At 69.0% G+C, this 57,207-nt stretch carries 48 protein-coding genes (2 of these 48 running past the window's edge); 20 read left to right on the top strand and 28 right to left on the bottom strand.

Annotated features, from left to right (window positions below):
* Positions 1–2,069: the 5' portion of a TonB-dependent receptor family protein gene (locus GTZ93_RS26295; protein ID WP_139915277.1), read on the bottom strand. The gene continues 334 nt to the left of window position 1, outside the view; 2,069 of the gene's 2,403 nt are visible here — the first part of the coding sequence; its start codon is at positions 2,067–2,069; its stop codon lies beyond the left edge, outside the window.
* Positions 2,070–2,190: 121 nt separating this feature from the next.
* A complete protein-coding gene (locus GTZ93_RS26290) occupies positions 2,191–3,717 on the bottom strand; it encodes an NHL repeat-containing protein (protein ID WP_139915276.1) in 1,527 nt (508 codons plus the stop codon).
* Positions 3,718–3,941: 224 nt separating this feature from the next.
* Between GTZ93_RS26290 and GTZ93_RS26285 the strand changes: the two genes are divergently transcribed.
* Both GTZ93_RS26285 and GTZ93_RS26280 read left to right on the top strand, forming a co-directional pair.
* A complete protein-coding gene (locus GTZ93_RS26285) occupies positions 3,942–5,168 on the top strand; it encodes an imelysin family protein (RefSeq protein WP_139915275.1) in 1,227 nt (408 codons plus the stop codon).
* On the top strand, positions 5,161–6,594 hold the full coding sequence (locus tag GTZ93_RS26280; protein ID WP_139915274.1) for an HTTM domain-containing protein: 1,434 nt from the start codon (positions 5,161–5,163) through the stop codon (positions 6,592–6,594). The genes GTZ93_RS26285 and GTZ93_RS26280 overlap by 8 nt, the downstream gene beginning before the upstream one ends.
* 9 nt (positions 6,595–6,603) lie before the next feature.
* Here GTZ93_RS26280 and GTZ93_RS26275 read toward each other — a convergent pair whose 3' ends face one another.
* Positions 6,604–7,020, bottom strand: a complete 417-nt coding sequence (locus GTZ93_RS26275; RefSeq protein WP_120575235.1) for an EamA family transporter — start codon at positions 7,018–7,020, stop codon at positions 6,604–6,606.
* Positions 7,021–7,148: 128 nt separating this feature from the next.
* Positions 7,149–9,143: a S8 family serine peptidase gene (locus GTZ93_RS26270; RefSeq protein WP_139915273.1), complete on the bottom strand. Its 1,995-nt coding sequence runs from the start codon at positions 9,141–9,143 to the stop codon at positions 7,149–7,151.
* 149 nt (positions 9,144–9,292) lie between these two features.
* Here GTZ93_RS26270 and GTZ93_RS26265 point away from each other — a divergent pair, with 149 nt between their 5' ends.
* From GTZ93_RS26265 to GTZ93_RS26245, 5 genes are all read left to right on the top strand, one after another.
* The gene (locus GTZ93_RS26265) at positions 9,293–9,712 is read left to right on the top strand and encodes a MarR family winged helix-turn-helix transcriptional regulator (protein WP_139915272.1); all 420 of its coding nucleotides are present in this window, start codon (positions 9,293–9,295) and stop codon (positions 9,710–9,712) included.
* Positions 9,713–9,771: 59 nt separating this feature from the next.
* Entirely contained in the window at positions 9,772–10,155 is a 384-nt protein-coding gene (locus GTZ93_RS26260) for a hypothetical protein (RefSeq protein ID WP_139915271.1), read from the top strand.
* 68 nt (positions 10,156–10,223) lie between these two features.
* Positions 10,224–10,832, top strand: a complete 609-nt coding sequence (locus GTZ93_RS26255; RefSeq protein WP_161663061.1) for a TetR/AcrR family transcriptional regulator — start codon at positions 10,224–10,226, stop codon at positions 10,830–10,832.
* Positions 10,829–11,674, top strand: a complete 846-nt coding sequence (locus GTZ93_RS26250) for an alpha/beta fold hydrolase (protein WP_139915269.1) — start codon at positions 10,829–10,831, stop codon at positions 11,672–11,674. Before GTZ93_RS26255 ends, GTZ93_RS26250 begins: the two co-directional genes overlap by 4 nt.
* A gap of 37 nt (positions 11,675–11,711) precedes the next feature.
* On the top strand, positions 11,712–13,391 hold the full coding sequence (locus GTZ93_RS26245) for a lipase family protein (protein WP_139915268.1): 1,680 nt from the start codon (positions 11,712–11,714) through the stop codon (positions 13,389–13,391).
* 30 nt (positions 13,392–13,421) lie between these two features.
* Here GTZ93_RS26245 and GTZ93_RS26240 read toward each other — a convergent pair whose 3' ends face one another.
* The 7 genes from GTZ93_RS26240 to GTZ93_RS26210 form a co-directional block, all read right to left on the bottom strand.
* Entirely contained in the window at positions 13,422–13,817 is a 396-nt protein-coding gene (locus GTZ93_RS26240; protein WP_120575242.1) for an SRPBCC family protein, read from the bottom strand.
* 63 nt (positions 13,818–13,880) lie between these two features.
* On the bottom strand, positions 13,881–14,240 hold the full coding sequence (locus tag GTZ93_RS26235; RefSeq protein WP_139915267.1) for a VOC family protein: 360 nt from the start codon (positions 14,238–14,240) through the stop codon (positions 13,881–13,883).
* Between the two features lie 27 nt (positions 14,241–14,267).
* A complete protein-coding gene (locus GTZ93_RS26230) occupies positions 14,268–15,110 on the bottom strand; it encodes a helix-turn-helix domain-containing protein (protein ID WP_139915266.1) in 843 nt (280 codons plus the stop codon).
* Positions 15,111–15,174: 64 nt separating this feature from the next.
* Positions 15,175–16,002: a MetQ/NlpA family ABC transporter substrate-binding protein gene (locus GTZ93_RS26225; RefSeq protein ID WP_139915265.1), complete on the bottom strand. Its 828-nt coding sequence runs from the start codon at positions 16,000–16,002 to the stop codon at positions 15,175–15,177.
* A 5-nt stretch (positions 16,003–16,007) separates the two neighbouring features.
* Complete coding sequence (locus GTZ93_RS26220) at positions 16,008–16,688, bottom strand: methionine ABC transporter permease (protein WP_139915264.1); 681 nt, start codon at positions 16,686–16,688, stop codon at positions 16,008–16,010.
* Positions 16,681–17,679, bottom strand: coding sequence for a methionine ABC transporter ATP-binding protein (locus GTZ93_RS26215; protein ID WP_139915263.1), 999 nt, complete (start codon positions 17,677–17,679; stop codon positions 16,681–16,683). The genes GTZ93_RS26220 and GTZ93_RS26215 overlap by 8 nt, the downstream gene beginning before the upstream one ends.
* A 285-nt stretch (positions 17,680–17,964) precedes the next feature.
* Positions 17,965–18,351 carry a DUF2917 domain-containing protein gene (locus tag GTZ93_RS26210; RefSeq protein ID WP_139915262.1) on the bottom strand — a complete coding sequence of 129 codons (387 nt, stop codon included), beginning with the start codon at positions 18,349–18,351 and terminating at the stop codon, positions 17,965–17,967.
* 183 nt (positions 18,352–18,534) lie between these two features.
* Here GTZ93_RS26210 and GTZ93_RS26205 point away from each other — a divergent pair, with 183 nt between their 5' ends.
* Complete coding sequence (locus GTZ93_RS26205; protein WP_139915261.1) at positions 18,535–19,986, top strand: aminotransferase-like domain-containing protein; 1,452 nt, start codon at positions 18,535–18,537, stop codon at positions 19,984–19,986.
* Here the strand turns inward: GTZ93_RS26205 and tam are convergent.
* Positions 19,967–20,737: a trans-aconitate 2-methyltransferase gene (gene tam, locus GTZ93_RS26200; protein ID WP_139915260.1), complete on the bottom strand. Its 771-nt coding sequence runs from the start codon at positions 20,735–20,737 to the stop codon at positions 19,967–19,969. The two genes, GTZ93_RS26205 and tam, sit on opposite strands and share 20 nt — an antisense overlap.
* Before the next feature lie 109 nt (positions 20,738–20,846).
* On the opposite strand from tam, the gene GTZ93_RS26195 reads away from it, so the two are divergent.
* Positions 20,847–24,524 carry a VIT domain-containing protein gene (locus tag GTZ93_RS26195; protein ID WP_139915259.1) on the top strand — a complete coding sequence of 1,226 codons (3,678 nt, stop codon included), beginning with the start codon at positions 20,847–20,849 and terminating at the stop codon, positions 24,522–24,524.
* Positions 24,525–24,548: 24 nt separating this feature from the next.
* Here GTZ93_RS26195 and GTZ93_RS26190 read toward each other — a convergent pair whose 3' ends face one another.
* The 4 genes from GTZ93_RS26190 to GTZ93_RS26175 all read right to left on the bottom strand — a co-directional run bounded on the left by GTZ93_RS26190 (position 24,549) and on the right by GTZ93_RS26175 (position 30,464).
* Positions 24,549–25,682 carry a 2Fe-2S iron-sulfur cluster-binding protein gene (locus GTZ93_RS26190; protein WP_161663060.1) on the bottom strand — a complete coding sequence of 378 codons (1,134 nt, stop codon included), beginning with the start codon at positions 25,680–25,682 and terminating at the stop codon, positions 24,549–24,551.
* The gene (locus tag GTZ93_RS26185; protein ID WP_139915258.1) at positions 25,679–28,546 is read right to left on the bottom strand and encodes a xanthine dehydrogenase family protein molybdopterin-binding subunit; all 2,868 of its coding nucleotides are present in this window, start codon (positions 28,544–28,546) and stop codon (positions 25,679–25,681) included. The genes GTZ93_RS26190 and GTZ93_RS26185 overlap by 4 nt, the downstream gene beginning before the upstream one ends.
* 438 nt (positions 28,547–28,984) lie before the next feature.
* Positions 28,985–29,212, bottom strand: a complete 228-nt coding sequence (locus GTZ93_RS26180) for a hypothetical protein (protein WP_139915257.1) — start codon at positions 29,210–29,212, stop codon at positions 28,985–28,987.
* Positions 29,213–29,342: 130 nt separating this feature from the next.
* A complete protein-coding gene (locus GTZ93_RS26175; protein WP_139915256.1) occupies positions 29,343–30,464 on the bottom strand; it encodes a NosD domain-containing protein in 1,122 nt (373 codons plus the stop codon).
* A gap of 204 nt (positions 30,465–30,668) precedes the next feature.
* Here GTZ93_RS26175 and aac(3) point away from each other — a divergent pair, with 204 nt between their 5' ends.
* Positions 30,669–31,466 (top strand): aminoglycoside 3-N-acetyltransferase, encoded by a 798-nt coding sequence (gene aac(3) / locus GTZ93_RS26170; RefSeq protein ID WP_139915255.1) that lies wholly within the window; start codon positions 30,669–30,671, stop codon positions 31,464–31,466.
* Positions 31,467–31,479: 13 nt separating this feature from the next.
* Here aac(3) and GTZ93_RS26165 read toward each other — a convergent pair whose 3' ends face one another.
* Positions 31,480–32,358, bottom strand: coding sequence for a hypothetical protein (locus GTZ93_RS26165; protein WP_120575252.1), 879 nt, complete (start codon positions 32,356–32,358; stop codon positions 31,480–31,482).
* A 103-nt stretch (positions 32,359–32,461) separates the two neighbouring features.
* Complete coding sequence (locus GTZ93_RS26160; RefSeq protein WP_139915254.1) at positions 32,462–32,905, bottom strand: putative immunity protein; 444 nt, start codon at positions 32,903–32,905, stop codon at positions 32,462–32,464.
* A gap of 84 nt (positions 32,906–32,989) precedes the next feature.
* Between GTZ93_RS26160 and GTZ93_RS26155 the strand changes: the two genes are divergently transcribed.
* Positions 32,990–34,018, top strand: coding sequence for a hypothetical protein (locus GTZ93_RS26155; protein ID WP_139915253.1), 1,029 nt, complete (start codon positions 32,990–32,992; stop codon positions 34,016–34,018).
* A 4-nt stretch (positions 34,019–34,022) separates the two neighbouring features.
* Here GTZ93_RS26155 and GTZ93_RS26150 read toward each other — a convergent pair whose 3' ends face one another.
* From GTZ93_RS26150 to GTZ93_RS26140, 3 genes are all read right to left on the bottom strand, one after another.
* Positions 34,023–35,387 (bottom strand): sigma-54-dependent transcriptional regulator, encoded by a 1,365-nt coding sequence (locus GTZ93_RS26150; protein WP_161663059.1) that lies wholly within the window; start codon positions 35,385–35,387, stop codon positions 34,023–34,025.
* A complete protein-coding gene (locus tag GTZ93_RS26145) occupies positions 35,384–36,733 on the bottom strand; it encodes a sensor histidine kinase (protein WP_139917218.1) in 1,350 nt (449 codons plus the stop codon). The genes GTZ93_RS26150 and GTZ93_RS26145 overlap by 4 nt, the downstream gene beginning before the upstream one ends.
* A 158-nt stretch (positions 36,734–36,891) precedes the next feature.
* Positions 36,892–38,481 (bottom strand): hypothetical protein, encoded by a 1,590-nt coding sequence (locus GTZ93_RS26140; RefSeq protein ID WP_257979094.1) that lies wholly within the window; start codon positions 38,479–38,481, stop codon positions 36,892–36,894.
* A gap of 363 nt (positions 38,482–38,844) precedes the next feature.
* On the opposite strand from GTZ93_RS26140, the gene GTZ93_RS26135 reads away from it, so the two are divergent.
* The 6 genes from GTZ93_RS26135 to GTZ93_RS26110 all read left to right on the top strand — a co-directional run bounded on the left by GTZ93_RS26135 (position 38,845) and on the right by GTZ93_RS26110 (position 45,812).
* Positions 38,845–39,843: an HlyD family secretion protein gene (locus GTZ93_RS26135; RefSeq protein WP_139917216.1), complete on the top strand. Its 999-nt coding sequence runs from the start codon at positions 38,845–38,847 to the stop codon at positions 39,841–39,843.
* Positions 39,840–40,766: an ABC transporter ATP-binding protein gene (locus tag GTZ93_RS26130; protein WP_120575259.1), complete on the top strand. Its 927-nt coding sequence runs from the start codon at positions 39,840–39,842 to the stop codon at positions 40,764–40,766. The genes GTZ93_RS26135 and GTZ93_RS26130 overlap by 4 nt, the downstream gene beginning before the upstream one ends.
* A complete protein-coding gene (locus GTZ93_RS26125) occupies positions 40,763–41,899 on the top strand; it encodes an ABC transporter permease (RefSeq protein ID WP_139917214.1) in 1,137 nt (378 codons plus the stop codon). The genes GTZ93_RS26130 and GTZ93_RS26125 overlap by 4 nt, the downstream gene beginning before the upstream one ends.
* A 248-nt stretch (positions 41,900–42,147) precedes the next feature.
* Positions 42,148–44,187 carry a WD40/YVTN/BNR-like repeat-containing protein gene (locus GTZ93_RS26120; protein ID WP_139917212.1) on the top strand — a complete coding sequence of 680 codons (2,040 nt, stop codon included), beginning with the start codon at positions 42,148–42,150 and terminating at the stop codon, positions 44,185–44,187.
* Positions 44,188–44,325: 138 nt separating this feature from the next.
* Positions 44,326–45,477: a M4 family metallopeptidase gene (locus GTZ93_RS26115; RefSeq protein WP_139917210.1), complete on the top strand. Its 1,152-nt coding sequence runs from the start codon at positions 44,326–44,328 to the stop codon at positions 45,475–45,477.
* Between the two features lie 17 nt (positions 45,478–45,494).
* Positions 45,495–45,812: a protealysin inhibitor emfourin gene (locus GTZ93_RS26110; RefSeq protein ID WP_121752606.1), complete on the top strand. Its 318-nt coding sequence runs from the start codon at positions 45,495–45,497 to the stop codon at positions 45,810–45,812.
* Here GTZ93_RS26110 and GTZ93_RS26105 read toward each other — a convergent pair.
* Entirely contained in the window at positions 45,809–47,338 is a 1,530-nt protein-coding gene (locus GTZ93_RS26105; protein WP_139917208.1) for a M91 family zinc metallopeptidase, read from the bottom strand. The two genes, GTZ93_RS26110 and GTZ93_RS26105, sit on opposite strands and share 4 nt — an antisense overlap.
* A gap of 351 nt (positions 47,339–47,689) precedes the next feature.
* On the opposite strand from GTZ93_RS26105, the gene GTZ93_RS26100 reads away from it, so the two are divergent.
* Positions 47,690–49,003 (top strand): porin, encoded by a 1,314-nt coding sequence (locus GTZ93_RS26100; RefSeq protein ID WP_139917206.1) that lies wholly within the window; start codon positions 47,690–47,692, stop codon positions 49,001–49,003.
* A 1-nt stretch (position 49,004) separates the two neighbouring features.
* Here GTZ93_RS26100 and GTZ93_RS26095 read toward each other — a convergent pair whose 3' ends face one another.
* From GTZ93_RS26095 to GTZ93_RS26075, 5 genes are all read right to left on the bottom strand, one after another.
* A complete protein-coding gene (locus GTZ93_RS26095; RefSeq protein ID WP_139917204.1) occupies positions 49,005–51,563 on the bottom strand; it encodes a polynucleotide kinase-phosphatase in 2,559 nt (852 codons plus the stop codon).
* Positions 51,560–52,960: a 3' terminal RNA ribose 2'-O-methyltransferase Hen1 gene (locus GTZ93_RS26090; protein WP_139917202.1), complete on the bottom strand. Its 1,401-nt coding sequence runs from the start codon at positions 52,958–52,960 to the stop codon at positions 51,560–51,562. Before GTZ93_RS26090 ends, GTZ93_RS26095 begins: the two co-directional genes overlap by 4 nt.
* Positions 52,961–53,038: 78 nt before the next feature.
* Positions 53,039–54,043, bottom strand: coding sequence for a fumarylacetoacetate hydrolase family protein (locus GTZ93_RS26085; RefSeq protein WP_139917200.1), 1,005 nt, complete (start codon positions 54,041–54,043; stop codon positions 53,039–53,041).
* A complete protein-coding gene (gene hmgA, locus GTZ93_RS26080; RefSeq protein WP_139917198.1) occupies positions 54,040–55,350 on the bottom strand; it encodes a homogentisate 1,2-dioxygenase in 1,311 nt (436 codons plus the stop codon). Before hmgA ends, GTZ93_RS26085 begins: the two co-directional genes overlap by 4 nt.
* A 41-nt stretch (positions 55,351–55,391) precedes the next feature.
* Positions 55,392–55,859, bottom strand: a complete 468-nt coding sequence (locus GTZ93_RS26075) for a MarR family winged helix-turn-helix transcriptional regulator (RefSeq protein ID WP_120575270.1) — start codon at positions 55,857–55,859, stop codon at positions 55,392–55,394.
* Between the two features lie 128 nt (positions 55,860–55,987).
* On the opposite strand from GTZ93_RS26075, the gene GTZ93_RS26070 reads away from it, so the two are divergent.
* The gene (locus GTZ93_RS26070; RefSeq protein ID WP_139917196.1) at positions 55,988–56,323 is read left to right on the top strand and encodes a hypothetical protein; all 336 of its coding nucleotides are present in this window, start codon (positions 55,988–55,990) and stop codon (positions 56,321–56,323) included.
* Between the two features lie 5 nt (positions 56,324–56,328).
* Here GTZ93_RS26070 and GTZ93_RS26065 read toward each other — a convergent pair whose 3' ends face one another.
* Complete coding sequence (locus GTZ93_RS26065; RefSeq protein ID WP_139917194.1) at positions 56,329–56,718, bottom strand: hypothetical protein; 390 nt, start codon at positions 56,716–56,718, stop codon at positions 56,329–56,331.
* Positions 56,719–56,936: 218 nt separating this feature from the next.
* Here GTZ93_RS26065 and GTZ93_RS26060 point away from each other — a divergent pair, with 218 nt between their 5' ends.
* Positions 56,937–57,207 carry the 5' end (the start) of a UDP-N-acetylglucosamine--peptide N-acetylglucosaminyltransferase SPINDLY family protein gene (locus tag GTZ93_RS26060; RefSeq protein ID WP_139917192.1) on the top strand. 1,439 nt of this gene lie beyond the right edge of the window, so the window shows 271 of its 1,710 coding nt (coding positions 1–271); the start codon lies at positions 56,937–56,939; the stop codon falls past the right edge of the window.

Genomic DNA, 57,207 nt, shown 5'->3' with positions numbered 1-57,207 from the left:
TTGCCGAACTGCGGATCCGCCGAACGGAAGTCGTTGAGCAGCTTCGTGCGCGTGAACGTGTACGCCACCGTCAGCGGGAAGGTGATGCCGCCGCCCGGACGGAAGGTCTTCTCCGCGTAGGCCTCCAGGCCGTAGATGTTCGCCTCGCCCGCGTCCACCTGGCGGTCCAGGTTGTCGTTGAAGCAGCCGTTGGAGAAGGTGCAGACGTCGGTGAGGTTGGAGTAGTCGTTGAAGAAGCCCACCACCTCGAAGCGCTCACTGCGCCGCGACCAGCGCGCGCCGGCCTCGTAATTGATGCTCTTCTCCGGGCCCACGGCCTGGGGCTGGCCCGGCGCGGGCGGGGAGAAGCCCCGGTAGGCGCCGGCGAACAGGCCCAGCGCGGGGTTGAGCGCGCCGTACACGCCCACGCCCGGCATCAGCGCCTCCAGCGACCCGTTCTGGGTCGTGCTCTCCAGCTTGTCCACGGACTTGGAGCGGATGACCTCCAGCCGCACGCCCGGCGTCACCACCAGGGGCCCCCAGGCGATGGCGTCCGTCGCGTGCAGCGCGAGCGCGTGCGTGGAGTCCTTGTTGTCGGCGGTGACCTCCGTGGTGCCGCCCTCGGCGACCAGCTCGCCGGACACCATGCGGAAGCCGTCCTGCGTGTGGCGCCGGTCGATGCTGTCGAAGTGGTAGCGCACGCCGAACTCGACGTTGTGCGACAGCGCGCCCGTCCGCGCCGACCAGCGGGCGACGCTCTGGAGGCCCTGGTTCACGAAGACGCGGTAGTTGGGCCCGATGAGGATGGTCTCTCCCGGCGTGGACGAGTCCTGCTCGCCGGTGAGCACGCTGTAGTAGATGGCGTTGCGCGCGCTGGTGGGGTCCGCGAGCACGTCGGAGATGCTGATGCCGCGGAAGCCGTTCACCTTGCGCCAGCTGCGGTCCAGGTCCTGGCGGTACAGCGACGTCGTCACCGTGATGTCGCGCCCCTCCAGCACGTGGCTGAGCACCGCCTGGGTGCGGTGCCACCGCATGTGGTCGAACTGGCTGGCCTTGTAGCGGCGCAGCGGGTTCGCCGCGAAGTCCGCGTCCGACAGGCCCAGGTACGTCTCGTTGGAGCCTTCGTCGGAGTAGCCCAGCTTGAGCTGGAGCGTCTGGCGCAGGTCGCCGTCCGGCACCAGCCGGTAGCGCGCCTTGGCCATCCACTCGTTGCGGTGGAAGCCGGTGGTGGCGTCGCTGTTGTCCAGGTCCTTGAATCCGCTGCTGCGCAGGTGGATGCCTTCGATGAGGAAGCCCGCGCGCTCGGTGCTGGCGCCGAAGAAGCCGTGCGCCTTGCCATAGAGGTACTGGCCGCCCGCGACGTCCAGGCCGAATGACTCCTGCGCGGGGATGTCCCGCGTGATGAGGTCCACGGAGCCGCCCACCGTCTGCGGGCCCTGCTGCACGGAGGACGGGCCCTTGAGCACGCGCACCGACTGCATGCGGGTCATCAGCGGGAAGTAGTACGCGGCGGGCGCGGAGTACGGCGCCGGCCCGAAGAGGATGCCGTCCTCCAGCAGGGTGACCTTCTTGCTGCGGTCCGGGTTGACGCCGCGCAGGCCCAGGTTGGGCCGCAGGCCGAAGCCGTCCTCGCCACGGCCGTACACGCCCGGTACGGACTGGAGGATGGCCTGGGGGTCGTCCAGCTCGTAGCGCTGGAGCTTCTCCGGAGTGAGGATGTGGATGGAGCCGCTCGTCTTCGCCTCGGACGTGCCCACCACGACGCTCTCGAAGCGGCGATTGTCCACGGGCGGCGCCCCGTCGAGTGGAGCATCGGCCGGAACGGCTCCCGCTACCGCGGGCTCCGGCTGCACGGGCTCTGACGGCGCGGGCTCGGTGACGGGGGCGGAGACGGACGGCTCAGCGGCGGTGGCCGGAGCGGGCTCTTCGGTGGGCGGCGGGGCAGGGGGCTCGGACGCGGCCGGCGGAGGTGCCAGCGGAGCCTCGGCCGGAGCCCGCGGAGACTCTGGTGGGGGCGGCGGCGTCTGGGCCAGGGCCGACGAGGAGACAACGAAGGAAACGACGGCGACTGCCCAGGTCGGTGCACCCATGAGGACGAAGACTCCCGGAGGAACGTGCGAAGAGGTGCGGCGGTCGACCATGCCAGCGGGGGAGTGGAACATCCCCGCCGGCCCGGAAGACCGCCGCCGACCGCGACTGCGTGAACGCCTACTACTGCGCCTCGGCGGCGCCCGCGATGACGATCTTGCCGTCGGCCTGCACGGCGATGGCGCGAGCGGCCTCGTCCAGCTTGCCGGCGATGATGTTCACCGTGACGATGCCACCCGTGCCGAAGGTGGTGTCGCGCGTGCCGTCCAGGTTGAAGCGCGCGACGGCGAAGCGGTTGTCACCGCCCTCGGTGACGAAGCCCGCCGCGTACACCTTGTTGTCCGGGCCGAACGTCACGCCCCAGAAGCGGTCGTTCTCCGTCTCGGAGAAGGGCACCGCGCCCACGAACTCCGTGCCCGTCGTCATGTTGCGGATGAGCAGGATGGCGTCGTCGTCCTCGCCGCCACCGGCGCGGTAGCCCGCGGCGGCCACGTACTCCTCGTTCCCCACGTCCTTCTTCTCCACGTCGAAGAAGGCCTCGTCCGGACGGTCGAAGGAGTAGAGCTTGTAGCCCTCGGTGAAGCCGTCCACTGTCGCCGGCTGGCCGTTCGCCGTCAGCACCACCGCCAGGGCATCGATCTGGCTGGGGCCCCGGGTCGCGCTGCCCACCATGAACACGCGGTCGTCCTTCAGGGCCACCGCGTCACGGCCGCGGTCGTTGTCGCCGGCCAGGTCCAGGATGAACGCGCCGTTCACGCCGAACGTGGTGTCCAGCGCGCCCGTCGCGGTGTAGCGGAACGAGATGAGGTCCACCGTGTTGCCCGACACGCCCGCCGCGCGGCCGTAGCCGGTGGTGATGTAGTCGCCCGTGGACAGCTGCACCGCGGCGTAGGCCTCGGAGATGCCCCACTCCTTGGTCGGGTCGTTCGTGGCGAACGGCGCCGAGTTCAGCACGCCCTTGGAGCCGAAGGTGTTGTCGACCGTGCCCGTGTCGTTCAGGCGCAGCATCACAATGCGATTGGCGGACTGCGCGCCCACGCCCGAGGGCTGCGACAGGTAGCCGGCGGACATGATCTTCCCGTCCGCCTGCACCAGACCGTGGCGGGCGGAGTCACCCAGACCGCCGATGTCCAGCGCGTAGAAGCCCTTCTTCGCGTTCGCGGCCGGGGTCGCGTTGAAGGTCTCGTCCAGCGCGCCGTTGGTGGTGATGCGGGCGACCACGCGGTCGGTGTCCGTGCGCGTGCCTTCCGCCTTCTTGGTGGCGAACACCACCAGCCGGTCCTGCGCGTCGCGGCTGACGCTCCACATGGCGTCGCGCACCGTGCCGGCGCCCGTGCCCAGGCTCACGCGCGAGATGCCGTTCGAGGCATAGCTGGTGTCCACCGAGCCGTTGGTGTTCAGCCGCACGAACGCCAGGTCCGTGTCCGGCGTGACCGTGCCGGCGTCCGTGCCCGCGTCCGTGTTGGTACCGGCGTCGGTGTTGGTGCCCGCGTCGGTGTTGGTGCCCGCGTCGGTGTTGGTGCCCGCGTCCGGCGTCGGGGTGGGCTCTTCGTCATCACCGCACCCACCCAGGTAGGTCGCGGTCAGGCCCAGAACCAGCATGCTGGGCAGCAGCTTCGTGATGCTCCGGTGCTTCCTCTGATTAGTCATTTTCGACCCTCGGGTAGGGGATGAGTGAAATATGAGAGGGATTCTCATTTTGGCCGGCCGTAAATGAGAAGCGTCTCATCTGTGGTGGCGACTCTGAGAACGATTCTCATTTTCATACGCGTTTCGGGGCGGTGAGTAGACTGCGAGTCCTTCGAAGTCAAGACGACATCCCGGTTTTGATAATAATTGTCATTCGCAACTTTGGTTTGATACTCGCGGATCCCATGACTGTCTTCAAAGCCCGTCCTGATGCGCCCTCCCGGCTGGGAGTGAGGGCCCTGGCATTCACCGCGGTGCTGTGCGTGGCGTGCAGCGACAACAAGCCCAAGCCGGTGGAGCCTGGCCCCGGGGACGGCGGCACGGACGTGCGCGCGCAGCTGTTGAGCGCCGCGGGCGAGTGCATCCTGGGGACGGCGCGGGAGTTCCTGCCCAAGGCCACGGCGCTCCAGACCGCGACGGCGGCGCTGAGGGATGCGCCGGACGCGGCGGCGCGGACGGCGGCGCGCACGGCGTTCCACGAGGCGATGGACGTCTGGCAGGTGATGGAGCCCATGCAGGTGGGGCCCGCGGCGCCGCGCAGCAGCCCGGGCGGCGCGGAGATCCGCGACAACATCCACTCGTTCCCGCTCTACAACCGGTGCTCCATCGAGGAGCAGCTCGTGTCCAAGGGCTACGAGTCGGCCAGCTTCTCCTCCAGCCTGGTGACGCGGCGCGGGTTCCTGGCGCTGGAGTACCTGCTCTTCTACGAGGGCGCGGAGACGGCGTGTGGGCCCAACTCCGTCATCGTGGCGCAGGGGACGTGGGCGGCGCTGTCCGCGGACGAGCGGGCGGCGCGCAAGCGGGCCTACGCGGCGGTGGTGGCGGCGGACGTGCACAAGCACGCGCAGGCGCTGGTGACCGCGTGGGCGCCGGAGGGCGGCAACTTCCTGAAGACGCTGGCGACGGCGGGCTCCGGCAACGCGGTGTTCCCCTCGACGCAGGTGGCGCTCAACGCGATGAGCGACGCGCTCTTCTACGTGGAGCGCGAGGGCAAGGACCAGAAGCTGGCACGGCCGTTGGCGCTGCGCGACTGCTCGTCGTCCATCTGCCCGGAGCTGCTGGAGTCGCAGTTCGCGGGCCGCTCGAAGCAGAACCTGCGTCAGAACCTGGTGGGCTTCCGCCGCCTCATGGACGGCTGCGGCCCGGACTTCACGGGCACGGGCTTCGACGACGTGCTGGCGGCGGTGGGCGCGGAAGCCGTGGCCACGCGGATGCGTCAGGAGGTGGTGGAGGCCGACGCGGCGCTGGTCGCGGTGGAGGAGGCGGACCTGGCGCAGGCGCTGGTGCAGGACAAGCCGTCGGTGATGACCGTCTACAACGACTTCAAGGGCATCACGGACACGCTCAAGACGGACTTCATCACCACGCTGGACCTGGAGCCGCCCGCGGGCCTCGAGGGAGACAATGACTGACGTGGCTGGCGGCGGGATCAGGCCGCTGGCACGGGTGTGGGCGTGGCTGCTGGCGCCCCGGGACATCGCCGCGCTGGCGGCGTTCCGGGTGGCGCTGGGGCTGCTCATCACCGTATCGGCCGTGCGCTTCCTGGCCTACGGCTGGGTGGGCGTGTTGTTCGCGCAGCCCCGCTTCCGCTTCACCTACTGGGGGTTCGGCTGGGTGCCGGTCCTCCCGGGTGACTGGATGCCCGCGCTCTTCATGGTGATGGGCGTGCTGGGCGCGCTGTTGATGGTGGGGTTGTTCTACCGGGTGACGGTGGTGCTGCTGTTCGGGGTGTTCGCCTACGTGCAGCTGCTCGACGTGACGAACTACCTCAACCACTACTACCTGGTGAGCCTGCTGCTGGGGCTGATGTGCTTCGTGCCCGCGCACCGGGCCTTCTCCGTGGACGCGTGGCGCAAGCCGGTGCTGCGGCGGGACTGGCTGCCGGCCTGGTGCACGGTGCTGCTGCGCTTCCAGGTGTCCGTCGTCTACGTGTTCGCGGGGCTGGCGAAGGTCACCCCGGACTGGCTGGTGCACGCGCAGCCGCTCAACATCTGGCTGGCCGCCCGCACGGGGCTGCCGTGGGTGGGGCCGCTCCTGGAGCAGCGCTGGATGGCGTACGCGGCGGCCTGGGGCGGGATGCTGTTCGACACCACCATCGTGCTGTTCCTCATGTGGCGCCGCACGCGGCCGTTCGCGTACGTCGTGGTGCTGGGCTTCCACGCGGTGACGTTCGTGCTGTTCCCCATCGGGATGTTCCCCTTCATCATGGTGACGGCGGCGCTGGTGTTCTTCGACCCGTCGTGGCCGCGCGTGCTCGCGGCCCGGGTGCGGCGACTTCCTTTGGCCGTGCGTCCTTCCGGGGTGGGCGAAGGCGCGACCCTGGTGGTGCCGGGTTGGAAGGGCCGCCTGGCGCTGGGAGCGGCGTTGACCTACGCGGTCCTCCAGGTGGCCCTGCCGCTGCGCACGCACGCGTATGGCGGCAACGTGCTCTGGCACGAGCAGGGGATGCGCTTCTCGTGGCGGGTGATGACGCGGGAGAAGAACGGCAGCGCGACGTTCCTGGTGCGTGACAGCGTCACCGGCCGGGAGTGGCACGTTCCGCCCAGCCAGTACCTCACGCGGTTGCAGGAACGGGAGATGGCGGTGCAGCCGGACCTCATCCTGCAGCTGGCCCACAGGATTGCCCGGGACTTCGAGGCGAACACGCACCACCCCATGGAGGTCCGGGCCGACGTGCGGGTGTCCCTGAACGGCCGGATGTCGGAGCCGCTGGTGGATCCGCACGTGGACCTGGCGAAGGAGGAGGACAGCCTGGGACCCAAGGCGTGGATCCTCCCCGCGCCGGAAGGCCCCCCGGTGCACCTGCGCCCCTCGCGGCGAAGCGCCCCCGGTGCCTGAGGCTGGCCGTCAGCCCAGCGTCAACAGCGCGCCGCAGACCATCAGTCCCACGCCCACGACGAGCTTCCACGACATGGGCTCGCCCAGCAGGCCCCACGCCAGGACGAGCGTGAGGGCCAAGCTGAGCTTGTCGATGGGAGCCACGCGCGAGGCGGGAGCGAGCTGGAGCGCCCGGAAGTAGGCCAGCCACGACAGGCCCGTGGCCACGCCGGAGAGCGCGAGGAAGAGGAGCGTGCGGCGGCTGAGGGTGGGAAGGGCGGCGCCTTCTCCCCGGGCCAGCGCGATGGTCCAGGCGAAGACGAGCACCACCACGGTGCGCAGGGCGGTGGCGAGCGTGGAAGGAACGCCCTCCACACCCACCTTCCCAAGAATGGCGGTCAGCGCGGCGAAACCCGCGGAAGCCAGAGCGTAGATCCACCACGTCATGTGCGTGACTCCCAGGGCGGTCGCATGGCCCTGACACCGAACGTCCGCCGGCACCTGACACCGAAAAGAGAAGCCCAGCAACCCGGTGGGGTTGCTGGGCCTCTGGACATCGACTTTCCGCCGGCGGACTACCGGACGACGGTCAGCGCCGTGTCGTCGATGAAGAAGCTCGTCTGCAGCGACGAGTCCTCCGTGCCGTTGAAGTAGATGCGGACGGTCTGGCCCTTGTACGCGTCCAGGCTGAACGTCCGCTGAACGTAGGCCGTGCCCTTGTCCAGGTTGCTGTACGTGGCCAGCGTCGCCAGCACCGTGCCCGCGCTGTTGCGGACCTGGACGGCCAGCTTGTCGTAGGCCGTGGTGGTCGTCGTCTCCGCCGTGGTGATGCGCGCCCAGAAGGTGAACGTGGCGCTGCACGCCGTGGCGGGGATGGTGACGTCCTGGTAGGCGAACTCGGTACGCGTGCTGCCGTAGCCGTTCATGTAGGCCTTGTACGTGCCCGTGCGCGGCGCGCTGCCGGACGTGGTGCCGTCGATGACGCCGGAGGACGTGGTCCAGCCCGTGTTGCCGCTCTCGAAGCCCGCGTTGGCGAGGAGTTGCTCGGTGATGGAGCAGCTGCCCGTGCCGTTGTTCACCGTCACGGACACCGTGGCGGACGTGCCCACGTTGTTCGCCGCGTCATACGCCTTCGTGGTCAGCGCGTAGGTGCCGTTGGCCACCGTCGCCGTGTTCCACGAGAAGCTGTACGGCGAGGCCGTCGCCGTGCCCAGCAGCGTGGTGCCCGCGAAGAACTCCACGCGAGACACGCCCACGTTGTCGGTGGCGCTGGCGCTCAGGCTCGCGGTGCCGCTCAGCGTGGCGCCGCCCGCGGGCGAGGTGATGGACGTGGTGGGCGGGGTGGTGTCGCTGCCGCCGCCGCCGGTGATGAAGAGCGTGTACAGCAGCTTGTTGGGCGAGCCGGTCCCCGGGCTGGTGACCTTGTTCGGCGTGGAGTTGTTCACCAGCGCGTCGCGCACCTGCGCGGGCGTCGCGGTGGGGTTGGCGCTCAGGTAGAGCGCCGCGGCGCCGGCCACGTGCGGCGACGCCATGGACGTGCCGCTCATGGAGGTGCTGGACGAGTTGCCGGAGTTCGACGCCGAGGTGATGCTCGAGCCCGGCGCGAAGATGTCCACGCACGTCCCGTAGTTGGAGAACGACGAGCGGGCGTCCGTGCTGGTGGTGGAGCCCACGGTGATGGCGTTGGGCGTACGGGCCGGCGAGTAGTTGCAGGCGTTGTCGCTGTCGTTGCCGGCGGCGACCACCGTGGTGACGCCCGCGGCGATCAACCGCTCCGTCGCGTCATCGATGGCCTGGATGCCGACATCGCCCAGGCTCATGTTGGCGACCGCCGGCTTGACGTGGTTGGCCGCCACCCAGTCGATACCGCCAATGACCTGCGCGTCGTTGCCGTAGCCCGTGCAGTCCAGCACGCGCACGCCGTGGAGGGTGACCTTCTTCGCCACGCCCCAGGTCGTGCCGCCCACCGTGCCCGACACGTGCGTGCCGTGGCCATGGCAGTCGGAGGGGTCGCTGTCGTTGTCGATGAAGTCGTAGCCGTTGCCGATGCGGCCGGTGAACTCGGTGTGGGTCTGCCGGATGCCGGTGTCGATGACGTACGCGTGCACGCCGGTGCCGTCGACGTTGTACGTGTAGGAGCTGTTGCGCGGCAGGTCCCGCTGGTCGATGCGGTCGATGCCCCAGGTCGCGCCGGTCTGCGTCGCGGACACGTGGATGAGGCCGTTCTCCTGCACGTACGCCACGCGCGGGTCGGACAGAAGGCGGCGGGCCTCGGCCTCGCTCATGTTCGCCAGGAAGCCGTGGATGGAGTGCTCATAGGTCCGCAGCAGCCGGCCGCTGGTGAGGGACACCATCTCCCGGGCGATGTTCGCCGCTCCCTGCTGCCGGACCTCCTGCGTCGAGTCGCGCAGGACCACGATGTACTCGTTGGGGATGGCCCGCTCGCGGCGGATCATCTGCGCCGTCTGACCGATCTGCTCGCTGTCGGACTCCGGGCCCTCCGGCATCGGGCCGCACGCCGCGGCCAGAAGGGAGATGGCGCTCACCGCCTGGGTCAGTTTCAGTTTCATTCGGCCTCTCAGGGAACGTGCGGGCACCGGGACGGAAGCCCTCGCACAAGCAGTGAAATTATATTTTCGTGAATAAGCGGTCAATCCCGTGGTGCCCCGCATGGGAGCACAAGCTGACACACTGGCAGCCGGACGGAGGTGGATGAACGGTGGCTGCATCGAAGTCGATGGTGGGATTGACCGCGGGGCTCCTGGTGGGTGGGCACAAGGCGGCCAGGCTGTTGGAGGCCGAGCTGGAAGCCACCGGTCTCAGCGCCGGTGAAGCGGTCCTGTTGTCCGTGCTGGCGTCTGGCGCCATGACGATGACCGGTGTCATGTCCGCGCTGCACATCGGCGCGTCCACGGCGACCAGCCTGGTGTCGCGGTTGGAGAAGCACGGCTACGTGCGGCGCTCCCGCAACCCCGAGGATGGACGCTCCCTGCTGGTCGCGATCACCGACTCAGGAGCTGTTCAGCGCGAGGCGGCGGAGGAGGCCTTCACGAAGGTCGACGCGAAGCTCGTGGAAGCAGGCCGTGACGCTGTCCGGGGACACACCGCGCTGATGAAGCGGCTCTCTGGCCTCTCCTGAATCTTTCATCTGCTACGAAATCGTAGTACGCTTTCGTAGTAGATGGAGGAGGCATGGCCATGGATGACGATGTGTTTCTCGAAGGATTCTCACGGGGGGAGCTGAGCGGGTTCGCCCATCTCGACCATGTGCGAGTGGTCTACCTCTACACGCTCAGGGCGGGGCGTGATGCGGCCGTCGAGCTCACCCGCGCGGGCCTGAGGGCGCTGACGGGGCGGCTTGGAGTTCCGGAGAAGTACCACGAGACCATGACGGTCGCGTGGGTCCGGCTCGTCAGTGCGCGGGCGGCGGCGGGGCCAGGGCGCGACTTCACGGCGTTCGTCAATGACAACCCACGATTCCAGCGCAAGGACCTCCTCGAGGACTACTACTCCCGAGAGGTCCTCTTCGGCGCCGAGGCTCGGGACCGGTTCGTCGAGCCGGACCTGCGACCCCTGCTGTAGGTGGGCGGGGCGGCGTGCCTGCCTGAAGGCCTTTACATTGAGCGAACGTTCACTCAATGATGCGGGGCATGCCTCGTACGGCTGACGCCAATGCAGTCCTCCGGGAGAAGACGCGGGAGCGCGTGCTCCAGGCCGCGGTGCGGCTCTTCTCCCGTCACGGCTTCGATGGGAGCAGTGTCCGCGCGCTCGCGCAGGAGGCGGACATCGCCGTGGGGCTGCTCTATTCGCACTTCGAGTCGAAGGAGGCGGTGCTCGCGGCGCTGATGCAGTCGTCGATGCTGGACGTCGCGCACACGTTGGAGGCCGCGGACCGCGAACCCTCCGCGAGGGGTTTCGTCACGGTCCTGCTCACGTCCGCCGTGGAGATGATGGACGCGCACCGGGACCTCTGGCGGCTGAGCCATGGCCTGCGCCACCAGCCGGAGGTGCTGGCGCGGCTGAAGCTGCCGCTGGAGCACTTCCTGGGTGCCACGCACCAGCGGCTGTCGCAGGCATTGGCGGCGCGCGGGGTGCCCGAGTCTGGCATTGAAGCGCGGGTGCTCTTCGCCATGGTGGAAGGCATTTCCCAACAGTACTTGCAGCACGAAGGCGGCTACCCCGCCGCCGAGGTGATTCGTGCCGCGGCCCGAAGGTGGCCCGCGACTCCCTCACGCAAGCGAAAGGCAGACAGCTCATGAAGCGGCTGAAGGTCCCAGGCGGTGAGATGGCGTGGCATGAGGAAGGGCAGGGCACGCCGGTGGTGTTGGTGCACGGGACGCCGTCGTCCTCGCGTGAGTGGAGGGACGTGGCCCGGCGTCTCTCGCCGTCGTACCGCGTGCTCGCGCCTGAGCACCTGGGTTTCGGTGACAGCGAAAGGCCCGGGGACTGGCGCACGTATTCACTGCCCTGGCATGTGGAGAACCTGCGCGCGTGGTTCGACCAGATGTCCCTGGGGCCGTTCCACCTGGTAGTGCATGACTTCGGGGGGCCCATCGCGCTGCCGCTCGCCATCGCTGCGCCGGAGCGGGTGCTGAGCCTCACCGTGGTGCAGAGCTGGTTGTGGGACCTGAAGGGCCCCAACGTGGACAACGCGCTGATGCGGTGGCTCTACCTGTCCTGGAACTTCTCCGCGCGGACGCTGGTGAAGATGTCCTGGGGGCGCCGCACGAAGCTGACGCGGGAGTTGCAGCAGTCCTTCCTGTCACAGTTCCCGGACAGGGCGTCCCGGATGGGCACCTGGGGCTTCGCGCGCTCCATCTCCCATGAAGGCTCGTGGATGGACGAACAGGGGCCGGGCCTGGGCCGGCTCGCGGACATTCCGGCGCTGGTCGTCTGGGGCAAGGCGGACAAGCTCGTGAAGCCCGAGCACCTGTCGCGGTGGAAGCAGGCGCTGCCCCGGGCACGGGTGCTGGAGCTGGAGGACGTGGGCCACTTCCCGCAACTCGAAGCGCCTGACGCGGTGGGTGCCGCGCTCATGGAGCAACTGGCCCGTGTGGGTCAGCCCCGCTCCATTGACTCCTTGTCGCCAGCGCCCGTTTGATTCTCGACGTTCGCTGCTGCTCCCCAGGAGTCACCCCGTGCCTCATCCCAATGCCCAGACGGCCCTGGACATGCTGGAGTACTGCCGCTTCGCCTACAAGGCGTACGCCCAGGGCTGTGTCTACCCGATGGATCCGTTCTACGAGTCCCACGGGGCCGGGATGTGGCAGGGCGCGAGGGACCGGGTCCTGGCGCAGGTGCACAGGCTGCTCGGCAGCGAAGCGGACAGCCACAAGTTCGACCCCATCGAATACGACCTGAGGACTCCGCCGAACCCCCATAACGGGGTCGTGTACCGGGGCGGCACGGGAGACGCTCCGTACATCCTGTTCCAACCCCGGGACCTGGACCGCTCCATCTCCTTCTCGAAGGGCGTGGACCTGGAAGGGGAAGACATCACCATCAAGGTCCCGGACCTCTTCGGGCAGAGGACGCTGCTGGGCCTGGAGCACTCCGGTGCGACCGGTACGAAGCGGTGCTGCTACTTCCAGGGCAAGACAGGGATGACGCAGACGCACCCGAAGGCCGGCTGGGCCAGTTGGATGGGCGCCGCCATCTACGACCCCGACCTCGAGCGGCTGACGGTGGTCTTTCGCGGCAGCCGGAGCGGGAGCGGCGGACGCGCGCTGGGGCAGGCGCTGGTCAGCAGCGCGGGGAGCCCGGACTGGGTCACCGACATGAATCACCTGAAGGAGGTGAAGGTCGGCCGGTTCAGCAACGCGAAGCTGTCCGCCGGCTTCTGGTACGCCTACGAGAGCTGTCAGGAGTCCCTGGCGGCGGCCTGCCTGGAGGCGATGCACGGCCGTGTTCCCCGGGAGATCATCTTCACCGGCCACAGCCTGGGCGGCGCGCTCGCGCAGTGCGCGTATCTGGACCTGGCGGGCGGCGAGCTCCTGGAGAAGGTCTACGCGAAGATAAAGAGCCGGGTGAGCGTCTGCTGCTACGCCATCTCCGCGCCGCCCGTCGTGCTGGGGGAGTCGTCGAAGGAGAAGCTGGAGCTGCACATCGGCGGGCCCGCGCAGGTGTTCCACCACTTCTCGCCGTACGACGCCGTGCACAACAGCAAGAAGGTGAAGACCTCCGGGGTGACGGCCCTGAACTCGGTCGTGGGCGTGTTCACGCATCCGCTCACGTCACCGGTCCATCTGGGCGTGGAGATTCCCCTGAAGGATTGCACGCTGGCCTTCCCGGACGCGCATGAGCCCGAGGAGGTGCGCAAGGGGCTCGTCGGGCTCATCCGGAAGGAGAGCAGGATGGGGCTGCCCGCGGATCTGGGCTTCTGGCCCACGTTCTCCTTCAACCCCACCGGCACCTGGGGAGCGTCGGTGCGGCCGGGTGGAGATTGGGCCGCGGATGCGCTCGCGGAGCATCTGAAGGTCGCGCTCGTCACCAGTGTCTCGGAGTCGCGGGCGCGGGTGCGCGCGCAGCTCTGGGCGGACGTGGTCAAGGGCAGCGGGAAGAAGAAAGGCGACTACGAGGTCGTGGACGACACGGATGGGGCCTCGTTCGACGCCTTCGCCGATGCGTGTGGCCTGGTGGCGGAGTTGAGCAATCCCTTCACGGACAACCGCTCACAGAACAAGACGCAGCTGCGGGCCCTGCGCAACGAGATGATCAAGTCCTACCAGGGGGCCTCGGGCCACAAGGCCTCCTCCAGTGTCTACTTCGTCATGCTTCAGTACCTGACCGCGGCGCAGTACGGGCTCGACATCGTCTGACTCGGGAGCCGGACCTGCCGGGCGGCTGTTCTACGCGCCTCCGTCCAGTGCCTTCTTCATCGCGACCAGGCCTTCGTCGATCATCGGTCCGACGATGGCGCTCGCCTCGTGAGGAAGGAAATCGGCGGTCCAGACGACCCGGCTCCCCGTGCCCTCCGCGTGGACCTGGACCGCTCCGTTGTAGTGGGTCATCGGTCCGCCTTCCGCGCCCCAGACGAGACGCCGTCCCTCGTCATCGACCGTCACGATGGGCTCCCTGACCACCATCCCGTTGCCGAAGGTGACCACGCGGCCTCCTGGCTCAAGACGTGTGTCGACAACGAAGCCAGGAACCAGTCGCGTGTGAAGCGCGCCAATGTCGCGGATTGCATCCCATACCCACTCGGGCGTGGCGCTCGTCGTGATGTCCTTGCGAATTGAAGCCATGGTGTGTGTGCTCGTGTTGTGTTGGCGCCAGGGTTGAATGCGTGTGCATGCGGCTGGAGGCTTCTACGTGAGGCAAACGGCCTCGACGTTGTTCCCATCCGGGTCGATGAGGAACGCGGCGTAGTAGTTGTCCGCGTAGTCCGCGCGAATGCCCGGCGCGCCATGGTCGCTCCCGCCCACTGAGATGCCCGCTGCGTGGAACCGGTCCACGGCGGCGCGCTCGCTGGCCCGGAAGGCGACATGTCCGGTGCTCCGGGCGTCGCTCGCGGAATAGAGCCACAGCGCTGGCTGACCCTTGGGGCCGAAGCCCGCGCTCGTCGCGTCCTGGTGACAGAGCACGTAGCCCAGGGGGGCGAGCACCGACTGGTAGAACTGGATGCCGCGGGGGAGATCCTTCACACGTAGACCGATGTGGTCGAACACGAATGCCTCCTGAAGTGAGACTCACTTCTAGGAGTTGGCCGCCATCTTCTCTTGGAGAATCTTGCGGTCCCCGCGCGATGCCTTCCGGAACGCGCGTGGTGAAACGCCCGCCGCGCGGCCGAACGTGCGCACGAAGTTCGACAGGTCCCCGAAGCCCACGTCGTACGCGATGCGAGCGATGGGGGCATCCGTCGCGAGCAGGCGCGCCGCCTGACGAAGGCGCATGCGCACCAGGTATTGGTGCGGCGTGACGCCCAGCACGCCTCGGAAGACGCGGAGGAAGTGGAATGGGCTCAAGCCGACCTTCGCCGCGAGCTCCTCGAGCGTCAGCGGCTCCTCTGCCTGTGCATCGAGGAGGAGCGCGGCTTCGACGGCCCGCCGCCGATCCCGCGCATGCATCCTCAAGGGTGACTCGCGTTTCCCGGAGACAGTGCCCACGAAGCGCGCCGCGAACGCGAGCGCCACCTCATCCAGGCCCAGGTTCGTCCTTCCATCGGCCGTCTGCTGCGCGAGCTCACCGAGCATCACCAGGGAGGGGACCGGGGGCAGGGCGCCGACGCGCCACACGTCCAGGGAGGCTCCGAGCGAATCCACGAGCGCGTCGGAGAACTGGAACGACAGGCACTCATCGCCCGCGAGATGGTGCTCGTGGGTACAGTGGAAGGCGTCACCCGCGTACCCGACGAGCGTTGCTCCGGCCACGAGCTCATGCTCCGCGCCGCGGGAGTGGTAGCCAAAGCTCCCCCACCGGACGTACGACACGGAGAAGGCCCGATGCCGCTCCTCGAACTGGCGTTCGCCCGGCTTCGCGTCGCACCGGCAGTCCACGACAGAGAGGGAGCGCGAACGGTGCAGGATGGTGGTTCGCATCCGCGCTGGCTAGCAGGAGGGGGGCACGAAGACTTGGGGAATCTTGCTCGGCGCACTCCGCGGCTCAGAAGGCGGGGATGACCGCGCCGCTGTAGGTGGCGTCGATGTAGCGGCGCACCTCGTCGGACTGGAGTGCCTTCACCAGCGCCCGGATCTCCGGACGGGCTTCATCGCCCGTCCGGACCGCGAGCACGTTCGCATGCGGATTGCGCGTCGCGGACTCGCGGGCCAGGACGTGGGCGTCCAGGTGCAGCTGCTTCTGGGCCTCCAGGAAGTAGTTCCCATTGATGACGGCGCCGTCCACGTCCTCCAGCGTGCGGGGTTGCTGCTCAGCGTCGATCTCCTTCAGCTCCAGCTTGCGCGGATTGCCCACCACGTCCTGGAGCGTGGCATCCGCTCCCGCGCCTTCACGCAGGGTCAGCAGCCCCTGCTTCGCGAGCAGGTGCAGGGCCCGCGCGGCATTGCTGGGGTCCGCCGGCAGGCTGAGCTTCGCGCCCGCGGGGAGCTCCGCGAGCTGCCGGAACCGGAGGGAGTAGAGCGCCAGCGGCTCCAGGTGCACCGCGCCCACGCTCTTCAGCGCGAGGTGGCGCTCCCCGGCGAAGCGCTCCAGGTAGGGCTCGTGCTGGAAGTAGTTGGCGTCGAGCTGACCGTCCGCCAGCGCGAGGTTCGGTTGGATGTAGTCGGTGAACTCCACCACCTCCACCCGCACGCCTGCGCGCTCCGCGACCTTGGCGGCGACGCGGAGGATTTCTCCGTGCGGCACGGGATTGACGCCGACCTTCAGGGGACGGAGGGCATTCGCGGACTCGGATGGCGCGGGCTTGCACGCTCCCAGCAAGGACGTCGCGAGGAGCAGGAGGGACGCGGACAGGACTCGGAATGAAGTGCGCATGGAACTCAGGGGTGATCAGGAGGGAGGACGGGGGAGCGGGAGTGGTCGAAGCGGGAGGCCAGGCGCTCTCCCAGCCATTGCAGGAGCTGCACGAGCACCAGCAGCACGGCGAGGCAGCCCCACATGACGTCGACGCGGAAGCGCATGTAGCCGTACTTCACCGCCAGGTCGCCCAGGCCGCCGCCGCCGACCGCGCCCGCCATGGCGCTGTAGCCGAGCAGGCTGATGACGACGAGCGCCGTGCCTCGCACGAGCGACGGCAGGGACTCCGGAAGCAGCACGCGGAGGCTGATGCGCAGGGGCGTGGAGCCCATCGCCACGGCCGCTTCGACCCGGCCGGCATCCACTTCCCTCAAGGCCTGCTCCACCACGCGGCCCATGAAGGGAATGGCAGCTACCACCAGGGGCACGATGGCCGCCGTCGTTCCAATGGTGGTCCCCACCACCAGGCGGGTCAGTGGGACGATGGCCACCATCAGGATGATGAACGGAATGGAGCGCCCCACGTTCACGAGCGTCCCCAGCGTCCGGTTCAGCGCGGGCACCGGCCAGAGACCGCCCCGGTCCGTCGCCACCAGCAACACGCCCAGTGGCAGGCCCGCGAGCGCCACCAGCACCGACGCCACCGACGTCATGTAGAGCGTCTCCAGCGTGGCCACGCCCAGCGCTCTTGGCAGGTCACCCATGGGCGGCCTCCGCGGAGGTCAGACCCTGGTCGCGCAGGAAGGTCCGGGCTTCCGCCACCGCTCCCGGCGCGCCATGCAGCTCCACGAGCAACCGTCCCACGCGTGACTCGCCCACGCGCTCCACCGAGCCCTCCAGCAGCAGGACGTCCACGTCGAAGCGGCGGGCCAGGGTGCTGATCAACGGACTCCGCGCATGCGCGTCCGTCAGCGACAGCTCCACGCGCTGACCTCCAACGCGAGCGGGGCCCTCGCGCGCCGACAGGGGCGGAAAGCACAGCGCGCGCAGCCGCGACTCCGGACGCGCGAGCAGCTCCTGCACGCGTCCCTGCTCGACGAGCCTTCCGCCTTCCAGCACGGCCACTGAACCGCACAGCGCCTTCACCACCTCCAACTGGTGGGTGATGAGCAGCAGCGTCAGCCCGAGCTGCTGCTGGAGGTCCTTCAGCAGTCCGAGCACCGAGCGGGTCGTCTCCGGATCCAACGCGGACGTGGCTTCATCCGACAGCAGGACACGCGGCCGGGGCGCCAGGGCCCGGGCAATGCCCACCCGTTGCTTCTGTCCGCCTGACAGCTGCGCGGGATACGCCCGTGCCTTGTCGGTCAGGCCCACCAGGGACAGCAGCTCCGCCACTCGCGCGCGGATGGCTTCGCGTGGCAGGCCCATCACCTCCAGGGGATAGGCGACGTTGTCCTCCACCGTGCGCGAGGCGAAGAGGTTGAAGTGCTGGAAGATCATCCCGATGCCCTGTCTCGCCTGCCGCAGCTCCCGGGGGCTCAGCGACAGCAGGTCCTGTCCCGCCACCCGCACCTCGCCGCGCGTGGGCCGCTCCAGGAGGTTGGCGCAGCGCAGGAGGGTGGACTTGCCGGCGCCGCTGCGTCCCAGCACTCCGAACACCTCTCCGGGCGCCACGTGCAGCGACACGTCGTGCAGGGCCGTCACCTGCCGGTCGCCCTGTCCGAACACCTTTCCCACGCCTCGCAGCTCAATCACGCGCGGCTCCGGGCAGGGTGCCTGGTGGCGCGTGGGCTTGTGTCACGACGGAGAGACATCGGGAGCTCCTGGGGCGCTCGCGCTCACGGGAGCGCGGGCACCGGATGCGAAAGGGAAGGGTGGTGGGAAAATGAAAAGGCCCGTCCCCGGATGACGGGAACAGGCCAGACCGACAGGGCGCGGATGCGCGGAGGGAGGCTCAGCGCATGCGAACGGACGGACCGGCCGCGACACGGCAACACATGCCGTGACAACAGGTCCTGAACGTGGCGGCGCGAACGAGCATCAGCGATGGAGGTAGTCGAGCCCGCGAGTGCTGTCAACCCAGGGCTTGCGCGACGGCGTCCCCTCCTCGCGCGCTGAACCTGTCCGGCAGTCGGACAAGTTGAAGCGTGACGCGCGCAGGGCCTGCACCACCACGTGCCCCGCGTGAACCTCCAGCGTGTCGCCCGCGACGAGCACGTGGTCGTGCGGGTCGCCTTCGCACGTGAGCCAGACCTGTCCCTCTTCGCAGACGAGCTTGCGGGACGGGCCGCGCAGGCGCCTGCTCCACAGGCTGCCTTCCGGCAGGTTCACCCGCTCCTGGCAGGAGTCGGATGCCGGGCCTCCTCGCAGACGCAGGGCCAGCGAGCGCAGCCAGGGGGGATTCAGAAACGTGAAAGGGTCCACCATCTCGGTCCTCCGTGATGGACCCACCATGCGTCCGGAGGCTCGACCAGAACAGATGCAGGAAATGTGAATTGTGACCGGTACAGTTCCAGGACGGAGAACTGTGCTGGTCGCGGCGCCACGAAGCTGTATCTGGGCAGTGGGAGCGCCGGGCGCTATCCGTTGAAGACCGAAGGAGGACCCTGCATGGGCGCACGTGCGCATTCACTGAAGCTCTACGAACGCGTGGCGGAGCGGCTGAAGGACGCCATCGCCGCGGGCACGCTCCGCCCTGGTGAGCGGCTGCCCTCCGTGCGGCAACTGAGCGCCCGTGAGCGGGTGAGCGTCTCCACCGTGCTCCAGGCCTATCTGCATCTGGAGTCCCAGGGGCTCATCGAGACGCGGCCCCAGTCCGGCCACTACGTGCGCGAACGGGAGCGGCTGCGCCTCGCCGAGCCTCCGGTGTCCCGGCCGCCCGCTTCCGCGACGCCTGTCACCGTCAGCGACCTGGTGTCGCATCTGTACCGGTCGTCACGCGAACCGCGCATCGTGCAGCTGGGCACCGCGTGGCCGGCGCCGGAGCTGCTTCCCACCCGGCGCCTGTCCCGGGAGCTGGGACTGCTCGCGCGGGAGCGGCAGGCCGAGGGCGTGATGTACGACGTGCCTCCCGGTTCGAAGCTGCTGCGACAGCAGTTGGCGAAGCGCTCGCTGGAGTGGGGCTGCGCGCTGGGAGCCGATGACTTCGTCACCACCAGCGGTGCCTCCGAAGCGGTGCACCTGTGTCTCGTCGCGGCCGCGCGCAAGGGCGACACCATCGCCATCGAGTCACCCGCCTACTACGGCACGCTGCTCGCCATCGAGTCGCTGGGCCTCAAGGCCCTGGAGATTTCCTGCCACCCACGCCATGGCATGGATCTGGACGCACTGGAGTCCGCGCTGGAGCGGCGGCGCGTGGCCGCGGTGCTGGTGGTCCCCAGCTTCAGCAACCCGGTGGGCAGCTGCATGCCGGAGGCTCACCGGCGCCGGCTGGTGGACCTGGTGACCGCGCACGACGTGCCGCTCATCGAAGACGACATCTACGGCGACCTGCACTTCGGCCCGGAGCGTCCCCGTCCCTGCAAGGCCTTCGATACGCGCGGGCAGGTGCTGCTGTGCGGTTCGTTCTCCAAGACGATCGCCCCGGGCTTCCGCGTGGGCTACGTGGCCCCGGGCCGGTTCCGGGAGCGCGTGGAGCTGCTCAAGTTCGCGCACACCGTGGCGTCGCCACTGCTGACCCAGGAGGCGGTCGCGCGCTTCCTGGAGAACGGCGGCTATGACAGACACCTGCGCGCCCTGCGCCGCAACCTGGCGTCGCAGGTGGAGCACGTGGCCCGCGCCGTCGCCGAGCATTTTCCCCCAGGCACGCGCGTGGCCCTGCCCTCGGGAGGGCTGCTGCTCTGGGTGCAGTTGCCTCCTTCGGTGGATGCCCACGTGCTCAACGCGCGAGCCCTGGAGACGGGCATCAGCATCGCGCCCGGCTCCATCTTCTCCGCGCGGCCGGACTCCTACCGGAACTTCATCCGGCTGAGCTGTGGCCAACCCTGGACGCCGCGCATCGAGGCCGCTGTCGCCACGCTGGGGAGCATCGCCTGCGGACTTGCTAGCGCGTCGCGACGATGAACAGCCGGGGGAAGGGCAGCAGGACCGTCCCGTCGGGCAGGGTCGGGTAGGCCCGTTCAATCCCTTCCTGATATCGGCCAAGGAAGTCGGTCTTCTCCCTCGCGTCGAGCGGGTCGAGGAAGGGCCGGAGTCCTGAGCCCTTGAACCACTCCACCACCGCGCCAGCGCCTCCGGTCAGCGGGTGGAAGTAGGTCGTGCGCCACACATCCACCGTGGCTCCGGCGTCGCGCAGCGTGCGGAAGTACCAGTCAGCATCGTGGCGCTCCGTCCGGGCGCTCGCGGCTCCCTTCAGCGTGTCCGCCCAGGGACCCGCGCTGGCGGTCTCTCGCATCAGCCGGTGGGACGGCTCGTCCAGGTTGTCCGGCATCTGCACGGCGAGGCTTCCACCGGGCGCCAGCTTGTGGAAGAGCGCGGGCATCAAGGCGGCGTGGTCCGGCACCCACTGCAGCACCGCGTTCGCCAGGATGACGTCGTAGGGGCCCGGGTCGCTCCAGGTCGCGACGTCTCCCAGGTCGAACCGCACGTCCGGCAGGCGTTTGCGCGCCGCGGCGAGCATGTCCGGGGAGCTGTCCATTCCGGTGACGGCGGCTTTGGGGAAGCGGGCGCGCAGCAGCTCCGTGGAGTTGCCGGGGCCGCAGCCGATGTCCGTCGCGCGCTTCACGTCGGCCATGGGAACCCGCGCGAGCAGGTCACGGATGGGGCGGTTCCGCTCGTCCTCGAATCGCGTGTACTGCGCCGCTGACCAGTCCATGGGCATCCCCCTTTTTTCTTGGGAACCTACCGCGTCATGGCGGTGTCATGGGTTGTCCATGTCTCAGCGGGCAGGCGCCTGCCATTCGCGGATGGGTTAGCGTTCAATCATGCGCATTTATCGTGCTTCCGCCGTCGTGTTGCTGATGGGGGTCCTCGCCTCGGGATGCAAACGGGACGCGGACGTTCCTCCGCCTCCCAAGGCCGCCGCCCCGAGTGAAACACCCGCGCCCTTCATCCAGGCGGGGCTGGTGGCCCCCGCCACCGTCGCGGGACAACCGGACACGGGCGAGGTGGACCTCGCGGCGCTGCGCGACTCCGTGGCGGATCCGAAGGTGCTCTCCGAACAGGAGGTCGCGGCGCTCTCTCCAGCCGACACCCTTGCAACGAGGGACCTTGCGCGCTCGCGCGCCGCTGCTCCGCCGAGCTCGCTCGGCATCGGGGCCCCCGGGCTGGGGGAGTCGGAGGTGTTGGATGTCGCGGAGAGCGGGGCCGCGGAACGTCGCGAGATGAGGCCACGCGCGGAGCCTGCACGGCCTGCCGCCGCGCCCGCCGCGCAGGCTCCCTCCGAGCCGGAAGCGGATGGATTCGAGGGCGGTGTGGCCGGGGGGGCCATCGGAGGCGTCGTGGGTGATCGGCTCGCGGCGCCAGCGCCCTCGGGCGCCCCGCCTCCTTCGGAGCAGCGCCGCCGTGAGATCATCCAGATCATCAAGGGCAGCGGTAGTGGCGGTGGCGGTGGCCGGGCCCTCGGTGGAATGTTCGGCTCCAGCTCTGGAGCGATGCCCGCGAAGAAGCAGGTCGCCAAGGAGGAAGCCCCGAAGCCCGTGCTGCCTCGCGTGGAGGCCGCGCCTCGCGCCGCCAAGGTGCTGGTGATGGGCGATGACGGCCGCTATCAGCCCCTCAAGACCCGCGCCGTGCGCGTCGTCACGTACATCCAGGGCTCCCGCGCGCGGACCGTGGTCGATCACCTCTTCGAGAACGACACCGGCCGCAGCCTCGAAGGCACGTTCTATTACCCGCTCCCCGGCGGCGCGACGGTCGCGGGCTTCGCGCTGTACTCGGGGGCGGTGGCGGTGGACACGCCCTCGTTGTTCCAGTCGCCGGACCTGCTGCCTCCCCTGGGCGATGATTCGGCGGAGTCGGAGCGGCTCTCTGCCTCCGCGCCGCCCTCGGCCCGTGGCGCGAAGCGCTCCTGGGGCGACATCCAGGAGGCCCGCGTCGTGGAGCAGAAGCGCGCGCGGGAGGTGTACGAGGACGTCGTGCGCCGCAACGTGGACCCCGCGCTGCTCGAATGGTCGGGCGCGTCCACCTTCAGCGCCCGCGTCTTCCCCCTGCCTCCGAAGTCCCTCAAGCGCGTCGTCATCGCGTATGAGCAGACGCTCCTCTTCGACGGCACCCGCCTGCGCTACACGTGGCCGCTGCCTCCGGGCGCGGGCAAGGAGTTGCGCGTCACCGCTCGCATCCACGTGGATCCCCGTCAGGCGTCGGAGATCACCGTGCAGCCGGAGACCGGCGCGAAGGGCAGCAAGGGGGAGGCCTGGCAGGTCTACGACTTCCCCAAGCTCGCTGGGGACGGCGCGCTGGGCGTGGCCCTGAAGCCTCGCGGTGAGGACGCGGACGTGCTGGTGGGCGCGGACGACGCGGGACTTCCGGGCCACGCCTTCCACGCGCGGGTGCGGCTGCCGGAGCGGCTCACCTCCGGCGCGGAGGGGCCTCCCACGGGCCGCGCGGTGCTGGTGGTGGACACCTCGCTGTCCGCCGAGGACGGCAACGCCTGGGCCATCCAGGCGGCCACGCTGCGTGCCCTTCTGGAGAAGGACGCGACGTTGAAGGAGTACGCGGTCCTCCTCTTCGACGTGCGCCCGCGCTGGCTGCACGGGCCGGGCTTCCGCACGAACGACGCGGCGAACCGTCAGGCCAGCTTCGCGGAGCTGGAGCGCGTCTTCCTGGAGGGCGCGTCCCACGTGGACGGTGCGTTGGAGGAACTGGACCGGGCCGGGCGTGAGTGGCTCAAGCCCTCCGCCGCCGGAGAGCGCGTGACGGCCTTCCTGCTGTCCGACGGCAACATCACGTGGGGGCAGAGCCGCGTGGACGCGCTCCTCTCCCGGCACCCGTGCGTGGAGTCCCTGCGCTGGGTGACGTACCGCTTCGGCGAGGCGGCCGTGAACACGGAGCTCTTCGACGCGCTGGCTCGCTCCAGTGGCGGACGTGTCGTGACCGTCCTGTCCGCGGCGGAGGTGGACGCCGCCGCGAAGGCGCACCGCGCGGCGTCCGTGGTGCTGTCCCGCGTGTCGGTGGTGGGCGCGGACGTGAAGGACCTGGTGGTGGCGGGCCGGCCCCGGCTCGTCTTCCCCGGGCAGGAGCTGCAGGTGGCGGGGCGGCTGCCGGGCAAGGGCGACGCGGCGCTGGAGGTGGTGACCCAGGCCGGCACCGGGGCCGAGCGCACGCTGCGCATCCCGCTGCCGGTGGATGTGAACAGCGCGTTCGCGCCCCGGGCGTGGGCGGAGCTCTTCGTGTCCCAGCTGGTGTCCCTGGATGACGAGCGATTGGACCGGATGGTGGTGGCGCTCAGCCAGCACTACCGGTTGGCCAACGCGCGCGCGTCCATGCTCGTCCTGGAGTCCGAGGGCGACTACACGCGCTATGCCGTCCGTGACGAGCAGGTGGACCTGGCGAACCTGGAGTCGCTGCGGCGCAGGGAAGAGGACCAGCGCCGCGACAAGCTCCTGGGCATCGCGCTGGACGACGTGCCCACCGAAGGCCGCGCGGTGGTGGCCCGGCTCGCCGAGCAGAAGGGGCTGGCCGCGCTCCTGCGACGCCAGCCACTGAAGGACGCGCCCTACGCGGGCGGTGACGAGCGGCTCCAGGCCGAGCTGGCCTATCGCAATGCGCGGCGGGAGAACCGGGACGACGTGATGATCTACGAGGCCGTGGCGCGCAGGCGTGCCTTCTCCGGGGACACCTGGGGTGCGGTGCGTGCGCTGTCGTCGCCCGTGGAGCTGCGGCCTCGCGACGCGGAGGCGCTGCGGCTGGTGGGGTACGGCCTGCTGGCGCTGGGGCAGTACCCGGCGGCGGCGGAGCTCTTCGAGCACGTGCGCCTCAGCCGTCCCTTCGAGGCGCAAGCCTTCCTGGAGGAGGCGCTCGCGCTGGACGCGGCCGGGCGCTATTCGGAGGCCGCCCGGAACTACGAGATCGTCCTGGCGCGCCCCTGGAAGCGGCATGTCGATGAGATGCGGACGGTGGCGAGCTTCCACTACGCCCGGATGCTGGCGGGACTGGAGCGGCAGCCCCGGCTCGCGGAGGTGGCCTCCGTGCTCAAGGCTCGCCGTGCCGGGCTTCGCGGACCTGACGGCGCGGGGATGTTCGCGGATGCCCGGCCCATCGACTACCAGCTCACCACGCACTGGAACTCGGACAGCACGGACATCGACCTGTGGGTCATCGAGCCGGACGGGGAGAAGTGCTTCTACCAGCACAAGGAGACGTCGCTGGGCGGGCAGCTGTACTGGGACATCACGGACGGCCTGGGGCCGGAGCTGTACCACGCACGGAAGGCGGCGCCGGGGCCCTACCACGTGCTGGTGCACTACTACGGCAATCGCTCGTCGCGGTACGTGGTGCCCACCGCGCTGCTGCTCGTGAGCGACCGGAACGTCTTCACGGCCGAGGACATGGCCCAGCGGCGCTTCCAGGTGCGCATCCTGCCCAACACGAACGCGCGTCTGTTGTTGCGGCGAGAGGAGCTGGTGGCGTCGAAGGACCGCGTGACAGCGCAGCCCTCACCGTGAGGTCCGTCCACTCACAGGCCTCCCTCAGGTGACCTTGCTCCCGGTGCGCCAGAGCGCCGGGCCGGGTTGCTCCTTCGTCTCCAGAAGCAGGTCGAAGGTGACTTCGACCTCTCGCCCCAGCTTGAGGAAGAAGTCCTTCGCGAAGGAGTCGACCGCGAAGCCGCAGTCCCGCATGTCGACCATCACCGGCGCGCGCGAGGTGATTCGCAGGTTGGTGGCGTCCAGCACTGTCACCACTGCGTCGGCGAACGCCGGTAGCTTGTTGCCGAATACTCCCAGACGGCCATGGATGTTCACCGGGATGGCCGTCCCGAAGGGCACTGCGTCGAGCTGATAACGCCCGTCGATGACTTCGGCCGAATCCAGGGTGAAGTCGATGGAGTCCAGCTGCTGGAAGAAGAACCGCCTGAGGTTGAAGTCGCGGACCGGCTCCCCCGTCCGCAGGGCGTCCGTCTTGACGGTCACCTTTCCGATGCAGGTGTCCAACCGGAACGGCGTAGCGAACTGCACCGTCGCATCCACTTGATCGAAGAAGCCGACCAGCGACTTCTCCTCGAGGTCGTTCGAGGACTGCTTGCGGATCCGGAAGGTGACCACGGAGCGGGCTGCCTCGGGGGCGGGCTCCTCGGTGCAGGTCAGCTCCGGCGCTGCGAGGATGACCTTCTTGATTGCCTGGGTATATTTCACATACCCCGTGCACCTGCAGAGGTTGCCCGAAATGGCCTGCCGGATCCGATTGTCCAGCTTGGAGACCGGCACCGGCCGCCGCGCGAGCTGGTCCATGAGCACGTCGGCTGCCATCAGGAATCCAGGGGTCGAGTATCCACACTGAAACGCATACCCGTCGAGAAACTCTTGCTGCAGCGGGTGAAGTCCCCCGTCCGGTCCCTTCAATCCCTCCACGGTGGTGATGTGCAGCGCTTCGATGGAGTCCATGCGCGCGTAGCACGCGAGCATGGCCATCTTCGGGCCTCCGGGCTCCTTCTGCACGATGACCTTGCAGGCTCCGCACGAGCCGATGCCGCAGCACAGCTTCGTGCCGGTGAGGTCCAACTGCTCATGCAGGACGTCCACGAGCAGGTCGTCGCCCGCGGCGACGGGGTTCTGTTCCACACCGTTGATGTGGAGGGTGAACATGCGTCGGGTGTCCTGGCTCATGGACGCAGCGCCTCCAACACGCGCTTGGGAGTGAAGGGGAGAACGGTCAACCGGGCTCCCGTGGCGTGCGCGATCGCGTTGGCGATGGCTGGCATCACGGGGGTCATCACGGCTTCAGCGATGCCTTTCTTCCGGATCGGTGGCCCGGACTTCAGGATCTGCTCTCCAGGAGCCAGCTCCAGGATCCGCAACTGGAGCCCTCCGGGCGGCAGTTGCGTGGCCCGGATGAGGGGATAGCGGTGGAGATTGAGGTCGCCGTCCACGCCCACGGGCGACGGCGGAACCTCCTCGAGCAGCGCCATTCCCAGGCCCATGGCGAAGCCACCATCCGCTTGCCCCTCCACGCTCTCCCTGTGGTGGACCTCCCCTGCATCCAGGAGGGTGACGGCGTCCACGACTTCAATCGCCCCCGACCGCGTGTGCACCATCACCGCGATGAGGTGTCCCACCGAGGCGTAGACGCTCCGGATGTGGCGCTCCGCGTCCGCCGCGACCAGGTCCAGGGGAATGTCTCTCTCCCGGCGCACCCGCTCGTAGTTTCCAACGTCCTCCTCATTGCCCCGGTAGAGCACGGAGAGCCCATCGATGTAGCGCTCGTGCGTTGTCTGGTTGATCGTGTATGGCGAGCAGGCATACGCGTTCCGGTAATAGGTGTGGACGATTGCCCCGGTGCAGACCTGCTTGTCCTGTTGCGCCGCCTGCTCATGGGCCAGGGCGGCGAGCTGCTCAAGAGGAATGGGCTGCCGGTCCGGAGCCACCAGATGGCCATCCTTCCAGGTGGCCGTCTCCGGCACGTCCCCCCAGATGAGCCTCGCGCACGGCTTCAGCCCATGGTCGAAGACCACCTGCGCCGCCTGTTCGACGGCATGGATGTGGAAGAACGCCGTCACCGACGCGCTCATTGAGTTGTCGAGCTTCGGTGTGTACGTCGGCTGTCCCTGGGTGTAGTTGTTCTTTTGAAGCCTCACATTCGGATGGTCGAAGCGATCCAGGACTCCGAGCACGACCCGGGAGGCGCTCCGGCCAAGCACCTTCGTCGTCGCGATGGCCAGCGATGTATCCGAACCCTGGCCCATCTCGATGGCGGTGGACCGCACTGTCACCTCTCCCTTCAGGTCGATGCTCACCTCCGCGAACACCGCGTCGCCGCTGGTTCCAATGGCTTGCATCGCGCAGGCGAACCCGACGCCGTACTTCACCAACCCGCCTCCGCGCTCTTCGTACTCCTTGCGCTTCGCCTCTCGCTCCAGCCAGAGGGGCTCCTTCGCGGCCTCTGTGCAGATGCGCTCGGTGTCGAGGTGGTGACGGAGCTCGAAGCCCGTGACGTCCACATCCCCCGTCTTGAGGAGCCGGTTGTTCTTGAGACGGAATTCAATCGGATCCTTCGTGCCGACCGTGGTCCCGACTTCGTCGATCATCGACTCGATGGCGAAGGCCGTCTGCGGAATGCCGAAGCCGCGCATGGACCCCGCGGGCGCGCTGTCCGTACTGATGGCATATCCGCTGATCGCGTTGTGCTTGAACGCATACGGGCCCGCGGCATGGAGCGCGCACAGCTCCACCACCGGCTTGGTGAGGTTCAGGACTCCGCCTCCATCCATGTAGATGGTGGAGTGGAGCGAGTGGAGGTCGCCCGTTTCGGCGTTATAGGCGAGCTCGTTTTGGAGCACCGCGGCGTGCCGCTTGATGCCGCACAGGAACTGCTCATATCTGTCGAAGACCAGGCGCACCGGGGTGTCTGAGAAGAGGGCCGCCATGGCCAGGTAGACCGGGAACGTCGAGAGGTCGCGCCCTCCGAAGCCGCCGCCAATCGGGAACGTCATCAGCTCGATCGTGAGCTTCGGCAGCTTGCCGCCCTTGACCGCTACCTCCGTGAGCTGATCAATCGCCTCCCTGTCCTTCCTGGGGGATTGGGTCCCGGCCGCGATCCGCAGCACCGGCCTGGCGCCTGTCTCGTCAAGCCAGGCCAGGCCGTTCTCCGGCTCCATGAACATCGGATCGATGCTCTGGGTGAAATAGGTCCGGCGCAGCCACACGAGCCCCTCCTCGGTCGCGGAGCGGCGAATCGCCTCCCGCGCCTTGCGTGCCTCCAGGTTGAGGGCCAGTTGTTTGGCGTCCAGCGGAGGCTCCGCGTTGGCCGCGAGCCCTTCGGGATCGTATCGGCTCCTGCCGATGTCCTTTCTGGGAAAGGGGTGGTCCGGGCACGTGTCGAGCTGGCTGCGGATGAAGTGGACGGAGCCGTAGTAGGACTCTTCTTTCAGGGGTCTGGCGGCCATCAATGGATTGAGCAGCCGCCTGATGTCCTGCTCTCGGTCAATCTGCGAGGAGCTGTCGAAGCGGAGGAGTGTGTAGTCCTCCCGCCGACGCGCCATCCGGTTCCAACTGGCGAAGTCACGGAGATCGCCAGCCCGGCTGAACAACAAGAGCGCCACTGGTTGGCCGATGTGATCGGGATAACCGCCGGGCGGCGTGAGCCAATACAGTCCGAAGGCCTCGACCGAGATCAACTTCTCCAGCCTGGTGCCATTGACCAAGGATGCCAGGTCCACGCCCCGGGCCGGGTGCGCGATGGCTTCCGGCCTGGCGGTGAGATTGGGCTTCTGCTTGTAGGGTGCCGCGACCAGACGCCCCGCGAGCTGCGCGGCCTCGATGACGTCAGGGGCCTGGAGTCCCAGATCCGCGAAGACTCCATCCAACTGCTGACGGTCGAGGCCGAGGTACTTCTGATTCGCGCGGGTAGCGCGAAGCAGGTAGACGTAACGACAGCCCGATGACCCGCTCCAGAGTTCCTGCGGGCGGAAGTCGCGCCCGTAGACCTTCATGCCGCGAACCTTCTTCTCGCGGTCACTCATTACAGAGGACATGGACAACCCCAAAGACTGCCCGGTGGAGGCCGGGTGACGTTCAGGCGAACATCCAGTACGCGAATCGTAGCTTCGAGAGCGCCGCAACACCGAGAGCCAAGGAACGCCTGCCACGACAGGCTTGGACCGGGCTTCCGCGCAAGTCACTCGCGTAGGATGTGTTCAATTGCGAGAACTCTGGCGCCAGTCACTGTCTGAAAGAGCCGCCAACCCATCGCCCAATGATTATCCCAATCCTACGGGCTTGCCTGGGGCGTTCCACGCGCGCTTGATGGCTCGCGCCTCGGGGACGGACAGAACTCGTTACAGGTGACGTACTCCATCGCGCACTGCTGCTGCTCCTCCAGGTCTCCCTGCGCCGCGCGCATGCAGAGGCCGTAGAGCTGCCTGCAGGCTGCGGCGTGCCCTGACTCCGGCACGCCGCTTCGGCTCACGCCATCACGGGCACTGCGAGATGCAGAACGCGCGGTAGCTGTTGCAGTAGTAGGGGTCGCCGCCGCCAAAGTAACACTGGTAGTACTTCTGGTCGCACGCGTCGGTACAGGCGCTCGGGACCGCCATCTCGACAACGCGGTTGGCCTCCTCGGTGCTCATGGGCTCCATCTCCTCGGCGCCGCCGCAGCCCGCAAGCAGTCCAACGGCCATCAGTCCGGCAATGATTGCCACGCGCATTCGCATCTCCTGGTCTTTGGGGGAATGGGTGCTGCTCCGCCAGGATAGCGCTGCCTTTCAAATCAGGACAATGGGCAGGCGTCTCCGGGAAAGCCTCGCGGTCCCCGGAGACCCCTTCAATGCCTTACGGGGCGCAGGCGACCCCTACGCAGCCGCCCGCTCCGTTGCCGCGCGCGACGTTGCCTCCTCCGTCAATGGCCGTGGGCGCGTGGATGCCCCAGCCCGCGTTGCCCTGGCAGACGTTGTTGGAGAGGGTGGGCGTGCTGCCCGGGAGCACGCGCAGGCCGTCCCCGCGGTTCGACATGAAGCGGTTGTTGCGCACCGGGCCCTCCTGCGGGACGGGTTCGAAGTCCGGCAGGTTGGACAGCGTCAGCCCTCCTGCGTTGTCCCACCAGAGGTTGCCGCGCACGTCGAGCGTCTGGGCCGCCAGGCGCAGTCCCTCGCCATTGTTCATGACCCACGTGTTGCGCATCTGGAAGTCGAACGCCTGCCAGTCGGGACTCTCGGGCGTCCCGAACGCGGTGTTGTTCGCGAGGATGGAGTTTTCGAACACCAGCTCGTAGCAGTTGTCGAAGCGGCCGTTGCTCCACGTCAGTTCCGCCACGGAAGCGTTCTCCGTGAACGTGCTCGACCGGATGAGGACATTGCCGGAGTAGCAGAACAGTGCGGTCTGGTTCGCCGTGAAGGTCGAACCGGAGATGCGGGTGTCGTGAAAGTCCACGAACAACACGAGCCCGTTTCCAGTGAACAGGGATCCTCGGATGTCGATGGAGCCGGACGTCGCGTCGAACTCACTGCTGAACCCCACCACGCTCCCACTCACCCTCGAATCCGTCAGCAGGAACCCTCCACCGCCGTTCGTGTGGAAGATGGCGATCCTGTTGTCGACGAGCGCGACCTGATGCAGGTGCACGGTGGCGTTGTACTCGTAGCCCCGGTTGAAGCCTCGGATGGTGCCGTTGCGCACGGTGCTGTCGCTTTCGGCCGAGATGCCCACCGTGTCGCCCGGCTCGCTCCCGGCCCGGCGCACGGTGTGGCCTCCCAGGTCGAGCACGACGCCCGGCGCGGCGATCCGCAGGGCGGGAATGGGCGTGCCCGCACAGATGAGGTCGCGCGTGAGCCGCGTGTTCCTCGTCAGGACTTCTCCGCACCGGACGGCGCGGGCCTCGAAGGCTTCCGACTTCTCCTGGGTGCTGGCCTTCGCGGTGGTGGCCGCTAGGAGCAGCAGCGCCAGGGGCCACGTCACGATCCCATCCCGAATTCTTCCCATGCTGCTTCCCCCTCGCCGGAGGCCATCCGCCCCCGAGCGGGGAGGCTGCTCACACCACCTCATGCCCCCCAGTCCGTCTGTCGGTGTCAGGCGATTGCGCGGAGACGCACAGACCTACAGCGCCCCACGGGGCGGGGCGGTTGCTATCCTCCAGAGCCCTGCGACAGGAAGGATGGAGCCATGACGACCCCTGCCACCCGGACCGGCTTGAGGGATTCATTGCGGCGGTTGGGCGTGGAAGAGGGCGACGTCGTGATGGTCCATGCCGGTCTCCGGAGCCTCGGTCCCGTGTTGGGTGGGGTGAACACCGTGGTGCAGGCGCTGCAAGACGCAGTGGGCCGCCGGGGCACGCTCATGGCCTACCTGGACTGGGAGATGGGCGTGGAGCCGGAGGACTTCGAGGACGCGCGCCTGCGCGACGAAATACCCACCTTCGACAAGCGCACCGCGAGAGCCAGCCGCGACCACGGCATCCTCGCGGAGACGCTCAGGACCTGGCCCGGCGCGGTCCGCAGTGACCATCCGGACGCGGGCATGGTCGCCATCGGCCCGCGGGCGGAGTGGCTCTGCGCGGACCACTCCTTCCTCTATGGCTATGGCCTCGAATCGCCGCTGGCCCGGCTGGTGGAGGCGGAGGGCAAGGTGCTGATGCTCGGGGCTCCGCTGGAGACGCTCACGATTCTGCACCACGCGGAGCACCTGGCGGACCTCCCGGGCAAGCGCGTGGTCCGCTACCAGCGGCCGCTCCAGGTCGACGGCGAGCGGCGCTGGGTGGACTTCGAGGAGTTCGATACCAGCGAGCCGGTGACCGACGCCCTGCGCGTGTCCAGCGTGGACCCCTTCACGCGCATTGGAGAGCAATGCCTCGCGGAGGGAATCGGCCGCTCCGGAAGCATTGCCCAGGCCGTGTCACATCTCTTCGCCGCCCGCGGGCTGCTGCGCCGGGGCGTCGCATGGTTGGAGGCGTACCCTCGCTGAACGGCGCCGTGACTCAAGGACAGCCGGAGCTGACCTCGAGCGCGTCATAGGCCATCCAGCCGTTGCGGCGGGTGCTGGTGGCGGCGATGACGTAGCCGTAGATGAACTTCATGGTGCCGGACTGCTGGCGGTAGCGCCCCGCGCTGTCCAGCACCCAGAGCGGGATGTCGATGGAGGGGGCGCCCGAGTTCGTCGGCACGTCCAGCCGCTGGAACTTCGTGCCCGCGGGGAAGTGGTCCACCGCGACGCCGCCCAGGCCAAAGCCCGGCACGTTGAAGGTGAGGTTCGCCGAGCGCAGGCCATTGGCGCGCACGAGCGGCAGGTAGTCTCCCGCGCGCTCGTTGGACGACGTCGTGTCGTAGACCACCTTCTTCACTTCGAGCGCCGGGTCGTGCGAGTTGCGCACGGCGTAGCACGCCATCTTGCTCAGCCCGGAGCTCAGCGCGGAGACGTGGCCGACCTTGTCCTCGAAAGAGGTGCGGCCGAGGATGGCGGACATGGGCAGCCAGCCGGAGCTGGAGTTGGATGTCGACGTCGCGAACGCGTGCAGCTCGCCGGCGAACGTGCGCGTCTGGCCGTAATTGAAGAGGGAGCTCGTCCGGGTGGACGTGCCCACCACGGTGCCGTTGCCGTCACGGATGGGCACGCCCGTGGTGATGCCCCAGGCATCATTGTCGTCCGGGTCATTGGTCTGCACGCGGTTGCCGCCGGAGGGCCGCAGCTTGCAGTTGTACGGGCTCTCCTCGCACACCGTCCCGTTCACGCCGGAGAAGGCCGCCTGCCGCGTGGTGGACAGGTCCTCCGCCGCGACTGATTCACCCTCGAAGGCCTCGCCGCCACAGGCAACGGAGGCCAGCACCACCGTGCACAACATTGGCTTTCTGAAGTTCATGGTAAAAATGGAAAACGGATTTTGCTGGTTTTGTCAAATGGCGCGGCCGAGCCAATGCCGGGTGGGCGGCATGGGCGGGATGCGTCGCGCACGCGCAGTGCGTTCAGCGATTGTTCCGGACAGGAAGCGCCAGGGCGTGGAGGTGCTCCGGCAGCTGCTGGCGCTGCCAGGCGCGTTCCCGGGCGGTGGCTTCGGCGGCGTCCGAAACTTCGGCCGCGTCATGGGCCGCGGCGGTAGCCGCGAAGGTGGCGGCCTGTGCCGCGTGGCTGGCGACGTGGGCGGTGGCGGCGGCGTGTCCAGCGGCGCGGGCCGCGGCGCATGCAGCGGCGTGTGAGGTGGCATCCGAGGCAGCGGCGTGCGCGGCGAAGCCGGCGACGATTGCGTCGGTGATCATCAGGTGTCCCTGCTGCCACGCGCGTACTGCTTCGATGGCCTGGCGGGGACGGTGGTCCTCCGGGAACTCCTGTTCGAAGAAGGGGAGGACGCGCTCGGCGCAGTCAGCGGCCCAACGGGCCAGGCACTCGTGGTCGGACCTGTCGAGCTCCATGCTCCGCCCCTCCCTGCGTCACACTCCTTGCGTATTCACTGTCATTCCAGCCTCGCAGGTCAATGTGTGGCTAGAATCTCTTCCATGGTCAGGAACGCGTGGTGGATCGCGGTGCTGGTGGGCTGGCTGGCGGTGCCGGCAACCGGGTGGGCCTGTTCATGTACTTTTATCACGCAGGGACTTCCCGGTTCGCTAGAGGGGGCTCGGGATCAGGCCGGGTTCATCTACCTGGGGCGGGTCCGTGACTCAGAGGGCCGGTCCGAACGCTTCGCCACCGTGGACGTCCTGGAGGCGTTCAAGGGCAGCGTCAAGGCGGGTGATGTGTTGCAGCTCCCTTACGGGTGGAGCGGTGACTGCGTCCTGAACCTGCCTGGGGGCCAGACATGGTTGCTCTATGCCGACAAAAGCAGCCCGGAGGCGGTCTGGATGTGCACGCGGAGCCGCAGGGTTCTTTCGTCGGATGACAGCGAACTGACCTGGCTCCGCACGGGCGTCCTTCCGCCGGTGCCCGTGTCGCTCCAGCGTGAGACCGTGAGCTGCGAGGCGTGTAACATCGAGGCGGTTGGAGGGCGTCTGTTGGCTCCTCCGCAGATGCCTCCCGTCACACCTGCTGCTCATGCGGAAGCGGAGGCGCTATGGAAGAAGGGCCAACCGTTCTTCACGGCCGAGTACGCGGAGCATCTGATGATGTTCGGGGTGTCGCGGGAGGGCCGCGCGTTCGAGTTGACCGAAGTCTCTGGGTCGTTCGGAGTGCAGAAGGCTTGCGAGCGGCGGGTCGAACTCCGCTGGTGCAAGCGATTGGAACTCCGTCAGAGGACGCCACGGATTTCTGCCTTCCACTGTGTCGACCCTGGCGAGCCACAGGAGGCTTGCGACGAGCGTCGGAGCCGGAAGTCGGAGTGGTTTCCGATGGAGCGCCTGCCGGCCAGGGCGTGCATTTGGTTCAATCCCTCCGCTCCCTCGTGTGAGTTGGCCGAAGGCCGCTTCCCCTTTCCGTCAGGGGCCCCGCCGTTGCCTGTCCTCGCCTGCCATCCTTGGACACCAGGAGCCCGCTCCGGCAGCTACTCCTGTGAGGTGAAGACGGCGCCGGAGCCCGTACCGTCAGAGCCGTGAGCCTTCATTGCTCGGGCTCCTCGCCTTCGTTGAGGAGGCCATGCTTGCGGAGCTTGTCGTGCAGCGTCGCACGGCCGATGCCCAGCGCCTTCGCGGCCTCCGTGCGCTGGCCCTTGGACGCCGAGAGCGCCGCGAGGATGAGCTCACGCTCGTGTGCATCCAGTTTCTCGCGCAGGGTGGTGCCGGTGTTGGCCTGGGACGTGGGCGTGCTGGCGCCTCCGGGCAACAACTCCAGGTCCAGGGTTCCGTCGGCGGACAGCACCACGGCGCTCTCCAGGGCGTTCTCCAACTCGCGCACGTTGCCGGGCCAGGGGTGGGCCGTGAGACGCTCCAGGAGGGCGGGCGTCAGGGGCACCGGTGGCATGTGGAAGCGCTCGGTGTGGCGGGCGAGGAAGTGTCTTGCGAGCGCGGCGATGTCCTCCGGGCGGCTTCGCAGCGGGGGCACCTGGAGCGTCACGACCTTGAGGCGATAGTAGAGGTCCTCGCGGAAGCGGCCCTCCGCCACGCGCTGGGGCAGGTCGCGGTGGGTGGCGGCCAGGACGCGGACATCCACCGGGAAGGAGCGGTCTTCTCCCACGGGCCGGACTTCGCCCTCCTGCAAGACGCGCAGGAGCTTCGCCTGGAGGGGCAGGGCGAGCTCTCCCACTTCGTCCAGGAGCAGGGTGCCTCCGGAGGCCTCGCGGAAGAGACCGGGCCGGGCTCGCACGGCGCCGGTGAACGCGCCCCTCGCATGTCCGAAGAGCTCTGCCTCCGCGAGCTCCGGCGTGAGGGCGGCGCAGTTGAAGCGCACGTAGGACTTGTCCGCGCGCGGAGAGGCTCGCACCAGTGCCTCGGCGACGCGCTCCTTGCCGGTGCCGCTCTCTCCCGTGATGAGCACGGTGACGTCTCGAGGGCCCACGCGCTGGATGAGCAGGGCCAGCCGCGCCATCGACGGTGACACGAAGACCAGCGAGCGCAGCAGGTTCACCTCGCCGGACAGCCGCTCGTTCTCCGCCTCCAGCCGGACCATCCCGAGCGCCCGGCGCACGACGGCCAGCACGTCGTCCACGTCGAAGGGTTTGCGGAAGTAGTCCAGCGCGCCCAGCTTCATGGCCTCCACGGCGTGGCGTTCCGAGCCGTGCGCGGTGATGAGGATGACGCGGGGCGCATTCGGTCGCGCGGCGACGCGGCGGAGCAACTCCATGCCGTCCACGCGCGGCATGCGCAGGTCGCTGAGCACCAGGTCCACGGGCGGCTCCTGCTCCAGGCGCGCGAGCGCGGCCTCGCCGTCCACCGCTTCTTCCACGGTGAGCCCGTCATCCTCCAGCAAGCCGCGCAGCGTGTAGCGCACGCCCGCGTCGTCATCCGCCACCAGCACGCGGGCCTTCATGGCAGGGCCTCCTGTCGCTGTGTTTCGACCGGCTTGGGCGTGGCCGGGAGGCTCAGCTCCGCCACGCAGCCTCCGCCCTCACGGGCGCGCAGGCTCAACTCTCCGCCGTGCTGGCGCATCAGGGCTCGCGACAGGGCCAGGCCCAGGCCGGAGCCGTGGGGCTTCGTGGTGATGCCCGGCTCGAAGACGCGCTCGCGCACCTCCGCCGCCAGCCCGGGACCCCGGTCCCTCACCTCCACGCGGCCGCCACCTTCCGGGGCCGTCCAGGCCTGGAGCTCCACCGTGGTGCCCCGAGGCGCGGCGTCCAGCGCGTTCTGCACCACGTCGATCAACACCTGGCGCACCTTGCGTGCGTCGCACCACGCCTCCACCGGCGGCCCCTCCGCGACCCTCAATGCCACGCCTCGTTCTCCCGCCATGCCCTCGTGCAGCTCCGCCACCTGTCGGCACAGGCCATCCAGCGGCACGTGCGCTTCATTGAGCGGGAGCAGCGGCCGGGAGAAGTTGAGGAACCCTTCGAGGATCTCCTGCATCCGGTCCACCTCCCGGCGCAGCACCGCGAGCCGCTCCGCGGGCCGGCCCTCCACCTCGCGGGCAATCATCGCGGCCAGGCCCTTCACGCTCGCCAGCGGGTTCTTCAATTCGTGGGCAATCTCTCCCGACAGCGTGGTGAGCGAGCGCACCCGTTCCTCGTGCGCGCTCAGTGCTTCATCCCTCGCGTCCAGCGCCGTGCGGACCATGCCGCGGTACGTGCGCCGCAGATGGATGCCGATGAAGTTCGTCCACATGACGAGGAACACCGTCACCGCGAGCATCGTCAGGAGCAGCGCGTTGTTGTGTCCCGCGCGCGGGCCTCCGCCGAAGAGCATGGGCACCAGGTCATCCACCGCGCCCGTCAACGTCACCGCCGCCTGCACGCCCACCAGCGCGAGCAGGTAGCCCGCCCACCTGCGAGCCCGCGCGGGCGTGAAGAGGATGGCCGTGGCCAGGGACGCCGGCAGCACCAGGGGAATGAGCGGGCTCTCCAGTCCTCCCAGCGACAGGTTCATCACCGTGAAGAGGGGGAACGCCACGGTCGGCAGCAGCCTGCCCGGCTCATGCGACACCACGGCTTGACGCCGCCACACCACGATGGCCCCCACCCCCGCCACCACGAGCGTCAACGCCAACGCCACACACCAACGGCGCCATGCGGCCGTGTCCCCGATGAGCCCCAGCGACACCATCACCACCGGCAGGGGACTCAGGAACGACAGCACCTTCGTCACCTGCCGGAACATCCGCGAGAACGCCTCGCGTTGGACCTGCTCGACTCCGGCGGACGTGGGCGGGGGTAGGGAATGCAAGGCGCGTCCTCCTGGACCGTGGGCGCTACCCTATGCCCAAGCAAGGCGGATGCCCCAGCCCGTGTGCCCTGGGGCCTCCTCCTCACTGCCCCCTTCGTGTTCGGAGCCCCGGCACCGGGCGTCGGAAATCCGAACACTCCCGGTGCCGAGGACGGCCTCTACTTCCGGATGCGCAGCGTGACGGAGGTGAACACCTCGACGCTCTTCCCACCCTCCTGGACGAAGCTGCTCGTGTAGCCCACCGGCTTGAGGAAGAGGCCGCTCGCTTCGTGCTCATTGACGGACTTGGGACCGAACCGCGCCATCTGCATCGTGCCCATGGCCATGCCCGTGCAGCCCACGCACTTGGGGGCCCGGTACGCGAACACCGTGCCGCCCTCGATTTGATTCGTGCCATTGAGGCGCGGCTTCGGGACGGCGATGAACAGCCGCTGATCGGTGCCAGGAATCTCCCAGACCGCGCCCAGCGGGAGGCTGCTGGTGCTGTCGTCGTTGGTGCCCACCGGACGGAGGGTCACCTCGGTGGAGCCATTGTTGTCGATGGCCGAGTTGATGCCGACGAGCTCCTCCTTCTTCGTCCACCCCAGCCAATGGAGCTGCGGGAGGTTGTAGTTGTCCGCCGAGAAGGTGCTCATGAAGCTGCTCGAGTCCGCGGACGAGCGGACCTGGCCGGTGGAGGGGTCTCGCACGTTGCTGTGCGCGAGGCCGAGGACGTGCCCGATCTCGTGGGCATAGTCCCGCGCCAGGGTGCCCTTGAGGAAGACGCTGCGCGAGCCGGCGTTCGAGGTGGAGCACATCCCGCCGGGCAGCACGAAGACCGTGAGGAACGCGCTCGAGTTGGCCTTCTGGCGGGCCTGGTTCTTCGCGGTCGTGCAGTTGCTGCTCGTCACCTGCACGGTCTGGGAGCCAGTGAACTCCAGGCTCACCTGGCCGCGAGACGCGACGGCGAAGTCGCGGTACACACCCCGGATGGTGTTCTGGATGGTGCTGAGGGCGGGCGTCGTCCTGCCATCCAGGGCGATGCGGACGACCTTGACGGTGTGCTTCGTGTTGATGGCGCCCAGTTTGCTGGCGTTGTTGTTGTTCTTGACGCAGGTCGACTCATCGCCAGCGCAGTCGTAGCGGTGCGCCGAGGGGAGCACCTCGACGTCCTGGACGCGGAACGAACGCACCTGGTCGTTCGCGCTCGCGCCGCTCCCGAACGAGGTCTCACAGAGGTTCGTGTCGGTGTCGACCGTGACCGAGTCGCCGGTGCAGTCCCCAGCGGCATGGAGCGTCACGGCCTTGCCGATGGGCACGTCGACGAAGGAGGCGCCCGCGGCCTGCGGGAGGGTGTGGCAGCCGTTGGATGCGGCTTCCTGAATCACCTGGGAGACACCGTTACAGCTTTCACGCACGCGGACGAGCGGCGCGCGCGGGGCGATGAGCTGCTCGCGCAGCGCGGTCCAGTTGGCCGCCGTGCAGTTCTCGGCCTGCACCTCATCCAGGAAGAGGCCGTCCTCGAGCTCCGCGTGCTCGTAGGTCTGGCACGTCTCCCACAGCTCGCTCCAGTGTTCCCAGTCGCAGGTCCCCGCGCCGACATACGTCTCGACGCACGCGAGTGACGCCGCGAGCTCCGGGGAGACGATCGCCTGCCGTGTGGTCGCCCCGCCGGGCTGTTCGTGCGCGGGCGGCTCCCAGTCCTCACCCTGACACCCTGACACCAGTGCGCCGAACAGCATCACGCCCATCATGGACAGCTTCCGCATACCTCTCCCTCGCAGCCAATGGCCGCATGACACCGCGAAACATGTGCAGTGGATGAAAAGGCTCTTTACACGACTCCCCTGTAAATCATGGACAATCCGCATGGTATGTTTTGACGCGCTGTGCGTCTGGTATTCCGGCGACCCGGCGTCCGGCGCCGGAACTCCGAACAGGTGAAGGGCCTGCCCCCGGGGGCTCCCCTGGCGTTCAGTGTTGGCACGTCGGGTGCTCAAGGTGACGCCAGGACACGGGTTCAGGACCTGCCCGTGAGCCAGACGCGGACCCCCGGGCGAGGCAGGCGTAGCGTGGACCCGCCGCGCTCGGGGGGCGCTCCAATCGCGGCGAGGCCGCGCCAGGAGGCACGGGTGTCGGGACCGGGCAGGAAGAGGAAACACTCGAAGCGGGGCATCGTCGCGGGGGCGGTGCTGGTCGCCGTCATCATCAGCGGCATCCTGTGGCTGCGGCGGCCGACCCCGGAACCGCCGCCACGCTTCACCGGCTTCGTCGTCAGCGACAACGTCTACCTGTCCTCGCCGGTGGCCGGCATGGTGGCGTCCGTGGCGGTGGTGCGCGGACAGCGCGTGGAGGTGGGCACGCCGCTGTTCCGCATGGAGCCCACGTCGCTTACGGCGCGGGCCGACCAGGCGCGGGCGCAGGTGGGGCAGATCGAAGCACAGTTGCTCGCACGCCAGTCGGACGTGGCCCGGGCGCGTGCCTCGCTCGCCGCCGCGCAGGCGGAAGCGGACCGCGCGGACGCGGATCTGGCCCGGCTCGTCGCCGTCGAGAAGACCGTGGAGGGTGCCGTGACGCCCCAGCAACTGGACCTGCTGCGCGCGACGGCGACGCGCGCTCATGCCCAGCGAGACGCGGCCCGCACGGACGTGGCGGCGGCGGGCGCGCAGCTGGAGGTCGTCCGCGCACAACTCACCAGCGGACGCTCGGGCGTCACCGCGGCGGAGCAGCAGGTCGTGGAGCTGGCGCCTGTGTCTCCCGTCGTGGGCCGGGTGGAGGACGTCCTCTTCCAGCAGGGCGAGTGGGCCATGCCCAACGCCCCCGTCGTCAGCATCATCCCGGACGCGCAGCTGAAGGTGCGATTCTACGTGCCGCAGGGGAGGGTGGCGTCCTTTCCGCCAGGCACCACGGTGGCCATCGCCTGCGACGGCTGCGACACCGGGATGACGGCGCGCGTGGACTACGTCGCGCCGCGCCCTGAGTACACGCCGCCCATCATCTACAGCCTGGAGACGCGGCAGAAGCTGGTGTTCCTGCTGGAGGCGGTGCCCTCCGCGCCCACGCGCCTCCTGCCCGGGCAGCCCATCGACGTGACACCCCTGAAGCAGGCACCCGTGGAGGCGGACCGATGAACGAGCGGGCCATCGACGTGCGCGGGCTCAACAAGTCCTTTGGCGACCGGCACGTCGTGCGGGACGTCTCCATCGCCGTGGACGCCGGACGCATCACCGGCTTCCTGGGCCCCAACGGCTCCGGCAAGACGACGACGCTGCGGCTGCTGTGCGGACTGCTCACGCCCGACAGCGGCGAGGGCACCGTGCTGGGCCTGGACTTCCGTGCCCGGGGCGACGCCATCAAGCGCCAGACGGGCTACATGACGCAGAAGTTCTCCCTCTACGAAGACATGACGCTGGAGGAGAACCTTGCCTTCGTCGCGCGCGTCCACGGTCTGGACCAACGGCGCGAGCGGGTGGAGGACACGCTCCACCGGCTGGGCCTCTTCGACCGGAGAGACCAGCTGGCGGGCGCGCTCTCCGGCGGCTGGAAGCAGCGCCTGGCCCTGGCCGCCGCGACGCTGCACGAGCCCCGCCTGCTGCTCCTGGACGAGCCCACCGCGGGCGTGGACCCCAAGGCCCGCCGTGAGTTCTGGGACGAAATCCACACGCTCGCCGCGGGCGGGCTCACGGTGCTGGTGTCCACGCACTACATGGACGAGGCGGAGCGCTGCCACGACATCGGCTACATCCTGTATGGGCGCCTCATCGCGCGGGGCACGGCGGACGCGCTCATCCGCGACTCCGGGCTGGTGACGTTCCTGGGGGAAGGGCCGGGCATCGACCGCGCGGCGCACCTGCTGGCCCAGGCGGACGGCGTGCTCAGCGCCTCCGCGTTCGGCGCCGCCGTGCACGTCAGCGGGCTGAAGCGAGAAGCCCTGGAGGCCGCGCTCGTCCCCTGGCGCAAGGAACCCTTCCGGTGGAGCGAGGTGACGCCCTCCCTGGAGGACGTCTTCATCCAACTCATGGGTCGCGAGCGCGACGAACGGTACACGTCATGACGGGTTCGCTTCCGCGCATCCTGGCCGTGCTGCTCAAGGAGTTCACGCAGCTGCGGCGCGACCGCATCACCTACGCGATGATCCTCGTCATGCCGGTGATGCAACTGCTCATCTTCGGCTACGCCATCAACATGGACCCCCGGCACCTGCCCGCCGCGGTGCTGTCCCACGACACCAGCACCCTGGCGAACTCCGTCGTCGCCGCGCTGGAGCGCACCGGCTACGTGGACGTGCGCTACCTGCCGCGCTCCGACGAGGAGTTGGATCAGCTCATCCGCCGGGGACAGGTGATGCTCGGCATCACCATCCCACCGGACTTCAGTCGGCGGGTGCTCAAGGGCGAGCGCGCTCAAATCCTCGCGGAGGCGGACGCGTCCGATCCGCAGGCCGCGGCGGGAGCGCTCGCCGCGGTGAGCGTGCTGCCCACGGAGGCGCTGCGGAACGAACGGGTGGGGCTGGGGGCTCCCCGGTCCACCGCGCCCGCCTTCGAGGTGGTGGTGCACCGGCGCTACAACCCGGAGAGCCGCTCTCCGTTCCACATCGTGCCGGGCCTGCTGGGCATCATCCTGTCCATGACGCTGGTGATGATGACCGCCATGGCCGTCACCCGCGAGCGAGAGCGCGGCACCATGGAGACGCTGCTGTCCACGCCCGCCACCCCGGCGGAGATCATGGTGGGCAAGCTCACGCCGTACGTCGTCGTGGGGCTGGTGCAGACCGTTGTCGTGCTGGGCATGGCGCGAGGGTTGTTCTCGGTGCCCATGGCGCGCACGCCCGCGGGGTGGCTGGCGTTGGCGTGCGGCATCGTGCTGTTCATCGTGGGCAACCTGTCGCTGGGCTACCTCATCTCCACCGTGGCGCGCAGCCAGCTGCAGGCGATGCAGATGTCCATGTTCTACATGCTGCCGTCCATCTTCCTCTCCGGCTTCGCCTTCCCCTTCCTGGGCCTGCCTCCGTGGGCCCGGGTGCTGGGCGAAATCATCCCCGTCACGCACTTCCTGCGCATCGTCCGGGGCGCGCTGCTCAAGGACCAGGTGCTGGCGGACATGGGGAACGACCTGCTGGCGCTGGGCCTGTTCGTGCTCGCGGTGGCCGGCGCGGCACTCGCGAGGTCACGCACGACTTTGGATTGATTGACGCCACACGTCGAGCATGACGCAGCCGCGAAAGGAGGGTGCTTGGACGTCCGGACGATCCAACCGGACCGCCGTTTGCAACCTTACTTCCGCACCGGAGCCACGTTTCACGTGGTTTCGCGGGGTTCAGTCCCGCCTCCGGTCTGGAGATGCCCATGTCCCGTGACGACTCCTTCGCGGTAGGTGCGGTGCGGACTTCGCGCCTGCAGGATGCGCCGCGTTCAAGCTCCCATCGGTGGGGGAGGGTGACCCTCCCCTTCGTGCTCCTCTGCGTGGCGACCTTCGCCGCCGGCTGTGGGGACGATGATGACAACTGCGTTCCCAGGACGTGCGAGTCGCGGGGCTTCAACTGTGGCGACACGACGGATGGCTGTGGCCACGATCTCGACTGCGGCACCTGCGCGACGCCCGCTACCTGCGGAGGCGGCGGCGAGGCCAATGTCTGTGGTTGCCCCGACATCAAGACGGCGTGCAGCCCCGGAGTCGAGTGCGGCACCGAGCCGGATGGCTGCGGTGGCACCGTCTCCTGCGGGACGTGCGCGGCGCCGGAGGTGTGCGGCGGACGCGGCGTGGAGCAGACGTGTGGCATCCCCGCCGCGAACCGCGAGTGCAGCGACGGCTGGTGCTGGGAGTATCCGCTGCCCCATGGCTACAGCTTCAAGGGCGCGCACTTCAGCGCGGCCAATGACGGCTGGGCCGTGGGCGAGGACGGCTTCATCCAGCACTGGGACGGAACGCGCTGGACGCGCGTGGCCAGCGGGACGCTGACGTCGCTGAGCGACGTGCACGCCCTCTCCGCGACGAACGTGTGGACGGTGGGCGCGGGCGGCACCGTGCTCCACTCCACGACGGGCAGTGCTTTCTCTGCCGTGAGCTCCGGGACGACGCGCGACCTGAACTCCGTGTGGGCCTCCGGTCCGGGCGACGTCTGGGCCGTGGGCGCCAACGGCACCGTGCGGCGCGACCAGGGCAGCGGCTTCCAGGGCGTGGACGTGTCCACGACGAAGAACCTCAACGGCGTGTGGGGCAGCGGGCCTTCGGATGTCTGGATGGTGGGGCAGTCCGGGACGCTGCGCCGGTACGACGGCAATGCGGTCTCCGGCATCGACGCGGGCACCACGGACATCGACTTCCATCAGGTGACGGGCACCGGTCCGAACGATGTCTGGACCGTCGCCTCGGATGACCCCTGCATCTTCTGTGACGACTACGGCCAGGTGTTCCGCACCACGCCCGCGGGCATCGAGCAGTCCCTGCGCTCGTCGGATCAACTGTTCTACGTGTACGCCGCGTCGCCCTCGCTGGTGCTGTCGGGTGGAGAGGACTTCGGCTACGTCTATAACGGCACGAAGTGGACGGACACGGACGAGGACGCCGTGGGGCCCATTACCGGCAGCGGGCCTGACAACGTGTGGTCCTTTGGTTCGGGCGGCCAGGTGCAGAAGTGGAGCGGGCAGGCTTGGACCTCCCAGGCGCCGCTGCGCAACTTGAGGGTGGCGCGGGCCATCCATGGCACGGGGCCGTCGGACGTGTGGGCGGTGGGAGACCCGGGCCGCGTGCTGCACTGGAACGGCGGCGGCTGGATCGAGCCGCAGCTGGACTTCTCCCCCGTCGACGACGTGACGGGCGTCTACGCGGCCTCCTCGACAGACGTCTGGGTGACGTCCTCCTTCCATGACCGCATCTACCGGTTCGACGGAGCCCGCTTCATCACGCAGTACACCGCGGAGTCGTCGCTGGCGCTGTACGCCATCCATGGCGCGTCCGCGACGGACATCTGGGCGGTGGGCGCTTCCGGCCAGGCCGTCCATTTCGACGGCACCACCTGGACGCGGAAGCCCACGGAGGTCCAGGCGACGCTCAACGCTGTCTGGGTGCAGGGGCCCTCGCTGGCCATCGCGGTGGGCGACGCCGGCACCCTCCTGCGCTGGGATGGCACCGCCTGGAGCACCATGACCTCCGGCACCAACAAGGCCCTGAAGGCCGTGTGGGGCAGCGGGCCGTCGGACGTCTGGGCGGCGGGCGCGGAAGGCACGCTGCTGCGCTACAACGGCGCCCTCTGGCTCCCTGTGGCCAGCGGCACCTCGTCCCAGCTCAACGGGCTGATGGGTCGCTCCGCCAACGAGGTCTGGGCGGTGGGTGACAACGGCACTCTGCTTCGCTTCGACGGCGGCAAGTGGAACGCGGAGACCACCGGCACCCGCCGCGTCCTCCGGGGCGTGTGGGCGCCGTCTTCGTCGGAGCTGTGGCTGGTGGGGGACACGGCCGTCCTTCACAAGCCCTGACGCCACGCGAGCAGGCTTGAGCGCGAGGCGCCGCATGGGTTCCCTGGCGACCGGGGAGCCCATGCCGTGCCGTGTCCCGAGCACGGCCTGCCGTCATCACCATCGTCTTCTGGTACCCACTTCAGAAGGAGATTGGTGATGTGCTGCAACACCCGAATCTGGCATTCCCACCACTGCATCCTGCCGCCGTACGTCAGCCGGCAGATTGCGCAGAACGGTTCGCCACAGCAGCGCGCGAAGGCCCTGCGGACGCTCTCCATCGACAACACCCTGCGCGCCATCCGCCTGTCGAGCAGCGGCGCGCCCCAGGCCGCGAAGCGGTTGATTCCCGCCCCCATGGTCGTGGAGAGCCAGAGGCTCCGCACCATCTACGACGTGAAGAACACCGAAGCCCTTCCGGGAACGGTGGCCCGCAAGGAGGGCGATGACGACGTCAGCGACCAAGCGGTCGACGAAGCCTATGTCGGCCTGGGCGCGACCTACGACCTCTACTGGGACGTCTACGGGCGCAACTCCATTGACGGCAACGGCATGCCGCTGAACGGCCACGTCCACTATGGCAGTGGCTACGACAACGCCTTCTGGGACGGCGAGCGCATGGTGTTTGGCGACGGCGACGGGGAACTGTTCAACCGCTTCACCATCGCGGTGGACATCATGGGACACGAGCTGGCCCACGGCGTGACGGAGCACGAGGGCCCTCTTGCCTACTTCTCCCAGGCGGGCGCGCTCAACGAGCACATGTCGGACTGCTTCGGCTCGCTCGTGAAGCAGCGCCTGTTGAACCAGACGGCGGAGCAGGCCGACTGGCTCATCGGCGCGGGGCTCCTCACGGACAAGGTCCAGGGCAAGGCGCTGCGCTCCATGAAGGACCCCGGCACCGCGTTCGATGATCCGGTGCTCGGCAAGGATCCGCAGCCGGCCCTCATGAAGGACTTCGTGAACACGTGGGAGGACAACGGCGGCGTGCACATCAACTCCGGCATCCCCAACAAGGCCTTCTGCATCGCGGCCACCAACCTGAAGGGCTACGCGTGGGAGAAGGCCGGCCTCATCTGGCTGGAGACGCTGCGCGACCCCCGGCTGAAGCCCAACGCCTCGTTCCTCTCCTTCGCCCGGCTCACCGTGACGGCGACCGTCCGGCTCTACGGCAGCGGCGACGAGGAGCAGATCGTGCGCGACGCCTGGAACCAGGTGGGCATCAAGGTCTCCAAGGAGCGGGCAGGCCAGCCGGCCTGGACGCCGCAGGTGCAGAAGCAGGCCGCGCAGCCGGTGCAGCGCAAGCACTAGGTCCTGGGGTCGACGGAATGCGAATCGAGCTCAAACGGGAGGGAGGCGTCGCCTTCTTCCCAGGCCTCGCCAGGCCCCGCACCGTGGACCTGGCGGCCCTGCCTCCCGCCACGGCGGAGGCGCTCCAGCGGGAGGTGCGGGAGGCCCGCTTCTTCGAACAGCCGGCCACCGTGGGTGCTTCGCCCCAGCGGGGCGCGGACCGGACGCGCTACACCGTCACCATCGAGGACGATGGCGGGCGGAGGCATTCGGTCCAGCTGATGGAGCCCGTGACGGAGCCGCACCTGCGCTCCCTGCTGGAGCTCATCCAGAAGGCGGCTCGGGACACGCGCTAGTAGCGCGGACGGGTGGGCAGGTTCAGGTCGTCGCGGAGGACGTTCTCTCCGGGGCGGCCGCCCTGCACCACGTCCGGCGTGGACGGATTCTGATCCAGGTCGATGGGCAGGCCCACCGCGGACGTCTCGCGGTTGTTCACGCCGTCCTTCTCACCGAGCGCCAGCGTGCCGTTGGCGTAGTCCGAGGCGTGCACCATTTCGTGGAACAGCGCGACGACGGGCGGGCGGTTCATCCAGTCCTCGCTGCCCAGCGAGATGCGCGTGGTGTTGTAGTTCACCGTGCCGTTGGTGCCCTTGCCCGGCGTGCCGTCCGCGTTGAACCAGGCGTCGTCCTTGTTCTGCGCGGACGCGGAGTTGCCGCTGGACGTCTCCTTGATGGTCGTGGTGTGGCCGCTGTCATCCAGCGTGCGCAGCAGTTCCTGGCCCGAAGGCAGCGAGCGCATCGCGTCCAGGTCCGACTGCACGCGCGCCTGGAAGTCCGCGCTGCCCGACACCGTCACCGAGCGGCCGCGCTGGTCGGCGTTCGTCATGTCGACGATTTCGCGCTCACCCTCGGCCGCGTCGGCGGTCTTCTCGTTCTCCTCGACGTAGAGCTTGTCCGTGCCCGTGCCGCCACGGACGCTGTCCTTGCCCTCGCCACCCGCCACCGCGTCGTTGCCGGCGCCGCCGCTCAGCGTGTCGTTGCCGCGCCCGCCGATGACCTGGTCGTCGCCCTCGCCGCCGTAGGCCCGGTCGTTGCCCGCGCCCGCGTCGATGTAGTCCCGGCCCTTGCCGCCGGACATGTAGTCGTTGCCGTCCAGGCCGTACATCACGTCGCGGCCCTCGCCACCCATGATGCGGTCATCGCCCGCGCCGCCCTCCAGGTAGTCGTCGCCGTCCTGGCCCTTCAGCGTGTCCTTGCCCTCGCCACCGATGAGGGTGTCGTTGCCCGCGCCGCCGATGAGCGTGTCGTTGCCCTTGCCGCCGGTGAGCTTGTCGTCGCCCGCGCCGCCGTCCAGGGTGATGTCCTGCGTGACGCTCGCGTCCACGGTGATGGAGTCGTTGCCGTCACCGCCGTTGATGATGGCGCCCTTGGCCTGCTCCGCGGTTAGCGTCACCGTGTCGCTGCCGGACTTGATGGTCAGCCCGCCGTCCTTGTTCTGCGACACCGTCGCGGTGTTGTTGCCCGCGCCCAGGTCCACCACCGTCCGGCCATCCGCGTTCGTGCTCACCTGGGGCCCGGCAAGGGCGCTGCCCACGCGGCCCGCGATCTTGCCCAGCGCTTCGCCGATGCCACCGGCCGCCTTGCCCGCGGCCTTGCCCAGGGCGCCCCCGATGCCCCCAGCCCCCTCACCGGAGCGGATCTCCGCGGACAGCACCGGCCGGGAAGCGGCGCCCGAGCGCGGGGCCGAGTCGAAGCCGTCCTTCATCCGCTGCGCGACAGCGGCCTTCACCGCGTTGGGCTTCGCCGTGACGGGAGCCTTCACCGGCTGCGTGCTCACGGGGGACGAGGCGGGGCGCGAACCAGGCTTGCCAATCGAGGTCATGTCGCTTCTCGCGGGTGACGGAGACACCCGGTGCGGGTCCGGCGAACGGCTGCCGGGGAGCGGATGAATGCCGCCCGAAGGGGATTGTCGCGAAAGCGTGACGCCGGTTGCCTCGGACCGCTGTTTCCAGGCCAACCCCTGGGAATGACTCGTTCAGGGGTGGGGAGGCCGGGCCATGTCACGGGCGTGTGACACGGGCCGCTCGTTCGTGTGACAGGACCGCGTCGCCGGTAACGGTGTGGCAACAACAGGGGTCGGTGCGTGGCGGAGGGCCGCGCTCTTCGGTAACGGGAGCGCCACAACGGGACCGGGCGGGTCCCTCCCTGCTCCCCGCCCGTCTCCCACGAACCCATGACCCTCGCTTCGTCCCACCGCTCCGTCCTTCAGGCCCTGCTGGCTGGTACCGCGCTCTTCTTCTCCTCCTCCACCCTCGCCCAGGCCCAGGAGACTCCTCCCGAGCCCGCTCCCCAGGGCGAGGTCGTGCCTCCCGCCGCGCTGCCGCCCCCCGCGGAGGAGAAGGAGAAGGAAAAGGAGAAGACCAAGCCCTGGTACGAGAGCATCCGCCTCCGGGGCTACACGCAGGTCCGCTACAACCGGCTGCCCAGCTTCCGGGTGAACGACTCGCTCATCAACGACCAGGGCGACCGCTTCCTGGGCAAGGACACCGGCTTTGGCATCCGCCGCGCGCGGCTCGTCATCTTCGGGGACGTGCACCCGCACGTGTCCATCTACCTGCAGCCGGACTTCGCCTCCGTCATCGGTGACCAGTACAACGTCGCCGTCATGCGGGACTGGTACGCGGACATCTTCGTGGACGCGAAGAAGGAGTTCCGCTTCCGCGTGGGCCAGTCGAAGGTGCCGTTCGGCTTCGAGAACCTCCAGTCCAGCCAGAACCGCCTCGCGCTGGACCGAAACGACGCCATCAACAGCGCGCTGAAGGACGAGCGCGACGTGGGCGTGTTCTTCTACTGGGCGCCCTCGCACATCCGCGAGCGCTTCAAGTACCTTGTCGACAGCGGCCTCAAGGGCTCCGGCGACTACGGCGTGGTGGGCCTGGGCGTCTACAACGGCCAGACGGCCAACCGCGCCGAGCGCAACAACAGCCCTCACGCCGTCGCGCGCGTCAGCTATCCCTTCCTCTTCGGTTCCCAGTACGTGGAGGTCGGCACCGGCGCCTACTACGGCCGTTTCAACCTCAGCGCGGCCCCGCGCGATGACGCGGCCTATGCGCTGGCGCGTGGCCCCAACATGGTGGATGCCCGAGCCATCGTCAGCCTGATGATCTACCCGCAGCCCCTGGGCTTCCAGGCCGAATACAACATCGGGCGTGGGCCGTCGCTGGGCTCGTTCCCGGACGAGGCGCTGCTCATCGACAGCCGCAACCTGCATGGCGGCTACGCGCAGCTCATGTACAAGCTGGACGGCGTGGTGGGCGTGTCGCTCATCCCCTACGTGCGCGGCACGCTCTACAAGGGCGGCAAGAAGTTCGAGACCAACGCCCCCCTCTACGACGTGCGCGAGCTGGAGCTGGGCGCGGAGTGGCAGATCTGGAAGGCGCTGGAGCTGACGGCCGCCTACGTCATCGCGGACCGCACCTCGTCGCGCTACCCGTATGAACAGGAGCAGGGGCACGTGACGCGCCTCCAGCTCCAGTTCAATTACTGAGTCAGAGTCGCGGGTCGACGGGCTCGCTCTCCAGGGCGAGCACGCCGAAGACGCACTCGTGCACGCGGCGGAGGGACTCCTTCTTCGTGAAGCGCTCCAGTCCCTCCACGCCCAGCGCGAACTCGCGCAGCGCGAGTGAACGCTTGGTGCCCAGGCCTCGCTGGCGCAGCCGGTCCAGGTTCGCGGGCGTGGTGTACTCCGGGCCGTAGATGATGCGCAGGTACTCCGTGCCCCGGGACTTGATGGCGGGCTGCACCACGCCCTTGCGTCCGCGCACCGCGAATCCAAACGGCTTCACCACCATGCCCTCGCCGCCGCGCGCGGTGAGCTCCTCCCACCACCGCATGCCGCCGGCCACCGCGTCCGCGTCCTCCAGCGCCACGACGCGGTAGGGCGTGGCCACCAGGAACGACGGGTCCGCACGGCACACGCGCGCCAGCGTCTCCATGTGCCAGACGTGGTCCTTGTCCACGTGGGTCGCGCCCTCCGTGGCCAGCAGGTGGAACGGTGCCAGCCGCACGTCGTCCAGAGACGTCACCGGCCAGCAGTAGCGCCGGTACGCCTCCACGTAACGCTGGACGTCGGTGGCCTTGTCCGTGAAGCGCGTGGACAGCTCGCCCAGCGGCAGTCCCCGGGCGGTGGCCTGTCCCAGCACGGACACCACGTCCGTCAGCGCCGCGCGGGAGGCAGCCCCCACGGCGGCGTACGGGTCGCGCAAGAGTTCCTGGGCCTTGAGCGACCAAGGCATCAGCTCGCAGTCCAGGCAGGCCCAGTCCGTCTTCAGCTCCTCCCAGAAGCCGGACGCGTCCAGCGCCGCCCGGACGCGCGCGAGGAACGCGGCCTCCATGGCTTCGTCGGTGAAGAAGCGCCGGCCGGTGCGCGTGTAGCAGACGCCCGTCTCGCCGGAGGTGACGCCAAAGCGGCGGCGGGCGGCGTCCGCGTCGCGCGCGATGACGACGACGGCGCGCGAGCCCATGTGCTTCTCCTCGCAGACGACCTGCGCCACGCCCTCCTTGCGGTAGTAGTCGAACGCCTGCTGGGGATGCTCCAGGAAGCCGGGCTCGGTGCTCGTCTCCGAGGGCGACATGGTGGGCGGCAGGTAGATGAGCCAGCGCGGATCCATGGCGAAGCGGCTCATCGCCTCCAGCGCCGCGGTGGTGTTCTCCTCGCGCAGGGTGACGTTCGCGGCCAGTCGCGTGGAGATGACGCGCTTGCCCCGCACGTCCTCCAGGTCCAGCACGTCATCCGCCTGTTGCTGCGCGCTCAGGCCGGACGGAGCCGGAGCGGCCAGGGGCTTCACCGGCTCGCAGTACACGCGCTGCGCGGGGACGGAGACCAGCTCCCGCTCCGGGTAGCGCAGGGCGGTGAGCTGGCCGCCATAGACGCAGCCGGTGTCAACGCACAGCGTGTTGTTGACCCACTCGGCCTCCAGCACGGCCTGGTGGCCGTACACCACCGACGCGCGGCCCCGGTACTCCGCCGCCCAGTTGAAGCGCACCGGGAAGCCGTACTCGTCCGTCTCGCCCGTCGTCTCGCCGTAGAGCGCGAAGGTGCGCACGCGGCCGGAGCCCCGGCCCTGCATGCTCTCCTTCAGTCCCGCGTGCGCTACCACCAGGCGCCCGTCGTCCAGCACGTAGTGGGACACCCGGTCGTCGATGAACTTCGCCACGCGCTGGTGGAACTCCGGCGGTTCCTTCTCTAACTGCTCCAGCGTCTGGGCCATGCCGTGGGACACGTTGACCTTGCTGCCGCGCAGCTTGCGCAGCAGCTTCATCTCGTGGTTGCCCGGCACGCACAGCGCGGTGCCGGCCTCCACCATGTCCATCACCAGCCGCAGCACGCCCGGGATGTCCGGGCCGCGGTCCACCAGGTCGCCCAGGAAGACGGCCTTGCGGCCCTCCGGCGGGCGCACGTCGACGCCCGGCGTGCCGTCCGTGCGCGGCCGCACCTGGTAGCCCAGCTTCGCGAGCAGCGCCTCCAGCTCCTCACGGCAGCCATGGATGTCTCCGATGATGTCGAAGGGCCCGCGCTCATGCTTGAGGTTGCACCAGAGCGGCTGGCGCTCCAGCACCACGCGTTCGATGGCGTCCGGCTTGAGGACGTGGAGGTGGCGGAAGCCCTCGCGCTCCAGGCCGCGCATGGAGCGGTGCATCTGCGAGACCTGGTTGCGCACGAAGCGGAAGCTGGCGGCGCGGTCCGGCCGCTGCTGGTTGCGCTCGATGCAGGTGCGCTCCGGCACGTCCAGCACCAGCGCCACGGGCAGCACGTGGTACTCGCGCGCCAGTTCGACGAAGGCCTTGCGGGACTCCGGCTGCACGTTGGTGGCGTCCACCACGGTGAGCAGGCCCCGCGCCAGCCGCTTCGCCGCGACGAAGCGCAGCGTCTCGAAGGCGTCCTTCGTCGCCTCCTGGTTGTTCTCGTCGTCGGACACGACGCCCCGGTAGGTGTCCGAGGAGAGCACCTCCGTGGGCTTGAAGTGCCGGCGCGCGAAGGTCGACTTCCCCGAGCCGGACGGGCCAATCAGCACGACGAGTGACAGCTCTGGAATGTGGATGTTCATCGCGTGAATACCGCCATCTGCGTCGGCGCGCCGACCTCCGCGTCGTTCTCGCCCACCGGCCGGAAGCTCACGGTGTAGCCGTAGCGCTCGCACATGCTCGCCGCCCACGCCTCGAACTCGGCGCGGGTCCACTCGAAGCGGTGGTCGCGGTGGCGGAAGGTACCGGTGGGGAGCGAGGTGAAGCGCACGTTGTACTCGGCGTTGGGGGTGGTGAGGAGGATGAGGCCCGGCCGCGTGTACTCGAAGAGCACGCGCTCGAAGGCCGCGAGGCGCGGCATGTCCAGGTGTTCGATGACCTCGATGACGGTGGCGGCATCGAAGCCCGCGAGCCGCTGATCGCGGTACAGGAGCGAGCCGTGCAGCAGCTTCACGCGCTGCCGTTGTAGGTCCGGCATCCGTTCGATGCCGAGCCGGTCGTGGGCAATCTCCAGCGTGCGGTGGGACACGTCCATGCCGACGAGCTCGGTGAAGCGGCGGTCCTTCAGCAGGGCCTTGAGCAGCCGGCCCTCTCCGCAGCCCAGGTCCACCACGCGCGCGGCGCCGTGCTCCTGGAGGACGGTCATCACCGTCTGGAGCCGCTGCTCGTTGAGGCTCAGGCGCGACTCGAGCACGGCCTCCTCGGCGTTGCGCGCCTCCTGGCGCTCCTCGGGCTCGGGGGCCTCGTCGCCCGCGAGCCGCTCCAGGGCCTCGCGCGCCAGGCTGTGGCGGTGGCGCAGGTAGCGGCGGGCAATCTGTTCGCGCTCCGGGTGCGTGGCGAGCCAGCCCTCACCGTGTCGCACCAGCTTCTCCACCTCCTCGTCGCCGACCCAGTAGTGCTTGTCGTCGTCGAGCACCGGGATGAGGACGTACAGATGCGAGAGCAGGTCGCCCAGGCGCACGTGTCCCTCCAGCGTCACGGTGAAGTAGCGGCTGTCTCCCCACGCGGGCACCGTTTCGTCCAGTGCGTGGCGGGTCGCGGTGACGGTGTAGCCGAGCGGCTCGAAGAGGCGGCGCAGGAAGGCTTCACCGCCCCGGCAGGGCAGCACCGACAGGCGGGCGGAGAAGGGCAGGGGTTGTGCGGCCAGCTCCGGCCGGTCCTTGCTGCGCCCCGACAGCGCCGTGCCGAAGACGCGGGACAGCGCCACGCTCATGAAGGACGACGCCACGTAGGGCCGGTCGTTGACGTACTGGTCCAACGTGCCGCCCTGGCCTCCGGACGACGGACGGCCGCGCACCAGGGCGACGGGGTCCACCTCCAGGAGGAGCGCCGCCGTGGTGCGGCCGGCGGAGGCCTCCGGGTAGAAGACGTGCGCCAGTCCGAAGGGAAGCTCGAAGGACTGGGGCCGTTCCGGGTTCTTGTGCAGCAGGTAGCCCAGGTCCGTCGCGGGCGAATGGGTCGTCGATAGGGTCAGGAGCATGGGGGCGCGCGTGAATCCTGCTGCGCGCCGGACGGGTGGAACAAGGGGCCCTGACGAAAGCGGCCCCTTCTTCTCCGCCTACCCGCCGACTGACTGGTCGATGGCGCCGAAGATGCTGGCGCCCGAGTCGTCCCGCATCTCGATGCGCACCTGGTTGCCGCGCTTCAGGAACGGCGTCTTCGGCGCACCGTCCCGGAGCGTCTCCACCACGCGCACCTCCGCGATGCACGAGTAGCCCGCCCCACCCGCACTCACCGGCTTACCAGGACCGCCGTCCGGGCCCCGGTTGGACACCGTGCCGGAGCCCACGATGCTGCCCGCGCACAGCGAGCGCGTCTTCGCCGCGTGGGCCACCAGCATTCCGAAGTCGAACGTCATGTCCACGCCCGCGTCCGCGCGGCCGAAGGGCTCGCCGTCGAGGAAGACCTCCAGGCGGCGGTGCAGCTTGCCTTCCCGCCACGCGGTGCCCAGCTCGTCCGGCGTGACGAACACCGGTGAGAACGCCGACGCGGGCTTGGACTGGAAGAAGCCGAAGCCCTTCGCCAGCTCGTTCGGAATCAGGTTGCGCAGCGACACGTCGTTGACCAAGCCCACCAGCACGACGGCGCCCAGGGCCTGCTCGCGCGTGGCGCCCAGCGGCACGTCGCGCGTCACCACCACGACCTCACCCTCCATGTCGCAGCCCCACGCCTCGTCGGCGAGCGGGATGGGCTGGCACGGCCCGAGGAAGCCGTCGGAGCCGCCCTGGTACATCAAGGGGGCGGTCCAGAAGGAGGGCGGAAGCTCCGCGCCGCGCGCCTTGCGCACCAGCTCCACGTGGTTCACGTACGCGGAGCCGTCCGCCCACTGGTAGGCGCGGGGCAGGGGCGCCGCGCAACGGGCGGGGTCGAAGGGTGCTCCCGGAACCTCTCCTCGCTCCAGCCGCTCCGACAGCGCGCGCAGGGCTGGCGCGTGGCGGTCCCAGTCATCCAGGGCGGCCTGGAGCGTAGGCGCGATGGCGGACGCATCCGCCTGCCGGGACAGGTCCTTCGTCACGACGACGAGCCGCCCGTCTCTTCCTGTGTCGACCGAGGCGAGCTTCACGACTGGCCGCCTCCCGAGGACTGCATCTTCGCCTTGGGCAGGTCCGCCCAGCAGGCGTCGTAGTCCTTCTGGAGGACGGGGCTCTCCATGGCCTGGAGCGTGGGCGCGATGACCCAGCGGGTCTCGAACATGAAGGCGAGCGTGTTGTCGATCTTCTTCGGCGTCAGCTCCGCGGCGACGGCGGCTTCGTACGTCTTGCGGTCTGGGCCGTGGGCGCTCATGCAGTTGTGGAGCGACGCGCCGCCGGGCAGGAACGCGTCCGCCTTGGCGTCGTAGACGCCGTGGACCAGGCCCATCAGCTCGCTCATCACGTTGCGGTGGAACCAGGGCGGCCGGAAGGTGTTCTCCGCCACCATCCACCGGGGCGGGAAGATGACGAAGTCGCAGTTCGCCGTTCCCGGCGTGTCACTGGGCGACGTGAGCACCGTGAAGATGGACGGATCCGGGTGGTCGTAGCTCACCGTGTTGATGGTGTTGAAGCGCGCCAGGTCGTACGTGTACGGCACGTTGTTGCCGTGCCACGCCACGACGTCGAACGGCGAGTGGTCCAGCGTCGTCTCCCAGAGGTTCCCCTGGAACTTCTGCACCACGCGCGTGGGACGCTCCACGTCTTCATACGCCGCATGAGGCGCCACGAAGTCGCGAGGGTTCGCCAGTCCGTTGGACCCGATGGGCCCCAGCTCCGGGAGCCGGAACTGCGCGCCGTAGTTCTCACAGATGTAGCCGCGCGCGGAACCGCCGGGCAGCTCCACCCGCATGCGCATGCCGCGAGGGATGAGTGCGACGTGGCCGGGCGGAACCTCCAGCACGCCCAGCTCCGTGACGATGCGCAGCGTCCCGGACTGGGGGACGATGAGCATCTCACCGTCGGCGTTGAAGAACGCCGTGTCCGTCATGGACGCCGTCGCCGCGTAGAGGTGCACCGCCGCGCCCGCGTTCTCGGCCGGGGAGCCGTTGCCGCCCAGCGTGAAGAGGCCCTCCAGGAAGGTGGTGGGCGTGGTGGGCATGGGCGCCGGGCTCCAGCGCAGCCGGTTGGGCGAGGGAGGCACCTCCCGGAAGGGGCCGCTCTTGAGCGTGCGGGCCTCCACGGGCCGGTACGCCGGGTGGCCCGCGCTGGGCCGCAGCCGGTACATCCACGTGCGCCGGTTCACGCCGCGAGGCGCTGTGAACGCGGTGCCGGAGAGCTGCTCGGCGTAGAGGCCGAACGCGACGCGCTGGGGCGTGTTCTGGCCTACGGGAAGCGCACCGGCGACAGCCTCCGATGCGTGCTCGTTTCCAAAGCCTGTCAGATGGCGGACGTTTTCCATGGCGCCCGAAATAGTAACAGATGTAACCAATCCGGCAAGGCTCAGGGGCCGGGCTTGAGGGCGCGGATGGCGGCGCGCTCCACGCGCTCCAGCAGGGAGCGAAGCACCTCGCGTTCAGAGGGCGACAGCTCCGCGAGCACCTCCGCCTCCGCTTCGAGCGCGGCGGGGGCCACCCGCTGGTAGAGCCTGCGTCCCGAGGCGGTCAGCGTCAGGCGCCGCGAGCGGGCGTCGCTCTGGCTCGTGGCGCGCCGCACCAATCCGCGCTCCTCCAGCGAGCGCGCGGCGCGGCTCACCGGGACCTTCTCCATCCGCGTGCGCCGGACGAGCTCCAGCTGTGAGCGCTCCCCGTCCTCGCCCAGGACGGCGATGAGCCGCCACTCCTGCGTGGAGAGGCCGTCCTCGGCCGCGTACACGCGGGCGATGCGCTGGCTCACGACGTTGTCCGCGACCGACAGGCGATAGGGGAGGAACTCATCGAGGGTGAGGCTCGCGGTGCGTGCTTTCTTCATCGGGCGTCCGACTATAGCGAGCGTGGCCCGCGTGCCACGGCTCGCGTGAGGGGCGGTGCTGGTGTCGCGCGCCCATCCGTCCCCGGATTGAGGGCATCCGCCTGGGGCGCCCTCGCAGCTCGAAGGTCATGACGACTATCGGGTTCATCCTCGCGGCGGCGCTGCTCATTGGCGTGCCGGTGATGATCGACGGCCTGATGGACTCAGGCTTGGATCAGACGACGAAGCTGCTCGTGGGTCTGCCCATCACGGCCGTGGGCGTCGTGGGCGTGGTCCTGGTCGTCGTGGGCTTCAGCCGGGGAGGGCGCATCGCGCGGGAGAACAAGGCCCGCCGCGAAGCGCTCGTCGAAGAGAAGACCCAGGTGGAGGCGGAGTTGCGGGACCTGCGGGCCCGCCGCGATGGCCTGCGCTCGCGGCAGTGGCAGCCCCGCCCCTCCGTCCCCCTCATCGCCGTGAACTTCTGACCGGGTCAGTAGGTGCAAGCGCGGTTGTTGCAATACCCCTGACGCGTGCCGCAGACGCAATCCGAGTCGTCGATGCAGCGGCTGGACGGGCACGTCGGGCCGCCACCGCCCCCACCACCCGGGAGTTGGTAGGAGCAGGCGTTGCGCGCGCACGTCACGGACCGCGCGTTGGGACATGCGTTCCAGCAGTCATCCTCGGAGGAGCACCGGACGGAGACACAGACCAGGCTCGCGGCCTCCTCGGGCGTGGGCTCGGATGACATGACCTCGGTGGCGGCGCACACCGCCTGTGTGGCCATCTCCAGGGCCGGCGCTGACGGCTCCGCGAAGGCCGCGGTGGCCGCGAAGGACAACAGGACGGCGACGCTCCAGGACAGGCTTCGACGGGACGACATGGCGGCGGGCTCTTTCCTCCCAGGGAAGCCATGCGGCACTGCATGGTGGATTCCTGGGAGCACCAAATTAGCATGGCTGTCCTGACTGGCGCCGGTGCCGCCGGACGCATCCCGGGCAAGGGGTTCATCGGTTGGATTGACACCCCGCACGGGGCCGATTGCCGCGTGCGCCAGGTCCCCCCACCGTTCCTGGGAGATCGCAGGCCCAGGGGGACCTCATGCGCGCGCAACTCCTGTTCATCCTCGTCCCGTCTTTGATTGTTCCGGGGACGTATACCGGAGCGCAGGACGCCAGCCCGCCGGATGCTGGCGCGGCCGCGCACGGGGCGCATGGCAAGCCTTCCGCGCTGTCGAGCCTGACCTCGCTCGCCCAGGGCGCGGTGCTCTTCGACAACCTGGGGACCTTCCAGCGGAAGGTGACGACCCGGTCGCCCGAGGCGCAGGCCTTCTTCGACCAGGGCATGCGGCTCACGTATGCCTTCAACCACG

The organism is Corallococcus exiguus (assembly GCF_009909105.1).
GTDB classification, from domain to species: Bacteria; Myxococcota; Myxococcia; order Myxococcales; family Myxococcaceae; genus Corallococcus; species Corallococcus exiguus.
This window is presented reverse-complemented; position numbering and strand designations above follow the sequence as displayed.

Bases quoted from the DNA above. Each gene is read 5' to 3' on its own strand.
- GTZ93_RS26125 (WP_139917214.1), top strand. From the start codon at position 40,763: ATGACGGGTTCGCTTCCGCGCATCCTGGCCGTGCTGCTCAAGGAGTTC.
- GTZ93_RS26275 (WP_120575235.1), bottom strand. From the start codon at position 7,020: ATGACGTGGTGGATCTACGCTCTGGCTTCCGCGGGTTTCGCCGCGCTG.
- GTZ93_RS26205 (WP_139915261.1), top strand. From the start codon at position 18,535: ATGGGCGCACGTGCGCATTCACTGAAGCTCTACGAACGCGTGGCGGAG.
- GTZ93_RS26065 (WP_139917194.1), bottom strand. From the start codon at position 56,718: ATGTCGTCCCGTCGAAGCCTGTCCTGGAGCGTCGCCGTCCTGTTGTCC.
- GTZ93_RS26190 (WP_161663060.1), bottom strand. From the start codon at position 25,682: ATGAGCCAGGACACCCGACGCATGTTCACCCTCCACATCAACGGTGTG.
- GTZ93_RS26075 (WP_120575270.1), bottom strand. From the start codon at position 55,859: ATGAAGAAAGCACGCACCGCGAGCCTCACCCTCGATGAGTTCCTCCCC.
- GTZ93_RS26185 (WP_139915258.1), bottom strand. From the start codon at position 28,546: ATGTCCTCTGTAATGAGTGACCGCGAGAAGAAGGTTCGCGGCATGAAG.
- GTZ93_RS26070 (WP_139917196.1), top strand. From the start codon at position 55,988: ATGACGACTATCGGGTTCATCCTCGCGGCGGCGCTGCTCATTGGCGTG.
- GTZ93_RS26225 (WP_139915265.1), bottom strand. From the start codon at position 16,002: ATGCGCACTTCATTCCGAGTCCTGTCCGCGTCCCTCCTGCTCCTCGCG.
- GTZ93_RS26090 (WP_139917202.1), bottom strand. From the start codon at position 52,960: ATGCTCCTGACCCTATCGACGACCCATTCGCCCGCGACGGACCTGGGC.
- GTZ93_RS26220 (WP_139915264.1), bottom strand. From the start codon at position 16,688: ATGGGTGACCTGCCAAGAGCGCTGGGCGTGGCCACGCTGGAGACGCTC.
- GTZ93_RS26260 (WP_139915271.1), top strand. From the start codon at position 9,772: ATGGATGACGATGTGTTTCTCGAAGGATTCTCACGGGGGGAGCTGAGC.
- hmgA (WP_139917198.1), bottom strand. From the start codon at position 55,350: ATGGAAAACGTCCGCCATCTGACAGGCTTTGGAAACGAGCACGCATCG.
- GTZ93_RS26290 (WP_139915276.1), bottom strand. From the start codon at position 3,717: ATGACTAATCAGAGGAAGCACCGGAGCATCACGAAGCTGCTGCCCAGC.
- GTZ93_RS26230 (WP_139915266.1), bottom strand. From the start codon at position 15,110: ATGCGAACCACCATCCTGCACCGTTCGCGCTCCCTCTCTGTCGTGGAC.
- GTZ93_RS26100 (WP_139917206.1), top strand. From the start codon at position 47,690: ATGACCCTCGCTTCGTCCCACCGCTCCGTCCTTCAGGCCCTGCTGGCT.
- GTZ93_RS26195 (WP_139915259.1), top strand. From the start codon at position 20,847: ATGCGCATTTATCGTGCTTCCGCCGTCGTGTTGCTGATGGGGGTCCTC.
- GTZ93_RS26150 (WP_161663059.1), bottom strand. From the start codon at position 35,387: ATGAAGGCCCGCGTGCTGGTGGCGGATGACGACGCGGGCGTGCGCTAC.
- GTZ93_RS26240 (WP_120575242.1), bottom strand. From the start codon at position 13,817: ATGGCTTCAATTCGCAAGGACATCACGACGAGCGCCACGCCCGAGTGG.
- GTZ93_RS26130 (WP_120575259.1), top strand. From the start codon at position 39,840: ATGAACGAGCGGGCCATCGACGTGCGCGGGCTCAACAAGTCCTTTGGC.
- GTZ93_RS26255 (WP_161663061.1), top strand. From the start codon at position 10,224: ATGCCTCGTACGGCTGACGCCAATGCAGTCCTCCGGGAGAAGACGCGG.
- GTZ93_RS26115 (WP_139917210.1), top strand. From the start codon at position 44,326: ATGTGCTGCAACACCCGAATCTGGCATTCCCACCACTGCATCCTGCCG.
- GTZ93_RS26250 (WP_139915269.1), top strand. From the start codon at position 10,829: ATGAAGCGGCTGAAGGTCCCAGGCGGTGAGATGGCGTGGCATGAGGAA.
- GTZ93_RS26155 (WP_139915253.1), top strand. From the start codon at position 32,990: ATGGTCAGGAACGCGTGGTGGATCGCGGTGCTGGTGGGCTGGCTGGCG.
- GTZ93_RS26270 (WP_139915273.1), bottom strand. From the start codon at position 9,143: ATGAAACTGAAACTGACCCAGGCGGTGAGCGCCATCTCCCTTCTGGCC.
- GTZ93_RS26280 (WP_139915274.1), top strand. From the start codon at position 5,161: ATGACTGACGTGGCTGGCGGCGGGATCAGGCCGCTGGCACGGGTGTGG.
- GTZ93_RS26210 (WP_139915262.1), bottom strand. From the start codon at position 18,351: ATGGTGGACCCTTTCACGTTTCTGAATCCCCCCTGGCTGCGCTCGCTG.
- GTZ93_RS26165 (WP_120575252.1), bottom strand. From the start codon at position 32,358: ATGAACTTCAGAAAGCCAATGTTGTGCACGGTGGTGCTGGCCTCCGTT.
- tam (WP_139915260.1), bottom strand. From the start codon at position 20,737: ATGGACTGGTCAGCGGCGCAGTACACGCGATTCGAGGACGAGCGGAAC.
- GTZ93_RS26095 (WP_139917204.1), bottom strand. From the start codon at position 51,563: ATGAACATCCACATTCCAGAGCTGTCACTCGTCGTGCTGATTGGCCCG.
- GTZ93_RS26285 (WP_139915275.1), top strand. From the start codon at position 3,942: ATGACTGTCTTCAAAGCCCGTCCTGATGCGCCCTCCCGGCTGGGAGTG.
- GTZ93_RS26105 (WP_139917208.1), bottom strand. From the start codon at position 47,338: ATGACCTCGATTGGCAAGCCTGGTTCGCGCCCCGCCTCGTCCCCCGTG.
- GTZ93_RS26160 (WP_139915254.1), bottom strand. From the start codon at position 32,905: ATGGAGCTCGACAGGTCCGACCACGAGTGCCTGGCCCGTTGGGCCGCT.
- GTZ93_RS26140 (WP_257979094.1), bottom strand. From the start codon at position 38,481: ATGCGGAAGCTGTCCATGATGGGCGTGATGCTGTTCGGCGCACTGGTG.
- GTZ93_RS26110 (WP_121752606.1), top strand. From the start codon at position 45,495: ATGCGAATCGAGCTCAAACGGGAGGGAGGCGTCGCCTTCTTCCCAGGC.